The organism is Fischerella thermalis PCC 7521 (assembly GCF_000317225.1).
Classification (GTDB): Bacteria; Cyanobacteriota; Cyanobacteriia; order Cyanobacteriales; family Nostocaceae; genus Fischerella; species Fischerella thermalis.
The window spans coordinates 1-57,671 of the sequence record NZ_AJLL01000096.1 but is presented as its reverse complement, the minus strand read 5'-3'; the positions used below and the strand labels follow the sequence as shown (position 1 = coordinate 57,671).

Here is a 57,671-nt window from a genome sequence, read left to right as displayed (position 1 = left end):
CTATGTCGAATCAAATTACTATCCAGATCAATGGTGAACCTCGTAGCTGCTTGCCTCAAACTCTTCTACCCGAATTACTTCAACAATTAGGGTTCAATCCTCGGTTGGTGGCAGTAGAGTACAATGGTGAAATTTTACACCGTCAGTATTGGCAGGAAACAAAAATACAGCAGGGCGATCGCTTGGAAGTAGTCACTATTGTTGGTGGGGGTTGAAGAACAATACAGTTTAGTTAGCACAGGCGCCATTACCCAATCTTGGGGCAAAGCTTCACGGCTATAAACTTCCAAACAAATTTAAGTTGTATTATGGGAATAATTCAGTAAAATTGCCCAATATTCCAGAATAATCTTAGACTTGTTTGTAGTTTCTGGTTGAGAATCCTATTTTGGGGGCTATTGCACAATACGGTTCAGTTAAGGATTTTTAGTACAAAAAATCGACCTGTAGAGACGCGCTGTTTGAAGTGTCTCTAAAAGAGATCATGGTCTTATCTGAACCGTATTAGTTTAGGTTCAGCTTGCCTGTAATATCAAGTTCGTATGATTATTTATAATTCCCGTTTACCTCACCCCGCCTTCGGCACCCCTCTCCTTAGCAAGGAGAGGGGCTGTTCTTGTGAGGTTTTTGACTATAAGTGATTAACCGAACTCAATATAACTCTTTTTGTTTGTTAATTTGCTGACATCTACAGAAAAGCTTTACATATAAATAACCAGAAAAATAAACTAAATTAACTGCTATTAATGATCCTTTCCCAACCCAAGATTGCAGTAATGGAAATATATAAAAAGTCGCTATTAATACTAATAATTTTTCCATCAAAGATACCACTCTGCCGTGATACTTAGGGTTCCAATAAGAGATAGGACTAATAAATCGGTAATTACTGAACGGGAAAAAGTGTCTGTGGGCATCTTCATTATGGACAGGCAAATCACCCAAAGCATGTAAAAAAGCACTAATCCCAATAATTTCTACTTGCCACCAGCCAAAGTAATGGGCAATAAAAATACTAATTAGTGCCAAAGGTATAGAATGAAATGCATGAGTGAAATTTTGCCAAAAGGATTCAAAGTAGGTTTCTGACCAAATTTGATAATCTGATTGCCGACGAATTACTTTTGCCCAAAAATACATAACAAACATCGGTACATCTGGAAGTACTGCACCACAAACAATTGCCAGAGTAGCTGTCGGCTGCTGGGGATCAATCAGAATTGCCAGGTTGAGAATAGCATGGCTGGGAGTGTTCATTTAACTGATAACTGATAACTTCTTCAACACGGTTGTTGGAAACCCTTACTATCTGTGTAATTGGCATAAATCATCTGGGAAACTTTCGGTGGTTGCTCACCAATATGAAAAGCCCGCGCCTGTTCTTCTATTGCCTTATCTGCATTAGTAACTCGTACAAATTGCCGCTTGTGTTCTGCCCAAGATTCTACAAGCGTTGTTTCGATAAACCTGCCAGGCTGGGATAAATCATGATACAACCCCCATTGAATTGCACCATCACGCAGACGAATATTTCTCAGTACTTTCATCACTTTGGTGAATTCATCAGCCTTGGCTGGGTCAAGGAGCCACTGCGCCCTTGGGGGTTCCCCCCGTTGTAGCACGTGGCGTCACCTGGCGTTGGTGATTAGCCCTGTTCTGTCACTCTCGGAAAACAATAATCTCAGCCAACTTCTGAGACTTTGGTTTCATCCGGGTTTGAGGCTTTATTTTCTAACAGAAACTAAAATTTATAGACTAAAAGTGGAAACTAAAGCCCCGTAACTATTTGAGCGATTGGATTCTCCCAAAGTGACAAATGAGGGTTAGGGGCAATGGGGAGATGGGGGAAATATTGAGCTTTTATTAAGAATAAGAAATAATAGGACGGAAAGCAACTTTTTAACAGTTATCAGTTATCAGTTGCTCTTTTTGATGACTGTTCCCCATTCCCCGTTTCCTGATTTTAGTAATGCTAGTACCAACAGTTTATGAGCATCTTGGTTTTGTAACCAGCAATGAAATGTGCTTAGATATTTAATTTATTTCATGGTTGGTAGTTGCTTGTTCGTGGGAGGTTGGTCGTTCTTCCAAACAACAAACAAAAACCAACAAACAACCAACTATTAACGACTCTTCAACATCGATTCTTGACTCAGTAATGGTTGTGCTGATCGCAACACGACATCCAGCAATCCCGGAAACAATTGTTCTAAATCTTCTCGCCTGAGTGAATTTATGTGTTGTGTTCCCTCTTTACGAGTCCAGACTACGCCAGACTCTCTTAAAATTTTAAAATGATTGGACATGGTGGACTTGGCGATCGCAAAATCAAAGTCAGCACAACATTGCTCTCCTTTGGTCGCTAACTGCCGCACAATCTCTAAACGCACAGGATCGCCTAAGGCATACAACACTCCCGCTAATGATATATGTTTTTGTTCTGGGTGAAACAGAAATCTCATACTTGCACAATCGCTTAAATTAGATTATATTTTACTTATTCGATTTTATCGAATAAACAAATTAAAATGCTGAACCAAAATTGTGACGTATAATTTTTATCTCAAGTGAATCTGCAATCCAAATTCCAGTGGAAATGATTCACTATGGCATGACCAAAACAGCCCAACTAGCCATTTTTCGTGGTTTCGCAGAAATGACTGCTGGTAGTGGAGTCACAGTCAACGCTGTTTGAGCAGGATCTAACCCTAAAGAACAAAGTCTGATGTACTTAGAGAATTAATTAGAAAGCTAAAAATCAAGAAAAAGTCCCCTTCTAGGGCGAGGCTTGTATCCCAGTTTTCTGGTCAATTATTGAGCAACAAAAGCACAACCAAATCGGAGGAAAATTCATGATAGAGCTTTACTATTGGACAACACCCAACGGTCACAAAATTACCATGTTCTTGGAGGAAGTCGAACTTCCTTACACAATTATTCCTGTAAACATTGGTGCAGGCGATCAGTTTAAACCAGAATTTCTCAAAATTTCACCCAACAATCGTATACCTGCGATTATTGACCGTGAACCTGTTGATGGTGGTGAGCCAATTTCAGTTTTTGAGTCTGGGGCAATTCTGTTGTATCTGGCAGAAAAAACTGGGAAATTGCTTCCCAACAATGTGCGCGATCGCGTTGAAGTCCTACAATGGTTATTCTGGCAGATAGCAGGATTGGGTCCAATGGCTGGTCAAAATCACCACTTCAGTCAATATGCACCAGAAAAAATTCCCTACGCCATCAACCGTTATGTCAATGAGACAGCAAGATTATACGCTGTACTGAATAAAAGGCTGAGCGATCGCTCCTTTGTCGCTGGTGACAATTATTCAATTGCTGATATCGCCGCCTATCCCTGGATTGTTCCCTACGAACGCCAAGGGCAGAAATTAGAGGATTTTCCTCACCTCAAGCGTTGGTTTGAAACAATTCAAGCACGTCCAGCCACAATCCGCGCCTACGAAAAAGCAGAAGCATTTAAAAATCAAACACTTGACGTCGAAAAATCGCGGTCATTCTTATTTAATCAATCAGCGCAGACAGTGCAACCTTGAGAAATGCAAGTTGCGAAAATTATCTTTTAAAAACTGAGTCATATCATGTACGTTTGAAGATTTATCATATCTATGAAGTCGGTAATTGGTAATTGGTAATTGGTAATGGGAAATACCAACTAAATAATTCTACGGAATCTATAGCAGCTTCTTTATAGTTGTAAAATGGCTCTTGCTAGCATGAGATAAATAAAAACTCCCAAAACATCTACAATAGAGGTAATAAACGGGGCTGACATTAAGGCTGGATCTAAACCGATTGCACCAAATAAAAAAGGTAAGCCAGAACCTGACACCGCTGCTAAGATAGTGATAGTGAGCAGACTTGTTCCTACAGTAATTGCGATTGGCAAACTATCTTCCAAGAAGTAAGCCCAAAAAATCACTGCAATCCCTAAGATCGCCCCCAACAGCGCCCCTGTGATTGTTTCTCGCGTCACTACTTGCAAAGCTTTTTTGACGCCAACTTCCCTGAGATTCAAACCTCGAATTACCACCGTGGAAGATTGCGCTCCCACATTTCCACCAGCGTCAATCAATAAGGGGATAAAAGCAGCTAAGGCAACAACTTGTTCTAAAATATTCTCCTGAGCGCTGATAACAGCAGTAGTGCCAGTATTAGCAATTAAGAGAACAAATAGCCAGACAACCCGTTTCCGAACTGCTGTCAACACGTTCGTCTGAAAATAATTATCACCTCCAGCTTCCACCGCACCTAGTTTGTAAATATCTTCTGTGGTTTCTTGCTCTAAGACATCCAGCACATCATCCACAGTTACGATACCAACTAGACGCTGTTCTGTATCTACTACGGGTACAGCTACTAAGTCATAGCGTTGGATAATTTGCGCTACTTCTTCTTGGTCTGTGTCTGTGTAAACGAATACCACATCACGAGTCATAATTTCACCCAGTCTTTGTTGAGGCTGAGCAATCACTAAATCTCTAAAGGAAAGAGTTCCCGTGAGGCGGCGTTCTCTGTCAGTCACGTAAAGATAGTAGATAATTTCAGTAGCACTAGCTAAAACGCGAACCCGCTCGATCGCTTGGCTGACTGTTAAATCTTCCTTTACAGAAAGATACTCTGTAGTCATGATCCGCCCAGCAGTACCCTCTTTGTAGCCTAAAATTAGGGCAGTAGCTTCGCGTTCAGCTGGACTGAGTTGTTGTAATAGCCTCTCAACAACAACAGCCGGTAACTCGTCAAATAGTCGCGCTCGATCATCCGGCGACATCTTATCTACTATCTCGAGAACTTCTTGTTGTCTGAGTTCTGCAATCAAGGACTGCTGGATACTGGAGTCGAGATATTCATAGACTTCAATAGCCTCTTGTTTGGAAAGTAAGCGAAAAGCTATAGCCTGCATAGCTTTTGGCAAACCCTCGATCGCTTGGGCGATATCCGCAGGTTGTACAGGTACTAATAGGGCTTTCGCTCCCTGGAAGTTTTGTTGTTGCAGCAGTGCTTCGAGTTGCGATCGCACTAACTCCACAAGTTCTTCTCGAGACACACTGGGTTGTCGTGAAGAGGAAGGTGGATTTTCAGTCAAAGGACACCTCCTTAATCAAGATTTACAGCGACATGAAATTAGCTAGTAGCGGAACACAGCAGCTAGCGGCGTATTATCTGGTACTGCTTCCGGCTCAACTGCATAAACTGTTCCACCGTTTAATAAAGTATGAATGGCAGCAAAATCCATTAAGTCCTCGTCACCGATTTCTTTTTGTTGATGCAATTCAACTTGATTCTCATCGGGAGTAAAGTATCCCCATTGCTGCACCCCAACCGCAACAAACAAAGTATCAATTAGCTTGTAGTAAGCCATCGGAACAATTTCGTTAATATTGTTACTAGTTTGTCCTGTACCTGCTAATTCTTGATAGCGCTCAGCTGCTGTTTGTTGAGCTTGCTCATATTCAGGCTGGACAATCTTCCAGGCTAACGAGTGTAACTCTTCTGGTTTTAAATCCTCTGGATTACCTGTAACTCCTTCATCCAGCAAATGGGGATAGGTATTCGCTTCTTTGTAAATTGAAAACAGATATTCCACCCCAGCCAATACTAAAGGTGCTTGCTGATTCTTGAGCAGTTCTTGCAGTCCTTCATTCACCTGACGAAAGTATCGCAGGATCTTATCTTTTTCCTCTTCATTACCAGCACCATGACCATGAAATATTGCAGCGCGATCGCCACCGCCTCCTTGTGGTGTACCAGTATGGAACTGTAACTGTTTATCAGTAGTATCATATTTCAGTGCCTCGGCAAGACTTTGAGGCACGTTTTCTAACTCAATCTCGTTCACACTATAGCGTGTACCTTGAAACAATCTCACTTGATTTTGGCTGAGAGCTAGGATATAAAATTGTCCATCTCCTGTCAGTAGAGATAGCAATGGCTTGAGGTGGAAGCGGTCATTAACAACTACTAATTCTGCAAAATTAAGTGGTAAACAGTAATAACTAAACACATTTTTAGATATAAAAATTGCTAGTCCATCGCTTTGGTGTTGCCAAAATTCATAGTTATCAATTTCTTGTGCTGGTTGCAGCAAATCTCTAGCATCTTGAGCGCGAAGACCACTTTTGATCAGTTGTTCCTCTGCTTCTCGCATCAAATTTTTAAATCGAATAGGGTTTTGTTGCGTTTCTGTGCCTAACTTAATAGTAGGCATATAAAGTGAGACACAATATCCGTCTGGTTTTTCTACTAGAGTTTTTAGTTCATTAATAGACAACAATTTCATGTCTTTTCCTCCTGAATCAAAATACCCAATCTTAAATTTTTGGATTTACACCTAAAAATAAAAAAGTGAATCAAAAATTCACATTTTTGATTTGCAGTTTATTTAAATATTTAATCCGGTTGTCATTAAAGATATTCATAGTAATATTGCTTGGGATTTTGTCCCAAATCCCAGGCAGTATGAAGATAAATGGGGAGAGAAAAAGTCAAAAGCTAAAAATCAAAAGATTTTTGATTTTGTACTTTTTACTTTCCCCATAGCCCTATTAGCCAAAACACCCATGGGTTTCAAACCCATTACACACAACAACTAGAGGTCTAAAGGAGTGTAAGTAACTTTTTTCTCTAGCTATCTTCAGTATTGCCAAAAAATGTGAACAGAAAGTGACAACACCAACTAATGTGGCTATTTAAGTGGCAGAATTATTTGAAAAGTTGATCCCTTCTCGACTACACTTTTGACACTAATATGACCACCGTGTGCAGAGACGATTTGTTGGACAATCGATAACCCTAAGCCATATCCGCCAGTTTTGCGCGATCGCTTTTTATCCACCCGATAAAATCGCTCAAAAATATGTGGTAAATCAGCTTCCGGAATACCAATACCATTGTCTATCACTTCAATTACAGCCCAATGTGACTGGGTGAATAGCCGCAGTTGCACTTGACCTCCAGCAGGACTATATTTGCAGGCATTATCGAGCAAATTAACTACTGCTTGACGCAGCAAGCCGACATCACCCAGGACAATCACACTGCCAGTTGGTAAAGTATAAGTTAGATTCAGATGTTTTGCAGCCTCTTGTGTTGTATATTCATCTGCTATCTGTACAAGCTCACTCTTTAAGTCAACTTTTTGCAAAGATTCAGAAGATAATCGACCTGCATGACGCGCTAGAAGTAGCAGATTATTCACCAAAGTATTCATTGACTTGGCGACATCAAAAATCTTCCCAAAGCGCTGACGCTGTGCTTCTATATCATGAGATTTAGATAGTAAGCCATACTGGGCATTGCTAATAATAGCTGACAAAGGCGATCGCAATTCATGGGAAGCATCAGCGGTGAAGCGTTGTAGCTGATCGTAGCTGTCACGAATGGGTTGCATTGCTATTCCCCCCAAGTACCAACCAGCTAAACCGATAACCCCCAATGTTACTGGTACTGTCAACAGCAAAACCAGCCGTAACTGGGCTAGATTATTTTGAGTAGATGTCAGTGGTGTGGCAACTTGCAGATAACCGATTAATAAATTATCCTGGTAAACGGGTAGCGTTAACTCACGGAGCCAAGTCACGGTGGGCGCTCCTTCTGAGGAGTAAAATGTAGTCTTAAGAGTGCGAAAACCAGGGATTATTGTAACCTCCGCCTCTGGAGTCTGACCGAAAAATTGCACCAACTGCCCTTTTGTATCGTACCACCGTGCATATACGAATTCAGTACCCTGTGGTGGCACGTTACTCCCTAAAAGCGGCACATTTTCTAGATCTAACTGTTTTTTACGCGGATCGTACTTCGCGTTCACTGTCATCAGTTTGGATTTTTTGTGAAGTAAGCGGTCAAGATCCTTTAGTTCGTCTAAGACTGCTTGATAGTAAAGAACTCCCGCAAAAACAACCAAAATGCTCCCCATCGTTAGGGTAAACCATAAAGCTAAATTGCTGCGACTGCGATGAAACATGAAACTAAGGCGAGAGGCTTATACTATGCAGATGTCGCTAAAATCCTCTTATATCATGTTTGCTTGAATACTTATATTGTCACGTGGGCTGATAATAGGTAATTGGTAATCGGTAATGGGAAAAATCAATAACCAACAGCGAAGCTTAATAATATCAGCAATTAATCCAACTTGAGATTAAAGCGCGTTTATAAAAGAGTTTAAAGACGATACATATTGTCTTATTTTACTACCTAGACTAGAAAAGCTAAACCCATCACCATATCTTTCGTCGCTCAGATTCCTGGTAAGCTCACCGGAATTGCAACTCGCCCTGAGTGCGCCTTGAACTGAAGTTCAACCCTCATAGCCCAAGTCCGTTAAAACGGAGAAGTTAGGTCAAGTTTTTCCAAGTCTGCTGCTGACAAGTGCGCACCCATAACTTTGAAGCGCTTCTAACCAAGACTGCAAATCAGCCAAACTGGTAAAATCTAACAGTGCTTCACTCAAATCGCCCCTCTCTTTTAAATCTGGACGTGCCCGTTTCCGAGCATCCAGCTTCCGATATTCTTAGGGTTAAAGTTCTAATGTCTCCTCAACGGTAGGACTTGCCTTTCTAGCTTACTTGGCTCACCTACATCAAAAAGAACAGTTATACGTTTTGAAATCTTTAATTTCAAAATATACCTTAGTCATACATCCCTAGTTTCTAGGTGTTCCTACTAAGAACGAGCCGCACTCTTTTTGAAACTGTACCTCACAGAAATACACAATTCCAGCATATTCGTTTTCCGGTGGGAGAAACACGCCGTCAATCTCAAATTTAGGTTCTTTGACAGCTACCGAATCAAATTTATAGCGTTGCTGAATTTGGTCATGAATTATGTTTGCATATCATTGTAGAGACGTAGCATTGCTACGTCTCTACTAAATTTATTTGTTAAATCTGCCATAAATTTAATCACACATCGCTCAATATCGGTATTTCCCAAATCTATTTATCACTATTACAAAATTTTCCGTATACTGATATCTTGCACCTACGCCATATCCCGCCAATAAATTTATTTATTGGCGCTGTGCAAATTTGCTGCAATGTATCAGTATAGCTGCTTGAGATTGATCAATGTTAGCTTGTTTGGTGATATTCGATTTATCCAAATTTTAATCCGCCTACTTGTTGCCAAACCAGTTCCTTGCTATATGTCCTTGTCCCAATTGTTGCAAAAACTGCACTCTTCCAAACTAGAATATTTACTGCCTCTGCCACTACTCCTAGTTGCTTTTGGACTGGGTGGTGAATCGTTGACAAACCTACTATTAAGTCGTTCCTACACTACACCAGACAAGCTCCAAGCTGATACACACACAGCCAAGGTTAAGTTTGCGACCAATGTGCTAGTAACCGAAGTTGAAATTGAAAAAGAACAGGGGTTTACCGAAGTCGAACTTCAGACCGCAAACTCTGTACTCAAAAAGTTAATATTCAAAGTTCCAGCTACAGAATTAAACTCTCTAAAAGCCATTATTGCTCAAGAAATGGGAGTGTCTGGTGAAGTAAAAACTCTGCAAACTGATACACAAATACAAATGAAGTCTGAGGTTCAAGTGCTAGGAATCCTAGCTGAAATAGAAAAAAAGCGGGGATTTACAAAAGTTGAGGTCAATACCGCCAAATCTATACTTAAAAAATTAGAATTTGAGTTTCCTGTCACAGAATTAAACTCTGTAAAAGCCATAATCACTCAGGAACTGGGACTTTCCCGTGAAGATGCCAGAATGTTCGTAAGCTATCGGATCAAAAATTAATAAGTATTAAAGTTATCTGGTGCTTTCAAACTATAACCCATACCATAGACAGTTTTAATCCAATCGGCTGCATCAACTAACTGTAAGCGATGCCGCAACTTGCGTACAAGTACGGTCAATGCATTACTTTCTGGTTCCCTACCCCATTCCCACAACGCTTCTTCAATCTGCTCACGGGTTAAGACTTGGTTGCGGTGACGCATCAGGTACTCTAGCAATTGAGCTTCTCGTGGTGATAATTCCACACAGACTTGATTGCGTTCAACAGTTAGGTTACTTAGATGTAATTGTAAATCTGCAACACTGAGACTGTCTCCCACCCACTGGGGAGAACGCCTCCCTAAAGCACGTACCCGTGCTAAGAGTTCTATCAAGTCAGCAGGTTTGACAAGATAATCATCAGCTCCTGCATCTAAACCTGTAACTTTATCCAGTGTCGTATCCTTAGCAGTGAGCATTAACACAGGTGCAGTTTTGCCAAGAAGTCGATATTGACGGCAAAGACTTAACCCGCTAATTGTGGGCAACATCCAGTCCAAAATTAGCAAGTCATAATCTTTTTTGGACAATAACCACTGTGCAGTTTCTCCATCTTCAACCCCATCTACAATATACCCGGCTTCCGACAGCACACCCTCCAATGGTTCTAATTGTTCGGGATCGTCTTCTACCAGCAATATTCGCATACAGCTTTTTGGCAACCAACACAACTATAAATTGCCAGCCTCCCTGATTCATAGTAAAAAAACCAAAATTTCCTCTCGTCTTCCACCAGTAAGATTTTGATACAGATTTTGGATGCCTAGATTGTTCAGACAGAAGAAACATTACGTTTCTGCCAATAGGTACTTTTTAATAAAATTTAACTTCAACAGACATCCTCTAAAACCAATTTCGAGATTGTGACGGAGTTAATTTCCTCTGTGAAGGAGGTACTGTATTCCGCATTATCAGTAAAGGAAGACTGAAAAATCCGAACAGCATAACTATTCCTGCTATCACCCAAACCATATAACGCATCGGTCGATAGTCACCTTTCTCTATTTGCCAGTAAGCCTGGTTGTATCGCCATGCTGCAAAGGCAATAGTCATAATCCCAAAAATTACCAAAGCAATTCCTAAATTTTCGGAATTAAAAAAAGCGTGTGATGGTGGCTCTTGTTGTGTCACGGTAAAATTAAGCTGACGCAAAAATAGACCAAACCTAGCAATAGCAAAACCAAAACCAATGAATGCGATCGATGTTCTCAGCCAAGCCAGAAATGTACGCTCGTTTGCCTGATGCTCTCTTTGTCGGTCAACTTTGGGTATTTTGTTCATGACTTGGTATCTTAATCTTTATATCCAAAGCAGAACATACCCTATTTAGTTTTGCAGATACTCCATCTGACGAATAAATTTCAAAGTACTCATCATAAATTGCTTTCACCAGAGTGAGTAACACCAATTTCCTTTAAACGTGAAACATATTTTCTCTTTGTGTCTTCGTGTCTTTGTGGTTCAAAAATTTTTAAACACTAAGTATTTTGAGGTGATAGACCCGCAAAAAGTGTAGAGATATAAAAACTTTACATCTCTACATAAATAAAAAAAGCGTCAGTGATATAGACAACCTAGTTATTTACAGGTTGGCAAAAAGACCAAATACACCGTGTCCTGTGAACACTTCTAATGCAATCAGAGACACAAAGCCAATCATTGCCAAACGACCGTTGAGCAATTCAGCATAGGGAGTGAACCCTGTGCGATCGCCTTGTTCATCTACGTAAACCCTTGGCTCGATCGCAAAGTTGTTCATTTTACCTTGGTCGTCAACAATAGCACCGTTTGTACGCATGGATAATTCCTAATGAATAAATGAGATTATTGCATTTATGTAAAGAATAGTAACAATAAAATTAAAAATTGTAAAGAAAATAAGCTGGCGATCGCGTGGGTTTTTGGCGATCGTCAAATAACTGAAGAGGGTAGAAGGAACAAAAGTATGGGGATTTCTCTATCTTCCCTGTTCCCTATTCCCCATTCCCTTGTGCTAACACTAATCTTCCTTCTTTATATGCTTGTCGCAAAGCTATGGCTTCTGCCACTATTTGTTGGGCAGTCAACCCTTCAGAATCCATCATCTTTTGCAGAGTTACGCCTGTATGCTCATACTCAGAATGAATAGGAGGAATTTGAGAGCAATTACTTTTTCCTCAACTTGCTCTGCAATTGCGCTCTGCACTCGTGTCATCTAAATATTAACCTCGTCATTCGCTTATATCCCCCCTTTAGAAAAGGGGGACTTTACGCTTCACGCCTCGTATTCACGCCTCGTAAATGTAAATTGCGATCGCCTTCAGTATACCCCAGCGTGCCACACGACGATCTGAAGTGTAAACAGCGGTTTACCATCCGAATTCGTCCTTTTGGTAACCGCATATGATTTGATCTCTCGCCAAGAAACTTATTAAAGATTTAGGAGCTGATTATTTTGACAAACAACGACCGGAAAGTGTGAAGAAACGCTTGGTTAAGCTCTTAGAAAAGCTTGGTTATCAAGTTAATCTTGAGCCTGTTCCAGTTGCAAGTTAAACCCGCAATCAATATTTTAGTTTTGGCTGTCGCCATTCAACGACTTCAGCCACATACTCTCGTTGAGTTTTAGCCAAAGTCTGATTTTCAAGTTAGAGGACAGCTAGTTGTTCTCAGCAATTGACTTATTTAGTTCTCTACACTTAGCTTCTGCTGCTTGAAAAGCTTGTAAGTAATCTTTGCCACCTAACATTACGTCACCGTAATACTCATAAGGTGCATCGCCATAAACTGGCAGTGGGTCGTCTTCCGGATAATCTTCTTGAGACTCTTCAATAATTGCTTTCAGTTTTTTTACTGTTAATGATTGTGCCGCAAAATACCAAAGCTCTTCTGCATTTTTATGAAGATGGGGTAAGGTAGGATCGACAATGCGATCGCTCAACTCAATCCAAGCGTATTCCATAGGCTGATAAGGTTTACCCTTGGTAGCTAAAAATCCCTGGACATAAATAGACCCCTCCGTCGCTAATGCAGCTTTGTAAGCATTATCAAACGGTTTTTTAGCCTTGCTTTTGATGCGATCAGCAATATCAATAGACAGCGCTTCATCCAATAGTTTATTCATCAACAGCCAGACAACAGCAGCAACTAAAAGATCCTAACATCAAAGTTAAGTTGTTGATTGTTGGTAGTTAGTAGTTGTTTACTACTCCTCACCACCCCACCTCCCCATTGCCCCTAATCCCCACCAGGGACCCCGAGTTCCCCACCTCCTCACTCCTCACACTCCCCATCTATGGCACAATAAAAAACGGTAATAAATAACAATATTGATAAAGGTAGTTTAGTGAGTCCAACAGCTGTTGCGCGTCGTGTGGTATTTCCGTTTACGGCAATTGTAGGCCAGGAAGAAATGAAACTGGCTCTGATATTGAACGTGATTGACCCGAAAATTGGTGGTGTGATGATTATGGGCGATCGCGGTACAGGCAAATCCACAACTATTCGGGCGCTGGCTGACTTGCTGCCAGAAATTCCCGTGGTTGCGAATGATCCCTTCAATAGCCACCCCAGTGATCCTGATTTGATGAGTGATGAAATTCGCCAAAAATTAGAAAGTGGTGAGGATATTCCCGTTATCCAAAAAAAAGTTCAAATGGTAGATTTGCCACTGGGCGCGACAGAAGACCGAGTTTGTGGCACCATCGACATTGAAAAAGCTCTATCTGAAGGTGTAAAAGCCTTTGAACCAGGACTTTTAGCAAAAGCCAACCGGGGCATTCTTTATGTGGATGAGGTAAACTTGCTTGACGATCACCTGGTCGATGTGCTGCTGGACTCTGCTGCAAGCGGCTGGAACACAGTAGAACGCGAAGGTATTTCTATTCGCCACCCGGCCCGTTTTGTTCTGGTGGGTTCCGGTAATCCAGAAGAAGGTGAACTGCGCCCCCAGTTACTCGATCGCTTCGGTATGCACGCCGAAATTCACACTGTCAAAGAACCAGTGCTTAGGGTGCAAATTGTAGAACAACGGTCTGAATTTGACCAAAATCCCCTTGCTTTTGTGGAAAAGTATAAATCCCAGCAACAGGATTTACAACAGCGCATTATCAAAGCCCAAGAACTTTTGCCCTCAGTTAATATTGACTACGACTTGCGGGTGAAAATTTCGGAAGTATGTTCTGAACTTGATGTCGATGGTTTACGGGGTGATATTGTTACCAACCGTGCTGCCAAAGCTTTAACAGCTTTTGAAGGGCGTACCGATGTGACTGTTGATGATATCCATCGTGTGATTGTACTATGTTTGCGTCACAGACTTAGGAAAGATCCCTTAGAATCGATTGATTCTGGTTACAAAGTTGATAAAGCCTTTGCGCGTGTCTTTGGTGTAGAACTCTCAGAAGACACCGCACAAACAAATGGTACTGGTCAATTGAAAACAGGTGTTCGTTAATTCATAGTTGCTAGTTGTTTGTTGTTGGTTGTTTGTTGTCGGCTTGTAACAAACAACAACCAACCATCAACAAAGAACAAAAATGTCAAAGATGGTGGATTTGTGATGAGAAGCTGGCGCTTTTGGTTAAACACCTTGATTTTATCTAGCCAATACAACCCACCCCGGTTTGTAGAACTGTTAATGTTAACGCTAGCAATTGCCATGCTGACAATTTCTAGTCTTGTACCTACAGAAATTCCTTATATGGTATTGGGTTTAAGTTTTGTGATTGGTGCATCAATTTCTATCTTAGTCCGAGAAGCGATCGCCCCTTCTCCTCAGACGCGAGTTACCCAATTGACAGCATTATTATTATTAATTGTTAGTTTCTATGGCTTTGCTGATTTAATTAGAATGTTATAAATCAACAGTTGTGTATCATTCTAATTCAATTTATTTATTAATCAAACTTATACTTATACTTAGTTATTAATTGTTAACATAACTTTTTATAACAGTTTTTCAAACTTCGCTGCCAATATTTTGGTTGCTATGTCATGCTAGTTGGGGTGAGAGTTCATTCGGCGACCGTGTTTGTTTTTAGTATTGATAGGTTTGTTCCTTTTGGTATTGACAGACTTTTCTCCGAAATCGTTCATCTCTACATACCGAATGATTTTGGAGAGAATTTATGTCAATTTATGTAGGCAATCTTTCTTACGATGTCACAGAAGATAGTCTAAATGCTGTCTTTGCAGAATATGGTACTGTAAAGCGGGTTCAGCTACCTACTGACCGTGAGACAGGCCGCTTGCGTGGTTTTGGTTTCGTAGAAATGGGTACAGAAGCTGAGGAATCTGCTGCCATTGAAGCTCTTGATGGTGCTGAGTGGATGGGACGCGACCTCAAAGTGAATAAAGCCAAACCCAGAGAAAATAGAGGTTCCTTTAGTGGCAATAGAGGAAGTAACTTCCGTAACCGCTACTAATCCTAAATCTTGATACACATTTAGCTGTTGAAGCTAACCGAGTTCAGTAGACCCCTTGCACAAATATTTTGAACCCCACCCTAACCCTCCCCGTTCACGGGGAGATTGAGGGGGTGTAGAATTCATGCAAAAGGTCTATCAAATTAATTGCATTTAGTAGTGGCTCAAGCATTCCTGCTTGAGCCTTTTTGATCCACTATGTGGACTGCGACACGATCACAAAAACTACGTAGGTGAGTTTTGTATGTGTAGCTGGGATTTATAGTCGCCTGGTACAAGAAGAACTAAAGCGATCGCACTTCTTCCAATTCTCTCTCTGCATCCTGGTGCGTCCTGGTGCGGTTCAATTCCAAAACCCACTGCAAAAATAAACCCGGAATTCGGAATTAAACTTAACTCCGACTTCCGAATTCCAAATTTATAACTAACTAACGGTCCACAGAACCCATAATTACGTCGATACTGCCCAAAATCACCACAATATCTGCTACTTTCACGCCCCGCAGCAAATGAGGGAGAATTTGCAGATTGTTATAATCTGCTGGGCGAATCTTCCACCGCCAAGGGAAGACGTTATCATCACCAATCAAATAAATTCCTAATTCACCTTTACCGCTTTCGACACGGGAGTAAATTTCGCCTTTAGGAATCTTAAAGGTAGGAGCAACTTTTTTGGCAATGTATTGATAATCAAAGTCATCCCACTCAGATTTTTTGCCCGCCTGCATCCGCTTCGCTTCTAAGTTCTCGTATGGCCCGCCTGGAAGTCCTTTGATAGCCTGGCGAATGATTTTCACGGATTCGCGCATCTCCCGCATCCGCACCATGTAACGGGCTAAGCAATCTCCGGCTGTTTCCCACTGTACTTCCCAATCGAAATCATCGTAGCATTCATAGTGGTCTACTTTCCGCAAATCCCACTTGACACCAGATGCGCGTAACATTGGGCCAGAAAGTCCCCAGTTAATTGCTTCTTCGCGGGTAATAGTACCAACACCTTCTACACGTCGACGGAAAATAGGATTATTGGTAACTAAACGCTCATACTCATCTACTTTGGGTAAGAAGTAATCGCAGAAGTCTAGGCACTTATCTACCCAACCGTAGGGTAAGTCAACCGCCACTCCCCCGATGCGGAAGTAGTTGTTGTTGACCATGCGATAACCTGTAGCAGCTTCCCACAGGTCATAAATCATTTCCCGTTCGCGGAACTGGTAGAAAAAGGGAGTTTGAGCGCCCACGTCAGCAAGGAAGGGGCCAAACCATAATAAGTGGTTAGCGATGCGGTTTAACTCCAGCATGATGACGCGGATGTAGCTGGCGCGTTTGGGGACGGTAATCCCTGCTAACTTTTCTGGAGCGTTGACTGTAACGGCTTCGTTGAACATACCCGCCGCATAGTCCCAGCGACTCACGTAGGGGACATACTGGATATTAGTGCGGTTTTCCGCAATTTTTTCCATTCCCCGGTGTAGATAGCCAATTACCGGCTCACAATCAACAACGTCTTCGCCATCCAAAGTGACAATTAACCGCAGAACCCCGTGCATTGAAGGGTGATGAGGCCCCATGTTCAGCACCATTGGTTCAGTACGGGTTTCTATTCTTGCCATAGATTTCAGTGTTCTCCGGTTTATGAACGATGAAGCCAGTAACCCCTACTTAAAAATTTACTTGACGTTTTTGGTTTCGGGTGGCTTTTGAAGATATATTTGCTACTAATACACATAAATTCAACAATTTAGGATTGGAGAATTCATGCGTTTGCCTTGGATTCAACTAATCTAATTATATTGAGATGGGTGTAGACAAGCCGATTCACACTAACAGAACTATCCATAGGCATTCAAAAAGATTACTATAAGCTATCCTAGTGTTTTCTCACACCAAATTCATAAAGTGATCAAGATAACTGATAACTGTATCAAAGTTGTCTATTTTTATGTCCAGTCAACATGAACTCTCATGTCTCCGAACCAAATAGATATAGATATCGAAGAACCAGCTTTTTCTCATATTCCTGTTTTACCTCAAGCAGTGATTGAGGGTTTAGCAGTACGCGCAGAGGGACACTATCTTGATGCAACGGTGGGGGGTGGAGGTCACACTCGTTTAATTTTAGAAGCTGCGCCCGATGTACGAGTCACTGCTATTGATCAAGATGAGGATGCTTTAGCGGCGGCGCAAAAGGAATTAGCAGAGTTTGGAGAACGCGTCACATTCATCCACACTAACTTTGCTGCTTACGAATTTCCACCTAGTACTTTTGCTGGTATTCTCGCTGATTTGGGAGTGAGTTCTTACCATCTGGATACAGCAAACAGAGGTTTTAGCTTTCGCCACGAAGCTAATTTGGATATGCGAATGAATACGCAACAGTCTCTGACAGCCGCAGATGTGATTAATGAGTGGGATGAAGCTGAATTAGCAGATATTTTTTTTAAGTACGGGGAAGAAAGACTATCACGACGCATTGCTAAACGCATTGTGGAACAGCGTCCCTTTGAAACTACCACAGAATTAGCACAGGCGATCGCTTACAGTGTCCCCCCCAAATACCGTTATGGCAGAATTAATCCTGCTACTCGTGTTTTCCAAGCACTGCGAATTGTTGTTAACGACGAGTTAAAGTCTTTAGAAACCTTTGTGGATAAAGCACCACAAGCACTTGTCCCAGGTGGCAGAATCGCGATTATCAGTTTTCATAGCTTGGAAGACCGTTTGGTTAAACATGGTCTGAGGAATTCACCCTTGTTGCAGGTTTTGACCAAAAAGCCAATCACACCACATGAAGAAGAAATTGTCAACAATCCCCGTTCTCGTTCTGCAAAATTGAGGGTCGCCCAGAGGGTTAGGTGATGGGAGTTTGGGGAACTCGGCACCCCCACGACCGACAGGGAGTGGAGATGTCGTTTAAAGCTAATTCGTTATTTGATTCTTTCCTATCGCAAACAATAACTCTCATTCTTCACTAAACAACTCAGCCCGCAGATCCTCAAGATTACCACCCTTGGCTGTAGCTGTTCTAATTGCCTGAATCTTTGCTGGTGTTAATTCCTGTACATTATTCAAAACTATAGCTGCTCCTGCTTGCCGTAGTGTCTCGGCATAAGCATCACGCCACACTGGCGTTTCTTGTACATGCGGTGGTAATACCCCTACACCAATCCAAGTTTTTTCAGGTTGGAGATTTCGCGCTTTTTCTACTGTATACATATCAGCTACTGTATCTCCCACATACACTATTATTGACAACTTATCGATATTCTGTTGCAACAACCGAACAGTAGCGAAAAGTCCCGTTGGATCTGGTTTTCCTGGAGCATCTTCCATCGCAATCAACACAGGAGATTGCAAACCCAAACGACTTTGCAAAACATAGTTAGCAGAAGCACGAGTTGCACCACTGAAAAATCCCCAAGCAATACCAGCTAAAGTCAGTTGTTCGAGATAGCTAGGACTTAACAATAAAGGTTCATCACAAATATACCCAGTAAAATTTTCGGGATCTGTACCTCGGTAACGAGCTTGAAAAAAAGCAACAATATTTTTGTAGTCCAATCCTAATTGTTCGCGAGGCTGTCCTTGAGTTTCAAAATAGCGGTAGATTAACTCTTGGGACGCCTCCCAATCATTATTCCAAATCCCTTCAGACTTTAACTGGTCAATATCTACTGGTGTAGGACGATATGCTCCTAATGTAAAATTCTCCACGGTATCTGCGAGCGCTCGACGATAGGAACCACTCACATCGCGCACAACACCATCAATATCAAAAATAACAATTGTGTTCATAGTTAGTTGTTAGTTGTTGGTTGTTAGTTGTTGTTCACTAATCCTCACACTCCACCCTTACCTTAAGCCTATGAGTACACGGCTCTTTCTTTATGCCGGGAAAAGAGTCCACCGCACTCCCTCGTCTACACACTCTCCCCACCTCCCTCCCACTTGCTACCCAAAATCACGAAAATATTTTTAACGAAAGTGGCGAATTGGGACATCTGTTTGGTATTTCTGAAGAAGTCCTTAAGTTAGGAGTTCATTTTATGGCAAAAGCAGATACTACAGCAGATTTACCCGTAGCTAAATCAACAACAGCTAAACCCCCCTACACATTTCGTACAGCTTGGGCTTTGCTCTTGTTAGCTATTAACTTTATTGTGGCAGCCTATTACTTCCACATTATTGAATAGTAAAGCGGGTTAACTTCTGATTTAAATCAGAAACTGGGAATGGAGATCTGGCAGAAGTAAAAGGTAGACGGGGGAGACAAGGGAGAAAAAATGCTTCCTTGTCCTTCTTGTCCCCCTTGTCTGCTCAATCCCCGTTCCCAGATTCAAATTGTGCCTTTAAATAAACCCTTGGGGCGAATTAGTAGCACTAGAATCATAATTAACAGAGCTACGCCTTGTTTATACTGGGAACCAAGCAGAGGTGTACTGACTTCTTGAACAATGCCAATAATAAAAGCTGCGGCGATCGCACCGTAAGGATTACCAATTCCACCCAAAATTACTGAGGCAAATAAAGGTAGTATTAAAAACCAACCCATATTGGGGCGCACAGCTTCACTTAGCCCTAACATACTTCCGCCCAACGAAGTTAAACTACCTGCTATCACCCAAGTCCACAAGATAACTTGGTCAACATTGATACCAGAAACTCGCGCTAAGTCAATATCATCGGCAACAGATCGCATTGCTTTACCGATTTTTGTATTTTGTAAGAGGTAATGCAAAAGCAAAATGACTAATATTGCTAAAACAATCACCAACAGCTTGACTTGAGGTATCTTTATTCCCCAAAAATCAAGAGCTGGTGCAACTGGTACATTGTATTTTTGGTTACTACCACCCCAAAAGAAGATAATGCCATTACGAAGGAATAGAGCAAGTCCAATGGAAATAATAATGAAAGTGGTGGAAGTAGCCCGAATCGAACGCATTCTTGACCACAGTAATTTTTCTGACAGCAGCATTGCAGCAACAGTCCCTACTGCTGCTAGTATCATTGACAGCCAAATATTTATGCCGGTGGAATTGACAAGCAGTGTTAAATAAGCGCCGAGAGTGAGAAAGTCACCGTGAGCAAAATTAGACAACCGTAAGATCCCATAGGTAAGAGTTAGTCCAACTGCGCCCAAAGCGATAATACTTCCTACTGAAATACCATTGACTACTAATTGAACTAGTTGTGCATTCATATAAAAATTTCATCCAAAAATCTTTTGTATTGCTTTTAAACTCGACATTTCCAGTTTTAGTTTATAAATATAAAAAGAGGAGTGCGTTAATATACATAGCATCCTATTTGCACTTTTGTGCAAAGCTAAACTTCTTAAGCGGTCTAGTTGACCATGCAGCAGTATTCAAGCTTACCAGAACAAAACTCACAAGTAGATGCAACACCAACAGTTTTGACAACTATCCAACAACTGCGGGCTGAGTTGTGGCTGGAACGCAGCTTAAATCGGTTGCAAAATCGCTTGAATGATTGCCTTGTGAATCTCACTAGCAATCAACCAACAGGGGCGGGTGAAGCAGAAATTTTTCAAACTGTGGTCAATGAGTTAAACAGCGTTTTGAATAATAGTAAGGTGGCGATCGCACTTGTAGAACCACAACAAACCGTTGGCAAAGTTTGCTTTATTCCTACTTCTCCACCCCAAAATTTACCATCACTAGTGCTAAAAGGGATGGTAAAAAAGAAAAAAAAATTTCGTTTGAGATTAGCAGAAGAAATAGAAATTGACGATTTGCAGTTGCTTGAACAGCAACAACCGCCCAGTGCTTGGCAGTTAGCCACTGATATTGATGGCGTCATTGGCTGGTTAATAATTATCAGAACACCTGTAGAATCTGATGGCAATTCATTCAAAGACACTTGTGTGCAAATTACATCACAACTGCTGACACGCGCCGCCCAGCAATGTGTTACAACCATCACCCAATTCCGAAAAATACAATCTTTGCAGCAACACTGCCAACAGTTAGAGACAATCAATCAGGAACTAGAACGAACCAATCAACTTAAAAATCAATTTTTGGCAAATACCAGTCACGAAATCCGCACTCCTCTGAGCTCAATTACTGGTTTTACCCACCTATTATTAGCCCAAGGCTACGATCCCTCTAAGGAACGTCATCAAGAGTACTTAAGCATTATTCAATCTAGTAGTAAGCACTTATTGGCTTTAATTAACGATATCTTGGATCTGTCCAAAATTGAAGCCAATCAATTGGAAATACAATGGGAAAAAGTTGATTTACAAACATTGTGTCACAATGTTTTAATTCTAGTGAAAGAAAAAGCTGCGAATAAAGGTTTAAAACTATCACTAGAATTAGATCCTAACGTTAATACCTTATTAGCTGATTCCTTGCGACTCAAGCAGATGCTGCTGAACTTATTGTTTAACGCCTTGAAATTCACTACTAATGGCACTGTTGGTTTACAAGTTAAATCCAACAATTCTTGGATATATTTTACAGTTTGGGATACTGGTACTGGCATCTCTAAAAAACACCAAGCAGAACTTTTTCAACCTTATTTTCAAATTCCAAATAGTGTAGTTAGTCAAAACGAAGGTACTGGCTTAGGATTGGTAGTGACTCGAAAACTGGCTGAACTTCACGGTGGCAGCGTAGAAGTAGAATCAGAGCTAGGTGGTGGTTCCCGTTTTACGATTGTACTACCCCTCAGGCAGGAGGAAGGGGAGAGTGGGGAATTAGGGGAAGTGGAGGGAGTAGGAGAAGATGCGAAAGGTGAAGACAGATCTAGACCTTCTCAATTAGTTTCCATAAATAACCATTCCACAAATATTTTGTTGGTAGAAGATGACTCACACAATGCTCAATTAATGCAAGTTTATTTGGAAAGATTAGGTTATCAGGTCAATTTGGCAAATAATAGTCAGCAAATTTGGAAAATCTTAGATCAGCACAAGCCAGCAGTAATTTTATTGGATATTAAATTACCGAATGAAAATGGTTTAGCAATAGTACGACAATTGCGAGAACATGAGCAGTATCGAAGCATCCCTATAATTGTGCAAACTGCAATGGCAATGAAAGGCGATCGCGAAATTTGTCTAGCAGCAGGAGTAAATGAATATATTTCTAAACCGATAGATTTACCATTACTAGGCAATTTAGTAGCAAAATACACTAAACCAACTACGTAAGGGTGTAAACTCGTTATAAGGTATTCGGCAAATATTCACTGTCTTATCAGCACTACCACTCACTAGAGTTTGTTCATCTAGGCTAATCGCCTACAGCATAAACTAAGTCATTATGCCCGGTGAGGGTGTTTTCTAACTCCCCTGTTTGCAGATTCCTAATTTTGATTGTCTTGTCTAGTATATCAAAATTAAACTCAATTTCATCCATAAAACCCTACCCCAACTATTAAAGTAGGGGCAGGGTTATTTAATCATCGGCAATTCGACAATGATTAATTAGAATCTATAACCGATTCCTAACATAATCCCTACATCTGTATCATCTACAAAAGTAGCATTCACAGCACCTGTCACCATAAACTGAGAAGATAAGGGATAATCTACACCACCAGTAAGTAGTAAACCAAAATCAGTGTCATCGCCAGTACCAATAGCTACACCAGCACCCACATAAGGAGAAATAACAGCATCACTTCCACCTATATTAGTAGGTCGGAAAGCAAAGTCATAGGTGATGGGAACTAGAAACACAGTATCATCGCCAATAACTGCCCCTGGTCTTACTGAGAAATTGTTTGTGAGACCAAATTTGCTGGTTACTGCAAAGTTACCACTGCCAAGAGCCGTATTACCACCTAAACCAATGTTACCAGCAACGGCAATATAGTTTCTTTTTACTGTAGCAGCAGCTTCATCTTCGGTTTCCTCACCCTGTGCCAATTCTGGTGGAATTAAAACTTGGTTGATGACGTGAACAACACCGTTGGTAGCTTTGACGTTCGGTTGAACGACGCTTGCATTATTAACCGCAATCTGACTATTGTCAACTTTGATATTTACTGCTGCATCTTCTAGAGTTTTTACTTCACCAGATGTCAGCTTTTCAGCGGGTAGTTCACCAGCAACTACGTGGTATCTCAAAATTTTGATTAAGGTTTCTCTATTTTCTGGTTGCTGTAACTGCTGTAGAACATCTGGAGGTAAAGCTGCAAATGCTTGGTCTGTTGGGGCAAAAAGTGTATAAGGACCTGGCTGTCTGAGAGCATCTGCTAAACCTGCTGTCCTTAGCAAAGAAGTCAGAGTATTGAAACTACCACTAGCCTCAGCTATAGAAACAATATCACCTGTAGTTTGAGGAGTACCACCTACAATATAATTCGCAGCTGCCACATTGCTAGGTAATGGTTGCACCTGTCCAAGTCTCACTAAAGCTTGATACAAAAGTGCAGCCGCATCCGCCCGCGTTAAACCTCCCCGTGGGTTGAGCGTTCTCACATCAGGGTAGTTGACGACTAGATTAGCTTGTGTTGCTGCTGCCACTTGATTAACAGCATAAGACGGGATCTGCCCAGCATCTACATAGGTGTTAGCAAGAGTTTGTTCTACAGAACCACTGGGAGTTAGATTGAGTCCGCTGGCTACAGCAGTAATTGCATCTGCTTTGGAAACTGTTTGATTCGGTCCAAACAAGTTATTGGGATAACCTGACAAAAATCCAGCTTCGTAGGCAGCTCTAATTGCAGGTGCTGCCCAATAGTTAGTAGGCACATCTCTAAAACCTTCCGGCGGTAGCTGTCTTACTGGATTCAGTGTAAAAGCTTTCTGGAACATAGCAGCAAGTTCAGCGCGGGTTACTGGTTGGTCTGGTTTGTATGTACCATCCGGATAACCAACAATTACATTTCTTGCGGCTAAGGCTTGAATAAATGGTAGCGCCCAATAATCTGCTGGCACATCAGCAAAGCTAGGAGCTGTTGTAGCTGGTGCAGGCGCTGGAGTTGGGGTTGTAACCTGAGCTAATACAGGAGCGGAAATCATCATTGGAGTAGCTGTGGTAGCCGATATTCCCAGAGCTACCAATGCACTACTTGTTAACGACCAACCAGATAAACTACGCATGAACACTTCCTCCTCAACAACACATCTCGAAAGTTTATCAAACTGGATTTTTACGTTGACTTAGACAAACAAAATACAATCATTCTCGTTTTATTTGTGATGATATCAGTTGATTTTGTAAATGAAAACAGAGCTTTTTGTTTTGACTTTTTTCAGAAGTTTTCTACCTCTAATTTCAAACGTATCCATCAAAAATAATACTTTATTTAAGTATTATTTTTTATGGTATTTCTTTACAAGCATTTAAAATACTTAGACAATAAGCAGTTTCTTTGTTAGCTCAGTTACAGGCCATATCATCGATTAATGATGATGAAACTAGAAAGTGATAATGAATTACACCTTCTATATTAGGCAGTTGGTTTAGTCAATACTTACCTATTTACTAATGATACCTGTTTTTGCATGTCTGCGTCATATATCAAAAGCTAGGAGTAGATATCTACCGAAAGTAAGGGATGATAGGCACTCAATGTCTGTTATGCTCCTGTATATAAAGGAAAGTTATCTTTTTCACTAAATACAGTAAATACTGTGGAACAAGTTTGCTGTCTAATCCTAAATTTCTGTTCCCCTAACTTCTCAATCATTCAAAATTTAAAGTTAAGTAAAGTTTATCAAGTAATAAGTGTATTTTTAATGGCATAGTTTTAACCAATAGTGACTCATTATTGGAAAAATAAACATATAATGAATTCAGCCACATTCAAAGTATTTAGTAGCCTGATAATAGGCTTAGCAAAATCACAGCATTTAGCAAAGACGAGGTAAGCTAACTGCTATGTTTCCCAACAGGCTTTATATATCACCTAAGGCTCTAAGCGTTTTGCCTCTCACACCCAAGAAGCATACAGTTTTACAAAGGTAATATAACTAAAGATATGTGTTTTATCTGTCCTAAGAGGTAGAGTAAGTATTGTTAATTACAATTTTTTATTCAAGTGCAACTAAAATTTAGCGATAAAGTCAAAACTAATTTTCATATTTTGATTGCTAATGCTGCTAAGTTCATAATAAAAGATAAAAGACTTTATTTTCAGTGATCAATCGTTACCCAATTTAACTAGTAACGATGATTATTTGTTTTATGGGTAAACAAGGAGATAATGTATGGTAGATACTGCTGTTAAATACAACATAGAGTATATTAGGGAAAAAGCAGTTCAACTTGTTAACCAGGGGCTGATTCAACTTAATCAACCTATTTACGTGTTGTGTAAATATCTTCCTTACCGTGACTGGTTATTTGTAGAGCTTGAGTTAGAAAGAAACGAATTTTTGCTCAGAGATTGCATTATTGATTTGCTAAGTCGTGAAAAATGGTCAGAAGGCTAATAATTGATTAAAATAGGATTTTCTCAGGGAATGAAAACCTAAGAGGACTTAAAACTGATATTTAGTAAATGTAACTCTGTTTGATTTGGCGATCGCCTTGAATATATTAAAAATCTGGGCTTTACAGAGAAAGCAGGATGTTTTTGAATTGTTTGTTGTAAACGAAAAAATCTAACTTCTTCGTGCACTTCGATCTACCCTTACGGGAAGCAGCTTTGCGTCTAAAGTGGTTCAAGAATCCATCTCGATTTTATGCAAAGTCAAAATCTGATCATTTACTTCAAGTTATAAATTCGAGAGTCTGAACTATTTAGCAATAGTCCAGATTCTGTGCAGTAACCTAAACTACTAGCTGTAGCTCACAAGGTAAACATTATCTATGGTTAATCTAAGCTTAATCTAGTAGCTATATATCTTGAGTTTTCAAAATTGTTTTTTAATTCATTACCAATATTTTCTACTTCTGCTTGAGGTTGTATGTGAAAGATGGCTGAGTATTGGGAATATTAGCGGAAGAGTAATTAGCAATAACTAACAAAGGTAAGATCAGGGTTAGCACACCAATGACAGTTCCGATGATGTCTGCCAAACGATGGGAGGATATGTTAGTTGAACTGGCAGACTCGCTGTTTGAATTCATAAAAAGTTTGTTTGATTACCTGATTTTGCATTTAGACTCTTTTCTCTGAGTCTAACTCTATTTTAGCTACTTTTTAACTGTAATTTTTTTAATCGTCAAGCACCGCTTTTGTTTGAGTGACTCCTTGCTAATCTTCTGTATATAAAAAACTTGATACTAATTTTAGATGATAAAAAATTTGCATAATTGTGTAACTATTGTTGCTTGACTTGGTTGTTAAACAATATCGTTTTTGCATTGGGATTTAACAGAATTATAGCATAAAAAGTACATTTATCAATTTTATTAAAGTAAGTTTATGTGATTCAAAATACATTTTTGGGAAAATATAGCCCTACAAAAGGATAAAAAATCTAACTTTAGATATTTTTAGTTTGTTATATTTACTCATACTTATACCGTATCAACACTAGATATATATTTAAGTTTTTGAGATTAGTAACTGCTAGTGAGTTAAAAGCGTTTCCGAGAGCAAACACTTTAATCCACCAATTTACACAAAATTTATACTAGGATAATGTTTAATATTTAGTAAGTTCAATCAGTGATTTTACTTAAGAAAAATTTAATATAATCGAAAATTCAAGAAAGATATTCTTTCTACTAAATTTTGTCAATATATCAATAGGTAGATAAGTAAGTATTTCATTCCCAAGCAGCTAATATATCTCAAGCAAAAATTAGCATGATTGTTAGCAATTAGATCAGGAAAAACATGAGACTAAAAAAACCGCCACTAGTAGAGTAGGGCGGTCTGGTTAAGCAATCGGAGGGTATTTTCAGCTTACTGTGCCAGTTTTGAAATTGCTGTAGCAGAGTTTGCACTTGCTGTAGTTATCCTCTAACATAAGCGCTGAGTGGTTCTTTGATAAACTTGATGTAGAGGTGTTTGAACGTAGACTTAATTAGGCGAGGCATACCAAAATCAATGGGAACGAACTTGTCTGGTAATCGCCAATCATCTATCCGTAGTGACTGAGGATCTAAATAAGGATAGTGGATAGCATTGAGGTTCGGACAAACTCCCAGACGCATAGATGCAGCAACAGTAGGTACTTCTGTGGCTGGGACATTAAGTATCTCTACCATGGCTCGATCTAAAGCAAATACATCTGGTGATGCGCCTAAAATACCCAGACAACGAGGTTCACCGCCACTAGGGCCATTGCCTTCATGACCGATAACACCGTCTAAGATAGTTAAATTCGGGTTAATTGTTCTAGCAGTTTCTACTAACATTTCCCCGAACCTGTTGGCATCTTTTCCTGCTTCCATGTGCCACCAAGCTTTCATTTTGCCAGGAACACAGCCAAACAAGTTTTTTACACCCAAGGTAAGTACTAATTGGACATGAGATTTGACTTTGGGTAGATTGATTACTACATCTGCTTCCATCGCTTCTTTGCAGAGTAGCAGATGGTTAAACTCTTGACTAACTGTTTGGTAACGAACCCCATGAAAATCAATGATTGGAAGATTAAGTTCTTCTAAAATCTGTTGATAGCCATTAGCAATGGCAACTCCCCTGGCGCTACCAAAAGCAGGACTATCACCTAAAAATGGTTTACCGCCAGCTTCAATTACCATCTGTGCCACTACATAAACTAATTGCGATCGCGTGGTACACTCTTTGCCAGGACGTGCGCCTGTGAGCAAATTGGGTTTAAGTAAAACGCGATTCCCTGGTTTTACAAACGCTGCCATTCCTCCGAATGGTTCTAGCAGTGTTGCCAAAGAATCTCTTAAAACTTCTGGTTCGTAAGAATTGGCTCGAATGAAACTAACGGTTGGTGTTTGCATATTTGTTAGTAGTTGGTGGTTGGTGGTTGGTGATTGGTGGTTTTTCCAAACAACAAACAACGGACAACAATCAACAATTTTTATTCAAGGGGTAAAATTTGGCTCATTTGTTCCAGGTTTAGAACTTTAGCTAATTCTGCTTCACTCATTAGTCCTTTTTCCAAAACAATTTGTCGTAGGGATTTGCCTGTTTCCAAAGATTCTTTTGCTATGGCTGCGGCATTTAAATAACCAATGTGGGTATTTAAAGCTGTTACTAAAGCTAAACTACTTTCTGCATATGCCAAACAACGTTCCCGGTTGGCGGTAATTCCTTGAATGCAGCGTTGTGTGAGTGCAGCAATAGTATTACCGAGAATTTCGATACTGTGAATCAAGTTATAGGCAATCAGTGGCATCATCACATTCAATTCTAATTGTCCTGCTTGGGCTGCCAGTGCGATCGCACTGTCGTAACCCATCACCTGAAAACACACCATCGATGTCATCTCTGCCATCACGGGGTTATACTTGCCTGGCATAATTGAAGAACCCGGTTGTACTGGTGGGAGTTGAATTTCTTTTAAACCAGTTTTTGGTCCAGAGTCCATCAATCGCAAGTCATGAGAGATTTTTACTAAATCTTGCGCTAAGTTACGTAACGCACCAGAAACATTGACAAATGGTGCCATACTCTGCATTGCCGCCATCAAATGAGGGGCAGGTTGTAGTGGACTATTAATCAGTTCTGCTAGAGTTGATATCACACGGGCACGATATTGGGGATGGGTGTTCAACCCCGTACCCGCTGCACTACCACCCAAACCCAGTACCATCAAATCCCCACTAGCAGTGTAAATCCGGTTTTGATGTTCTGTTAGAATGTGTGCCCAAGCACGGAAATTTTCACCCAACCGCACTGGCACAGCATCTTGCATGTGAGTTCTACCAGAACGAACGATATCTTGAAACTCTGCTGCTTTTGCCTCTAAAGTTGCTATAGCCCCCTCCAAAGCCGGGTGCAGTGTTCTAGACAACGCCAATAAACCACCAATCCGAATTGCTGTGGGAATCACATCATTGGTAGACTGTCCGTAGTTAACGTGATCATTGGGACTGACACGCTTGTAGTTTCCTTTGTGATCACCAAGAATTTCTAACGCCCGATTTGCTAATACTTCATTAACATTCATGTGATGGGAAGTACCAGCACCGGCTTGATAAACATCTACCACAAACTGCTCACGGAACTGGCCAGCTAAAACTTCATCGGCAGCTTGGACTATTGCCTGACTGATGTCTTGGGGAATACAACCCAGTTCACCATTCACTATAGCAGTAGCTTTTTTAATTAAAATACAAGCATCTACGTAAGTAGGTAAAGGACGAATACCGCTAATTGGGAAGTTTTCTGTAGCACGTACGGTTTGAATGCCGTAATAAACACTACTGGAAATTTCGCGATCGCCCATTGAATCGCGTTCTATTCTGGATTGAGAATTTCTTTGTTCAGTCATAGTGATTTTGGTTTAACAATTGGTAATAGTAATTGGTAATTACGCCTAATGCGAATTAAAACTATGGCAAAAATCCTGTTTTGATAATCGAACACAGATGTAGACGCGCTTTGCGCGGCTTCCCCCAGGGTACACAGATACACACTGATAATCTATCTGTGTACATCGCCTTGCACGGTGTTCGTTAATTAAAATCAAATTCGGGAAAATTGTCAAAAAATCTTGTGTTGCTTGTTCGATTCCCATTAGATGTTAATTGGTAATCAGTAATTATTTTTCTATCACCTATTACTTATCACCTAATTTAAAATCCCATGACTTTACCCAACTGGATTACCTTTTCCCGTCTTTTAGGCTTGCCATTCCTACTTTACGGCTTACCCAACCCCACACCAACAACTAGGTGGGTGTGTTTAGCAATTTTCCTGGTTGCAGCTGGTACCGACTGGCTAGATGGTTACTTAGCACGAAAACTCAACCAAATTAGCGATTTAGGTAAATTTCTCGACCCCCTAGTCGATAAATTGTTAGTGCTTGCACCATTACTGGTATTTATTGAACTGGGACAGATTCCAGCTTGGGGAGTATTTTTGATACTAGCACGGGAGTTAGCGATCGCTGGTTGGCGTGTCAATCAAACCACAATTACCGGAGCGAATATTTGGGGTAAACTCAAAACCTTTAGCCAAATTATTGCGATCGCTCTTTTAATTGCACCTTTACCAGAAGTTTGGAAAGTTCCCTCCCTCATTGCTTTTTGGGTTTCTGTCCTCCTCACCTTAATTTCTGGGGCAATTTATCTTTTACCGCCAACAAATAGTGATTAACGCTCTTTCATCACTTTGGTTAAAGTATAATAAGAAACATATTACTTGGTTGTAGAGTGAGAGCGATGATAGCGCCCAGAGAAGCAGCCAGAACAGTCCAGTTCGTGGATGATTAATGCCCATCTCCCCCAAAAATCTTCGCTCTCCTCAGCATAGCTACCTTTCTTCAGTCAAAAATTTTCATGCTTCTTTCAGTAGATATTTGTATAAGTCATCAAGAATAGCATTAGCTGCTAGGATATTGCCTCCATACCAATAACCAGAATCAACTGTGTACACCTGGTTATTTTTGGCTACTTTGAGTAATTGCCACAGTTGACTTTTCTGATATTTTTTGAAGTTTTCTTCAGCGCCGGGATCTAACATTGCAAATAAAACATCTGCATCCAGCAAGTCTACGCGTTCTAAGCTGACCAATACAGAATATGTATCTGGACTGGTGGTAGCCTGAAGTTGATGTCTGGGTGCAGAAAGCCCCACCTCCTTTAAAATCCATCCAGAAAATGAGAAGATAGTATCAAACTGTGGATTATGCAGCCCTGCATAGAAACGGCTCGCAGATACCTCCATTGTCCCCAGTTTTTCTTTTATCAGTTTTCGGAGTTTTCTCACCCGTTGTTGGTAGTGTGCAAGCGCATCATCAGCATTTTCAGTTCTGCCTAATATTTGGCCAATTTCCCGCAAAGATTCTTTCCAACCATCTTTGAGGTATTTTGCTTCCAGTTTCACTGTGGGAGCTATCTGGGAAAATAGCTTGTAATTCTCAGCAGTGAAGTAAAATCCCAGAATCAAATCTGGATGCAACTGTACCATTCTTTCTATATTGACCTGGGATGATTTGCCGATAGAAATTATCTGTTCTATCTTCTTCCCTGCAAACTGCTGTCCTCTGCTACCTGCAAGATTTGATTCTGCTGCTGCTATTGGCTGCAAACCTAGTCCTAGCAATGCATCTAAGGCTCCTTCATCTGTAACAATCACACGCTGGGGTTGAAGAGGAACACAAGTTTCTCCTAGTTCATGCTGAATGACTCGGCACTCAGAAATGCCTAACTGTGTCTTGGAAATGTCAGTTTTCTGAATAGCCTGACTATCGCAAGCTGTTATCCAGAGCAAGAACAGAGCGATGAGGAAAAATGGTTGAATACAAAGATGCAGTTGATTTTTCTTCATTATGGCCTAAGCAGCATTCAACAGGCAGCGCTAGAATTTCCAGGAGACAGAACCAACCACAGTTAATGGATCGCCTGGAAATACTTCTCGGTCATTCCGGGCACTTTCAAAATACTCAATGTTAAACAGGTTCTTGATATTAATAGAAGCACGGAAGTTGTCTTCCTGATAAAAAATCGCGGCATCCGTTCTTACGTAGCTTGGTAAGGTAAAGGTGTTAGCTATATCCCCCTGACGTTCTCCGACGTAAAACAGCCCAAAACCAAATCCCAATCCCTGCAAATCTCCCCTCTGAATTTCATAAGTAGTCCACAAACTAGCACCAAATTCCGGGACGTTATTGAGTTTATTACCTGAAAAATCGGCGTCTTCTGTAACTTTGGCATCAGTATATGCTGCGGAGGCAATAATTTTCCATCCAGGAAGTATTTCTCCAGCAATATCCAATTCCACACCTTGACTGTTTTGTTCACCCGTTTGCACAGAAAAACCAGCATTTTCTGGATCATCAGCTAGAACATTAGAACGGGTTATGTTGTAGTATGCAAGGGTTGCAGAAAGCTTATCAGTTAAATCAGTTTTCACACCAACTTCCCACTGAGTGCCACGCTCTGGCTTAAATAATCTTCGATCAAAAGTTGTTCCCACAACTTGTTGAAATGAGCGAGTATAACTCGCATAGAGTGAAACTTCGGGAATTGGTTGATAGACAATCCCAAATCGAGGGCTAAAGGCTTCATCTTGTTGGAAAGAAGGGAATGCATCACCAAAACTATCTACAAATTCGCTTCTTTGATTGATCAGATCAAAACGTCCACCCAACAAAATTTTCAGGTTCTCTAATAGAGTAATTTGGTCTTGAATATAGATGCCTAAAGCTTGATTAGTTTCTTCAAAAGAAGAAGCCGTGTCAGGAATTCTCGCACCTACTTGATCACGACCGTAGACAGGGTTGAAGATGTCAATTGGTGTAATTTCTAAATCTACCCCAGAAGAGTTATAGGTATCACGGTACAAATCAACACCAAATAATAGCTTATGGGCGATACTTCCTGTTTTAAAGTTACCAACAACATTGGTGTCTAGAATGTAACTAGTACCATCTTGTTCATCTAATTGGTTTTGTAAACGTTCAAGAGTACGACCATCTTCTTGCAATCCTAGAGGAAGAAAAGTGTTTTGAGGCTGACGGTAAAAGGTGGCTCGGAATGAGTTGCGAAGCTGCCAGTTATCATTAAAGTTATGCTCAAACTGATAACCAATCCGCCCGATGTTTTGCCCAACAAAATCGACAGAAGGCTCACCAAGAAATCGATTGAGTGGAATATCACCGTTGGGATTGGATAGGACAGTTCCTCTGGCTGGTAAACCGCGATCGTTTTTCTGCTCAACAACGGAATAGCTTCCTTCTACCGTCAAGTTAGTATTCTCGCCCAAACGAAAGGACAAAGCAGGAGCAAAAGAATAGCGCGTGATATCAAAGAAATCAACAAACGTTTCTGAACTAAACCCGTAGGCACTAAAGCGGTAGAGGATATTTTTGTTTTCATCAAGAGGGCCTGTTAAATCAATACTGCCAATGTATGTATTGAAATTTCCCAAGCCTAACTCTACGTCATAGGCAGGAGTACTCAAAGGTCTTTTTGTAGTAACGTTTATCGTTCCTCCTGGTGTACCCTGACCAAACAAAGCGCCTGCTGGGCCTTTGAGGACTTCTACTTGCTCAACGTTACCCAGGCTTGTACCACCACTGCTGTACCTGTCACGCAAACCGTCGATGATGATGTTGTTAGTACCAAAACCACCAAAACCACGTATTGTGTAGAAATCAAAGGGAGAGCGAGTAGATACACCCGGTGTTACACCTGAAATATTCCTCAGAGCTTCATTGAGTCGCTGCACTTGTTGATCTTCAAGTACTTCTTGAGGAACAACTTGAATTGAAAAGGGAGTGTCTCGGATCGGAGTGTCAGTTCTAGTCCCAGTAGTGGCACTCGGAACGCTATATCCGTCTTGCTCACCTGTTACCACCAGTTCAATCGGTTCATCAGTTTCTGCTGATGGCTGCTCTGGTTGAGTTTGACTTTCCGGCTGTGTTGGCGGAGGAGTTGCTGGCGTTTGCGGTTGCTGCTGTGGTTGTGGCGCGGAAGGTGCAGGCGCAGCAACTTCAAAAATCAAACCATTATCACTATCAAACAACTCGATTGTCGGCGCGCCCGTTTCGCCTCTGACTGTGACCCGAATGGTATTCGCATCCTGATTAGTCACAATTACCTCAGCTATTCCGGCAAGAGGTTTTTCTTGACGAAATGTGTTGCCATCAGGTAGGCGTAGTTGTGCGTTTGGTATGTCAGCAATATAGTCGTTGCCTTCATTCCTTCCCGATACTTGTAGTTGCTCTGCTTTGGAAGTCTGGAGAATTACATCCAGACCTTTTTCTGTTGTATTAACTTGAACTCCCGTCACTTCTATGACTTCTGTTACGGGTGACTGCACCAGCTTTTGGATAACCTTAGGTACAAAATCTATTTCACTCAGGTGCGGTATCTTTTTGATTGGCGTATTGACTGCTTGAAGATTCGCCTTTTTGTCAGATTGGGTATTCTCAGTCTTGACATCTAGAACTTGTGCTTCCTTGCTGAAAGCAGGATTTATTAACAATAAAGTAAATGAGGAGCCTGTAATTAATAGACTTTGAATCAATAGCTGTAGCTTCATTTATTCCTCACACCTAGTTAAAACACTGAAAAAACTTAATTTGCAATTGTGGTCTAAATGCTAATAAATACTAATAATTTGCTTATTAGCATTTATTAGCATTAGCGTTATTTAAGAATAAACCGTATGTGTTAATAAATCTTGGTTATAGAAGATACATTATTTTTCAACTAAAAGTGTCGAGTTGCACATTATCTAGGTTCTTGGCAACTTTTGATACTGGTGGCGAAATATTGCTTAACAAAGAAGTTGGCTCCATCAAGAGTTATTTAGGATCTAAACAGCGATCGCATCCCTGTATCGTTCGATGTCACTGAATCCAAAACCGGGTCATACTGTACCAGCAGAAACTGCTAAAGTTGCCAAAGCTATTTTTCCAAAAGGTAGCCTCTGCATCAGGATGGCAGGTCACCTTGGCTCGTTTATGAGTGACCAAGATTTTAGTAGATTGTTTTCTAACCAGAACCTGGAGTATCACCGCTGCGATTAGTTCTAGTTACAATCTTGTAGTACGTTGAAGGACTCACAGCTCGTCAAGCCGCTGTGCTGTCCGAAGCCGAAAATTTTGTTCTGTTACTAATTCATTAATTTTGTGACTGCGTCACGAAATTAAAATTGCCTCTTGCATTAAGTCCATAAGTTTTTTACACTCGCTTTTCAATTATTTTCTCACCCAAATGTTTATTATGTTCTGATTTTTTAACTCAATTATTGGAGTCTATTTTCGTATCTTTAATCATCAACAGTTTACTGTATTAATCAGATAATGATTTTACTTGCTTCATCAACTTAAATTCCTTCCTTGTATGCATTTATATATAATCTTGTCAAGCTTGTTATTGCCGAATGTTAGTGTATTGCGATACTTTACCTAATGTAAAGGCTTTCATCAAAAAGTTACGTAATTAGTTTTTACATGATTCCTAATTTTTATCAACAATAACAGGTGGAATCTGGGCAAAAATAGCAGATTGTAAAAGTTCGGGAAAATTTTTCCAAGCTACAGCACCTCTACGAGTCTTGATATACAATTGCATAAACTCTAGTAATGCTGCTGGGCTTTGTTCAGGGGGAAGATTGACGAACAGATAAGTGGGTTTGTCATGACTTGATACAGATGCAACACAGCCTTGACTACAAGCCCATAAACATTTAACAGGTTTAATTTCAAGTTCGTCAAGTTGGAATTTATCATTGCATAAAGTCCTTAGTTGATCAAGTAAGATAGTACCATCGCAGGGTTGATTTTTTTGCCGCTCATCAGAAGAGCGGTGGCAAGATTTGCAGACGAAGAGGGTGTGTTTAGGTCTAGAGCTAAGGTTTGTTAACGAGGTATTTTTAGGGGTCATCCATGACTTGATAAACACTAATAAGTTTTTCATCGTTTTAATTTACTTGATACATACGTAATCTAAATTGACAAACTTAATATTGCTTAAACCCTAACCAAAAATATTGCCAAATTGAAAATAAGTTCTTAAATAACAACCTTTTGATTTAATGTAATTGACAAGCTTTTGTACAGTCGAAATATCCTGAGCAAATATTAAAAGTTTCCTCCAAAAAGGTGAGAAGTTGCATGAGTTTGGTATTTTCTGGCACTGTTTCGGGAGTACCATTGAGATACCGTAGCTCCTCTTTGAAAGCAGGTTCACCGAGAGCATGAATGAATGGGTTCATCTAGATCGGGAATTTGCGGTGCATGGTGAGCGGAAACAAACAAGTGTACTGGTAAGGTATTATACTGTTTGCGGAGTAAACGGACAAGTTCAAAGCTAACGAGCGCCCCCATACCGTGACCAAAAAAGCGAATGGCTTGTGTAAATGTAGAACAAGGGCAGAAGCGAGCGATCGCACCAACAAGAGATTCTAAGCCGCGAGAACGGCCCAGGTAGTTTGATGGGACAAAACTCTACAGCTGTGGGTAGGCTGTCCGAATGTGCAAAAAATCAAAGAGCTACCAACACCTGCGTAGGGAAAGCAAAATAAACGCGCCTAAAGCTTGAGGATTCGGTTTGCGACATGTCACTCAGGAGTTAAATGTCTGTGTGGTTGTCATATCATCAATCTAACTTGGCTTACTTTGTTGCAATTTTTTTAGGTTATACTCGGCTTAGAGTAATGCAAATCTATAGCAATTATCAATCTCTTCTTTACAAATGTTTACTAATTTTCTTAAATAATCCAGGATTTCTCGCTTGTGAGAAATCGGACGAGACCTTTCCGGTGAGAATTTGAATTGTTTTGGTGTACGATCTGATCTGTTAATGTTGGGGTCATGCTTATAACGGCTGAAATGCTTTCTATATATACATTTTCGCAGTTTTTATCCCATTTTTTTCTCTTTGTGAGATATGCGGGAAATCTTAGCAATAATTTCAAATAGTGAAGAACAATATCTCTTAAGACTATTGATAGGAATTCTCTATTGTTACTTGGTTGCCAAAAGATACTGTTTGCCATTAAAGTAAAGTAGGCGTAACCAAAAATAGTTGGAATATACTCAACAAACACTTGCGCCTCTGATGCTGTAACTACTTAGGTACTCACCATAAAGCAACATCATCAAGATTTTATATGAAACGCAGTTGCAACTCTTAAGTTGCCTGTCTATTCCCAGTCTAGGACTCAATGTATTTTTTGACGGCGTTGCATATTCGTAGAATGAATGAGCGACTGTAAACATTGAAACTTCGATCCATATTGGACTAAATCATCCTATGATTCAGCAATGCCTTTCATTAATAGCCTATGTATGGATGTCAACAAAATTTAATTAGTCCAATAGTTTTTGGTTGGAACAAAGGGAACAAAAATAGTATTAGTTTTGGCTCTCAAAACAATCAAACTTTTGTTCATATTCCTACTGCAAAGCTGAAAAAGCGAATAGATCAGTTGTGCCAAATATATGGAATTAACTTTGTTGAAACAGAAGAGAGCTACACTAGCCAATCAAGCTTTTTAGATGATGTTTTACCTATATTTGGTAACAAGCCAGAAGGGTGGAAATCGTCAGGTAGACGAGTAAAACTTGGACTATTTGTTATCGCGAAAGGTATTAGAATCAACGCAGATCTTAATCTTAATGGAAGCGCCAATTCGCTCTTGAAGGTAAAGGAACAACTAAACCTAGATTTAGCCAAGACCTCTAAGAGAGTTTTGACCGTTCTAGAGAGAATATTTCTCTGGAAGAATAACTGTAAAAAGCAACAAGGGAGTGGATGGGTGCCCTCCCCGTAGCAACAGTTTGAATCCCCGTACATTCAATCTTGGGGGAGAGTCAAGTGCATCTAACTGCCTCGAGGAATTAAGATGGCTCAACAAACCAAAAGCTCCAAAGAAATTTCCCATAACTGTTCTACGGTTGTTGACGTTTTGCGCTTGAGAAGCTCTACACAGCCCACGCGTCGCGCCTTTACCTTCTTGGAGGATGGAGAGAGCCAAGAAGCGACACTGACTTATCAACAGTTGGATAAGCGCTCTCGTGCGATCGCATCTCAACTCCAAGCTTTGAATTTAAAAGGGGAACGTGCCCTACTACTCTATCCACCAGGGCTAGATTACTTGAGTGCTTTTTTTGGTTGTCTATATGCTGGAGTTGTAGCGGTTCCAGCTTATCCGCCTCAAAATAAACGCAAAGCACTCAGAATCCAGGCTATCAGCACAGATGCACAGGCTCGCATCGCTCTCACTACAACAGCGATGCTCCCCACATTACAATCCATACTTGCACAGCAAACAAACCTGGAAAATATACGCTGGCTCGTTACCGACAACCTAGCAGAGGGTCTGGAAGATTCTTGGCAACAGCCTGATATCAATGCGGATACCATAGCCTTTCTCCAATACACCTCAGGTTCTACGGGGATACCAAAGGGAGTCATGCTCAGTCATAGCAACCTATTGCACAACGCCGCCGCCACTTACCAATTCATGGGACATTCACCCAACAGTAAATTTGTCTCCTGGCTACCCGTATACCATGACATGGGACTGATTGGTGGTATTTTGCAACCTTTATATGGCGGTTTTAGTTGCATCTTGATGTCGCCAGCATCTTTTTTGCAACGACCCTTCCGCTGGTTGCAAGCTATTTCCAGATATAAAGGGACAACAAGTGGCGCTCCTAACTTTGCCTATGAATATTGTATTCACAAAATTACTCCAGAACAGCGCTCTTGTCTTGATCTCAGCAGTTGGAGTGTAGCGTTTAATGGCGCTGAACCTGTGCGACAGGATACCCTAGAGCAATTTGCACTCACCTTCGCCGAGTGTGGGTTCCGTCGAGAAGCCTTCTACCCTTGTTACGGCATGGCTGAAGCAACTCTGATGGTTTCTGGTGGCAGCAAGACAGCCTTACCGATTGTGAAAAAAGTCCAGAAATCTGCACTTGCAAACAATCAAGTCATTGAAGTTAGCGCTCAGACACAAGATAAAGATATCCAAACCTTTGTCAGTTGTGGTAAGATAATTCCTCAACAACAAATTGTGATTGCCAATCCTGAAACATTAACACGCTCTTCACCAAATCAAGTGGGAGAAATTTGGGTATCAGGGCCAAGTGTGGGTCAAGGTTATTGGCATCGGCAAGAGGAAACAGAGCGAACCTTTCGTGCCTATCTCAAAGATACAGGAGAAGGGCCGTTTTTGCGGACTGGGGATTTAGGCTTTCTAGACAATGGAGAACTCTTCATTACTGGGAGAGCAAAAGATTTAATCATCATTCGAGGTCGCAATCTTTATCCCCAAGATATTGAATTAACCACAGAACGCAGCCATCCATCATTGCGATCAAGTAGTACAGCTGCTTTTTCAGTTGAGGTCAATGATCAAGAACAGCTGGTCATCGTCCAAGAATTGGAATTTCGCGCCAAACCGGATATCAATGAAGCCACCACTGCTATTCGTCAAGCAGTGACTGAAGAACATGAAGTACAAGTTCATGCAGTAGTTTTGATTAAACCAGGTACTATTCCTAAAACTTCCAGTGGTAAAATTCAACGTCGTGCCACCAAAGTAGCTTTTCTGGCAGGCGAACTGGATGTGGTCGGCAGTAGTATCAGTAATAATACTGCTTATTTAGGTAAAGAAAACCACTTACAACGACAAACCCTCTTAGCGCTGACTCCAGAAGAGTCTCAACCACTTTTAGAATCTTATCTCAGAGAACAGGTAGCGCGTGTCCTTAGTGTCGCACCACAGGAAATTAACCCACAACAGCCATTAAGCAGCTTGGGACTCGATTCTTTGAGAGTATTTGAGTTAAAAAACCAGATTGAGGCTGACCTAGAAGTTACTGTATCTGTAGCAGACTTCTTTGAAGGGTTGAATACGCGATCGCTCTCCACTAAGATACTTACTCAATTAGCAACAACAACTTCCATCCCATCTATATCTGTTACCCAAGTCCAGAAAACTACATCTGTTCACCCTTTATCTTTCTCTCAGCAGGGATTATGGTTTATCCATCAGTTCGTTCCTGATTCGCCTGCATACAATATTCCCATATTGATTAACTGCAAAGGTAAGATTAACGAGGCAGTAGTCGCCCAAAGCTTAAATGAAATCATCAGACGTCACGCAGTTTTGCGAACAAACTTTGTGGTCGTGGATGGACAACCTCTGCAAGTGATTCAGCCAGCTACTAAATTAACCTTGCTCACAGAGGATTTACAGCAAGTTACACTCAACCAACGGGCTGAACAAGTACGACGTCTAGCTAGTGAATTTGCTCAGCAACCATTCGACTTGTCCAGTCAACCACTTTTGCGTGCCAAACTACTACGCTTAGACCAACAAGAATACACATTGCTCCTCACCCTGCACCACATCATAGCCGATGGCTGGTCAATCGGCATTCTCATTCAAGAATTGGCAGCGCTGTATGCAGCATTTTCTCGTGGAGAACCCTCACCACTGCCGGAACTACCTATTCAGTACATAGATTTTGCCTATTGGCAGAGGCAATGGTTGCAAAGCGATCGCATCCAAACCCTGTTGACATACTGGAAACAGCAGCTGGGTGGCAAACTACCTGTCTTGAATTTACCTACAGACCGTCCGCGATCGCCGATCCAAACCTTCAAAGGCGCTCAAGCAAGACTAACTCTGTCCCCAACCCTGACAGCAGAACTGAAAAAACTAGGTCATAGCGAAGGCGTGACCCTGTTTATGACAATGCTTACGGCTTTCAAAATCTTACTTTATCGCTATACAGGACAGACTGATATTTTGGTAGGTTCTCCGATCGCCAATCGTAACCAAACAGAGGTAAAATCATTAATTGGATATTTTGTCAATGTTTTGGTGCTACGTACAGACCTAGCCAACCAACCCAGTTTTAGAGAATTGCTCTCCCAGGTAAAATCAACAGCCCTAGAAGCTTATATTCATCAAGACTTGCCTTTTGAGAAGTTAGTCGAGGAACTACACCTAGATAGAGACCTCAGCTACAATCCCCTCTTCCAAGTCATGTTTGTTCTCCAGAATGTGCCAATACCGAGTCCCAAGTTATCAGATATATCCATAACTTGTCAGGAAGGCGAAAACGGCACAGCAAAGTTCGACCTGACTCTATTTGTAGCAGACACAGAACATGGATTGCTGATCACTGCTGAATACAACACTGATTTGTTTAATGCCGATACCATCCATCGGCTGCTAGGTCATTTCCAGACATTGCTCACAGGGGTTGTCAAAAATCCCGATCAGTGCATTGCAGATTTACCTCTACTCACAGCACCTGAAAAACAACAACTTCTAGTTGACTGGAATAATACCAAAACCGACTATCCGCAAAATCTGTGCGTTCATCATTTGTTTGAGGAGCAGGTAGAACAAACACCCGATGCGATCGCTGTTGTCTTTAACAAAGAAACATTCGCCTACCGGGAATTAAATCAAAGAGCCAATCAAATTGCTCATAGCTTACAGCAGTTGGGTGTACAACCAGATGTAATCGTTGGTATTTGCATGGAGCGATCGCCAGAAATGGTGATTGGCATCTTAGCCATCCTCAAAGCGGGTGGTGCTTATTTACCCCTAGATACCGCCTATCCTCAAGAGCGTTTGGCATTGATGTTGGCAGATGCTGGTGTAAAAGTGTTACTCACTCAACAACATTTAGTCAAAAAACTACCGCCACACCAAGCGCAAGTTATATGCCTAGACACAGATAGTGAAACTTTTGCTGCTCACAGCCAAGAAAATCTAGTGGGTGAAGTTAAACCAGAAAATCTCGCCTATGTCATCTATACCTCTGGTTCTACAGGCATACCCAAGGGAGTAATGAATACTCATCTGGGTTTATGCAATCGTTTGTTGTGGATGCAAGATGCTTATCAATTAACACCAGCAGATAGAGTTTTACAGAAAACCCCTTTTAGCTTTGATGTCTCTGTATGGGAATTCTTCTGGCCTTTGTTGACAGGCGCAATCCTAGTTTTAGCCAAACCCGAAGGTCATAAAGATGCTGGCTATCTAGTCGAACTGATTGCTCAGGAGCAAATTACCACACTGCATTTTGTTCCCTCAATGCTGCAAGTATTCTTAGAAGCACCAGGATTAGAGAAATGTCAGAGTCTCAAACGTGTCATTTGTAGTGGAGAAGCTTTACCTTTTGACCTACAAGAACGCTTCTTTGAGTCTTTGGATGCAGAATTATACAATCTTTATGGGCCCACCGAAGCCGCCATTGATGTCACTGCCTGGCGCTGTCAACGAGGTAGCAACGAGAAAATAGTTCCTATCGGTCGACCGATTGCCAATACCCAGATATACATATTAGATAGACATCTTCAACCTGTCCCTATCGGAGTTCCGGGTGAATTGCATATTGGTGGTGTGGGATTGGCAAGAGGCTATCTAAATAGACCTGAATTGACAGAAGAAAAGTTCATTCCCAACCCCTTGACCCATTTTGAATTACCGATTCTAGATTATAAATTGGGGGATTGTAGTAAAAATCCAGAAGATTGCGATCGCACACAATTTAGTAATCCAAAATCCGTCTTGGAAAGTTCTGAAGTTTCCTCCGGGACGCTGCGCGTCAACAGACTTTCCGCAAAATCTCAAAATCTAAAATTTAATCGCCTTTACAAGACAGGAGATTTAGCACGTTACCGTCCTGATGGAAACATCGAATTCCTGGGGAGAATTGACCACCAAGTGAAAATTCGCGGCTTCCGCATCGAACTAGGAGAAATTGAAGCAGTCCTGGGACAACACCCACAGGTACGGGAGGTAGTTGTGATCGCCACAGAGGATAGACTCAGTGAACGCCGTTTAGTTGCCTATGTGGTTCCCAATCAAGATCATGCACCTTCTATTGATGAATTACGCGATCGCCTCCGAGAAAAGCTGCCTGAATATATGGTTCCCTCTGCTTTTGTGATGTTAGATGCATTACCACTTACACCCAACGGCAAAGTAGATCGCCGCGCCTTACCTGCTCCCGATAGCTTGCGCCCCGAGTTAGCATCTACATATCAACCTCCCCAGTCCCAGATAGAACAAGAAATAGCTAAAGTTTGGCAAACAGTACTGCATCTAGAAAAAGTAGGCGTCAACGATAACTTCTTTGACCTTGGCGGTAACTCATTGTTGATGGTTCAGGTTACTAATAAACTGCAAGCTGTTTTTCAACGGAATTTATCAGTTGTAGCAATGTTTCAACATCCAACGATAAGTTCCTTGACCCAATATTTAAGCCAGCAGCCAGAGGATGTACCTGCTTTTGGGTCAATGCGCGATCGCGCGCAAAAACAAATGGAAGTGCTAAATCAACGAAAAAATTTCTGGATAAAACAAAATAAAAAAACTCGTAATCAGTGAAAATATAGCACTTCTCATTTAGATGAAATACAGCTTTATCCGTGTACCCTACGGGAAGCCGCCCTTACGGGCGTCTACATCTGTGTTCCATGAGTGTTCGCTTTTTTCTGAACAAAGCAGGAAAGACAATGGAAGAAATTGCAATTATTGGTATATCAGGACGCTTCCCTGGAGCCAAAAATATTGAAAAATTTTGGCAAAATTTGCGCTCAGGAGTAGAATCAATTTCTCTGTTTACAGATGAAGAGTTAATCGCTGCTGGAATCGAACCTGGATTATTAAATAACTCTAATTATGTGAAAGCAGGTGCAATATTAGAAGATATAGATTTATTTGATGCTGCTTTTTTTGGTTTTAACCCTAAAGAAGCAGAAATCACCGACCCACAACACCGCCTGTTTTTAGAATGTGCATGGGAAGCACTAGAAAACGCTGGCTATGATTCTCAAAGGTGTGAAAGTCGGATTGGTGTTTATGCTGGTGCTAGTTTAAATAACTATTTATCATTTAATATAAATCGCGATCAAATCGGGTCAGCGAATAGTTTTCAAAAGTTGATTGGTAACGATAAAGATTTTCTGACTACCCGTGTTTCTTATAAATTAAATTTATCTGGCCCGAGTGTCACAATTCAAACAGCTTGTTCTACTTCCCTAGTAGCAATAACTCTGGCTTGCCAAAGCTTATTAAACTACCAATGCGACATGACATTGGCAGGTGGAGTTTCAATTAGAGTGCCACAAAAAACAGGTTATTTGTATCAAGAAGGAGGAATTTTATCGCCAGATGGCCACTGTCGTGCCTTTGATGCCAAAGCACAGGGAACAATTATTGGCAATGGTGTAGGAGTGGTAGTTTTAAAACGTCTTGCAGATGCGATCGCAGATGGGGATCACATATATGCAGTAATTAAAGCAGCAGCTATCAACAACGATGGTTATAGTAAAATTGGCTACACTGCACCCAGCGTCAACGGTCAAGCAGAAGTCATAGCAGAAGCGCTGGCTTTGGCGGGAGTAGAACCGGAAAGCATCAGCTATATTGAAGCGCACGGCACAGGCACTAATTTGGGTGATCCGATTGAAATAAATGCCCTGACCAATGTTTTTCGCGACTATACTGACAAAAAAGGCTTCTGTGCCATAGGTTCTGTCAAAACGAATATCGGTCATTTAGATGCTGCCGCCGGAGTGGCAGGGGTCATCAAAACCGCCCTGGCTCTCCAGCATAAATTGATACCACCGAGCCTGAATTTTCAGCAGCCCAATCCTGAGATTGATTTTGCCAACAGTCCTTTTTATGTCAATACAAAACCCACGCAATGGCAAGCTGAAAAAACTCCCCGTCGTGCAGGTGTCAGTTCCTTAGGAATTGGTGGCACTAATGCCCATGTAATTCTGGAAGAAGCACCAGTTGCAGAGACGTGCCATGGCACGTCTCTGCAATCTCGTCCTTGGCAATTACTACTACTATCTGCCAAAACAGAATCTGCCCTGGAAAATGCGACTCAAAATCTCGCTCACCATCTGAGTGAACATCCGCAAGAAAACTTGGCAAATGTAGCTTATACCTTGCAAGTGGGGCGCAGAGAATTTGACTATCGTCGCATCTTGGTATGCCAGGATATTGCAGATGCTGTCACTACATTAAATAGGCACGATGTACAAAGAGTTTTAACCCACTTCCAAGAACCGGTAGAACGTCCCATCGCCTTCATGTTCCCGGGACAAGGCGCTCAGTATGTGGAAATGGGTAAAGAACTTTACCAGACTGAGGTGATATTCCGTGAACATCTGGATCGTTGCTGCTTAATGCTCAAACCTCTCTTAGGGTTTGATTTGCGTTCCCTATTCTATCCTCATGAAAATCAGGCGCAAGCAGCAGAAAAACTCAAACAAACCAGTATCGCTCAAAGTGCATTGTTTGTAATTGAGTATGCGCTGGCTCAGTTGTGGATGTCCTGGGGAATTTCTCCCAGCGCCATGATTGGCCATAGTATCGGCGAATATGTCGCGGCTTGCCTTGCTGGTGTGATGTCTCTGGAAGAAGCTTTAACTTTGGTTGCGATGCGGGGACGACTGATGCAGCAACTACCAACAGGTGCAATGCTCTCTGTTGCACTCCCAGAAGAGGAAGTCAAAACCTTACTTCATCAAGAGTTATCCTTAGCTGCTAGCAACGCCCCCCATTTGTGTGTAGTTTCGGGAAGTCATGACGCCGTCAACACCTTTGAGGCACAACTGCAAGCCAAAGGCGTAGAATGTCGCCGCCTGCATACTTCCCACCCCTTCCATTCCCAGATGATGGAACCGATCTTGGAATCATTCATTACTGAAGTTAAAAAGGTAAAACTCTATCCTCCCAAGATACCTTTTATCTCCAATGTCACAGGAACTTGGATCACCCCAGAAGAAGCCACAGATCCTAATTATTGGGCAAAACATTTACGCTTTCCTGTGCGCTTTAGTGCGGGAATATCTCAATTACTGCAACAACCAAATCGGATTCTCCTAGAAGTCGGACCAGGACGTACTTTGTGTACACTGGCTAAACAGCATTCCCACCAAGCAATAGGACAGGTGGTTTTGCCAAGCTTACGCCACCCCCAGGACAAACAATCGGATGTTGCTTTTATACTCAACATCTTAGGTAGACTCTGGTTAGCAGGAGTTACTATCAATTGGTCTGGTTTTTATGCTCACGAACAACGTCAGCGCGTACCATTACCAACTTACCCCTTTGAGCGTCAGCGTTACTGGATTGAACCCCAATTAACAGCAGAAAAATCTGGGCAAGCGGAAAGTAAACTTGGTAAAAAACCCAATATAGCTGACTGGTTTTATGTTCCTTCCTGGAAACAAATTCCTCTAGTCAAAACTGGAGAGAAAAGGTCTACTTGTTATCTGGTTTTTGTTGATGAATGCACCATAGGTTCGCAAATTGTTCAACATTTGCAACAAACAGGACAAGATGCGATCGCAGTCTTAGTAGGTGCGGAATTTAGCCAAGTTAACCACAACACTTACACAATCAATCCTACTCAAAAAGATGATTACTATACTTTGCTCCAAACTATTCATCAACAAGGTAAAATACCAGAAACAATCATTCATTTTTGGAGCCTCACTCATTTAATTCATCAGTCACTAGAAACAATTCAAAATCATGGTTTCTGGAGTTTAATTTATCTAGCGCAAGCTTTAGGACAGCAAAATATTAGTGACTCAAAAATTCAACTTTTCGTTGTGAGTAATCATCTCTATGATGTCACTGGTAATGAGGAATTATTGCCTGCAAAAGCCACTATTTTAGGACCTTGTAAAGTCATACCCCAAGAATATCCAGGCATTAAATGCCGTCAAATAGATGTAGTCTTACCTACTTCCAGAATCGACAATCTTGTACAAGAATTACTCGCAGAAATCACAGCAGAATCCAACGAATCTATCATCGCCTACCGAAATCATCATCGTTGGGTACAAGTATTTGAACCGATAACTTTAGAAAAACCTACCAGCCGCAAAACACGATTACGGCAAAAAGGAGTATATTTAATCACTGGTGGCACAGGGGGTATAGGCTTAGAAATTGCCAAGTATCTTGCCCAGACAGTACAAGCTAAACTTATCCTCATTGGACGTTCTCAATTACCAGCAAAAGAGCATTGGCAACAATGGCTAGCTACTCATGATACATCTGATCATACTCACCACAAAATTCAAAAATTGCAGGAATTAGAGACACTAGGGGCTGAAGTTTTAATATTGCCTGCCGATGTCACTAATTATGAACAAATGCAAAGTGCAGTTGCTCAATCTCTAGAAAATTTTGGGGAAATTCATGGCGTCATTCATGCAGCTGGAGTCGCAGGCAGTGGTATAGTTCAACTGAAAACTTTAGAGATTGTGAATAGTGTTTTTGCTCCCAAATTACAGGGAACATTAGTGCTAAATGAAGTCCTCCAAGACATCAATCTAGATTTCTTGGTACTTTGTTCTTCTCTAAGTTCAATTTATGGAGGATTTGGACAAGTAGATTATTGCGCAGCCAATGCATTTTTAGATAAATTTGCTCACTTTAATACATCCAAAAATGGTAAACTGACATTAGCAATCAACTGGGATACATGGCAAGAAGTGGGAATGGCAGTCAATACTGCTGTTCCTGAAGAACTTAAGAAATGGCGCTCTGAAACTCTCAAAAATGGACTATTGCCAACAGAAGCAGTAGAAGCATTTGAACGGATTTTAGCAAATCCGCTTCCTCAAATTTTAGTTTCCACACAAGAATTACAATTAGTCATTGATCAATTTAATCAATTTCTTTCATCAAGTTTTCTCAACTCTAAATCAGAGAATTTCACTCACTTATCCGGCACAAGACATGCACGCACTCTCCAAGAAACTACTTATGTTGCTCCTCGTAACGAAATTGAGCAAAGTATTGCCAATATTTGGGAAGAACTGATAGGTATTGACAAAGTAGGAATTTATGACAAATTCTTTGAATTAGGCGGACACTCTTTACTAGCTGTGCAAACAATTTCTCGCTTACGTGAAACATTTCAAGTGGACCTACCCCTGCGCACTCTTTTATTTGAAGCCCCCACTGTAGCTGAACTAGCTATTGTCATAGCAGAAAAACAACCAAAGGCAGAAGAATTGAAGGAGATAGAACAGCTATTAGCAGAGGTAGAAAATCTTTCACTGGATGAAATTAAACAACAACTTGCTCAAGAATCACAAGCTAATGGTTTGTGTCATTAATTTTGATAAGTTACATAGTTTAATGAATTACATTTTAATCCCTCAGAACTAATGCAACAGATCACTAGACTCTCACGGGCAATTAATTGCCAACAACGAGGAGATGAAGAATATAACGAACACAGATGCACACAGATTTAGACGCGCCCAAGCGCGGCTTCGGTGCAGGGTACACAGATGGATTATGGGTTTGCTCCTAATTTGATCTGCGATCGCTATTTTCAAAACAGCTAATTACACTAGGTTATGGTACAAACCTTGCTATAAAAATTCTTACCCCTATCGCAACCTGTCGTGAAACTATTGAATATATGCAATCAATTGGTGTTGATGAAATTGCGTGTTTGATTGATTTTGGCTTGGATTTCGATTCTGTGATGACAAGCCTATATAAGTTGCAAAAACTAACAGAAGAGTATCAAGCTAAAAATACTGTTAAACATAAATCAGCACTCAACTTATTTGGGTGATTTATCATGAGTGATATTAGTAAAAGAATTGCAAATCTTCCTCCAGAAAAACGGGCACTGTTAGAACTGCGTCTGAAACAAAAAGAATTGAGCATAAAAAAATTAACATCTATTTCTAAAAGAAAATCTTCTGATGTTTTATTATTATCTTTAGTTCAGGAACGGTTATGGTTGCTCTATCAATTACAACCAGATATTCCTTTATTTAATGATTCCATTCTAATTCATGTTACAGGTAAGCTTGACAGTATAGCTTTAGAAAAAAGTTTAAACGAAATTATTAAACGACATGAAATACTCCGCACCACTTTTAAAATTGTAGACACTCAACCAATTCAAATTATTGCTCCGACCATAACATTAAAACTGCTTATTTTAGATTTGCAAGAGTTGTCAAAACCTGAACAAGAAGAATTAGTCAAACAAATTATTACCGAACAATCTAGTAAAACCTTTGATCTGACTCAAGAACTTCTATTACGGTGCAAACTTATCAGATTAAAACAGCAAGAACATATCATCCTTTTAACCATGCATCACATTATCTGTGATGGCTTATCTCGACAAATCTTTTATCGAGAATTAGGAACACTTTACCAAGCCTTTTGTGATGGCACTGCCCCAGCTTTGCCAGAATTGCCTATCCAGTATGCAGATTTCGCTCTTTGGCAGCGGCAATCTTTGGATGACGAAACGTACAAGTCTCAGTTAGTTTATTGGCAGCAAAAACTGGAAAACTTACCTCCGGTTTTCGCCTTACCAACAGACAATCCACGTCCGGCGGTTCAAAGCTTGCGAGGTGCGCGCCAAACTCTCATCCTTCCTCAATCATTGACAGAGGCACTGAAGTCCTTAAGTCAAAAGGAAGGCGTGACTTTGTTCATGGTGTTACTTGCGGCGTTTAAGACTTTGCTCTATCGCTACACAGGACAAACAGACCTGGTAGTTGGTACTCCCATTGCCAATCGCAACCAAATTGAAACCGAAAATTTACTAGGTTGTTTTATTAACACTTTGGTTTTGCGAACTAATCTTTCTAACAACCCTAGTTTTCGAGAACTATTAGCACGGGTACGGGAAACCACCTTGGCAGCTTATGCTCATCAAGACTTACCGTTTGAGCAACTGGTGAAAGAACTGCAACCAGAACGGACATTGAGTCATAACCCTCTGTTCCAGACGATGTTCGTTTTCCAGGATTCGCCACTCCAAGCCCTAGAATTGCCTGGTCTGAAATTGACTCCCTCAATTGTAGACAGTGGATTTGCTGAGTTTGACTTGACTTTGTTCTTAGAAGATACAAAGCTGGGACTAATGGGAGCCTTAGAGTACAGCACCGACTTGTTTAGGGCAGACACCATTAACCGGATGATCGGGCATTGGCAAACTTTGCTGGCAGGGATTGTTTCTCACCCCGATGAGAATATCTCAAAATTACCTTTACTGACTAAGTTTGAGGAAAATCAGCTGCTTGTAGATTGGAATCAAACAACAACAGACTATGCCAAAGACCAGTGCATTCATCAACTGTTTGAAGCCCAGGTGGAAAGAACACCAAATGCAGTGGCGGTGGTGTTTGCAGATCAGCAGTTGACTTACCGAGAACTCAACGAGAAAGCCAACCAACTGGCCCATTATTTGCAAAAGTTGGGAGTGCAACCAGAAGTGCCAGTGGGGATTTGTGTTGAGCGTTCCTTAGAGATGGCGATCGCAATCTTAGCCATCTTAAAAGCGGGTGGCGCTTATGTGCCCATAGACCCAAACTATCCCCAGGAGCGTGTAGCCTACATCTTGGCGAATTCCCAAGCGCTTGTACTTCTAACTCAGGAAAAATTAATCAAAGAACTGCCTGAGCATCAAACATGTGTTGTCTGTTTGGATACAGACTGGCAAGCCATCTCGCAGGAGAGCCGGAGCAATCCCTTTAGTATTACTGAAAGCGAAAATTTAGCTTATGTGATTTACACTTCTGGTTCTACAGGTACACCCAAAGGTGTATTAATTACACATAAATCTTTAGTTAATTTTACGGAAGCTGCTGTGGTTGAATATGGACTGACAGAGGGCGATCGCGTGCTTCAGTTTGCCTCCATTAGTTTTGATGCCGCAGCAGAAGAAATTTATCCCTGCCTAACGTGCGGTGGAACTTTAGTTCTACGTACTGATGAGATGCTCAGTGATGGGCAGACATTTCTGCAAAAGTGCCAGGATTTAAAGCTGACGGTATTAGATTTGCCGACTGCCTACTGGCAACAGCTCATGTCTGATATCGCCACAGCACATTTACGGCTACCCGACTCACTCCGGCTAGTAATTATTGGGGGAGAGCAAGCGCAGGGAAAACAAGTAGAAATTTGGCAAAATTGTGTAGGCGATCGCCAAGAACTGATCAACACCTACGGCCCCACAGAGGCGACTGTTGTCGCAACGACATACAAATTACCGTTAGCACCCACAGACAACCCGTCACTCAAGATACCGATTGGACGCCCGATTCCCAATGCTCAAACCTACGTATTAGATAAATATTTGCAACCAGTTCCCATTGGTGTTGTTGGTGAACTATATATTAGTGGTGTTGGTATTGCTAGGGGATACCTCAACCGTCCAGATTTGACCGCCGATAAATTCATTCCCCACCCCTTCAGCAATCAGCTAGGAGCGCGATTATACAAAACAGGGGATTTAGTACGCTATCGTCAAGACGGCAACATCGAATTCCTGGGGCGGATTGACAATCAGGTGAAAGTTAGGGGATTCCGCATCGAGTTAGGAGAAATTGAGTCGGTGCTGAGTCAACATCCCGCCGTGCGAGAAGTGGTGCTTTTAGCACGAGAAGAAAAAGCGGGAAATAAACGCTTAGTAGCTTATATAGTTCCTAACAAACAAAGCAGAGGGCAAGAGGATTTGATAGCGGGTAGCGATCGCTTCCAGTCGGAAATTCCTAAGCAAGAAGCACAAGACTTAGATAATAGTAATATTCATCACTCAGCACTCAGCCATGACCTGCGTAACTTCGTCAAAGAAAAGTTACCAGAATACATGATTCCTGCTGCCTTCGTATTCCTGGAAGTTATGCCTTTAACCCCCAACGGTAAGGTAAATCTGCAAGCACTACCAGCACCAGAACAGCAAACTCCAGAAATAGCATCAGCTTTCATCGCTCCTGAAACTACAGTCGAAAAACAGTTAGCTACGATTTGGGCGCAGGTACTAGGTAGAGAAAAGGTAGGTATCAAAGACAACTTTTTTGCATTAGGTGGAGACTCCATCCTCAGTCTTCAGGTCGTTTCTAAAGCTCGAGAAGCCGGACTAAAATTAACACCAAAGCAGATTTTTCAATACCAGACGATCGCGGAATTAGTAGCAGTAGTCAGTACAACTGAGACCATCATTGCCGTCGAACAAGGAATTGTCACCGGAACAGTACCTTTGACGCCCATTCAGCACTGGTTCTTTGCCCAAAATCTCCGTTTTCCTCACCACTATAATCAAGCAGTTCTGCTCGAACCAAAGCAACCACTGGATATTACTTGCTTAGAGAAAGCAGTGCAAGGGTTACTCCAGCACCACGATGCACTTCGCTTGCGTTTTGTCAAGGGGGAATCTGGTTGGCAGCAGGTGAATGCTGATGTTGATGGCGTAGTTCCGTTGGTGCAGCGAGATTTTTCAGCTTTGCCGGAAACTCAACAAAAACAAGTAATTGCAGACGCTGCCAACGAACTTCAAGCCAGCCTCAATTTATCTGAAGGGCCATTGCTTCGGGTTGCCTTATTCCACCTGGGCTGCAATCAACAGCGTCTACTGATTGTGATCCATCACTTAGCGGTTGATGGGGTGTCGTGGCGCATCCTGTTGGAGGATTTGCAGAGGAGTTATGAGCAAATCTGTTGTAGCCAAAGAATTCAATTGGCTTCTAAAACGACTTCCTTCAAACAGTGGGCTGAACAACTACAAGCCTATGCCCAAGCAGACGCATTCAAGCAAGAACTCAATTACTGGCAACAAGAACTGCAACAACCCATTGCTTCCCTACCCGTGGACTTTCCAGGGGGAGAGAATACAATGGCTAAAGCTCAAATTGTCTCTGTAGCTTTGAGTCCAGAAGAAACTCAAGCTTTGTTACAAGAGGTTCCCCAAGCCTACAACACTCAAATCAATGATGTGTTACTGACAGCTTTGGCACAGACCTTTGCCCAATGGCAGGGGATGGATTGTTTGTTAGTAGATTTAGAAGCCCATGGCCGGGAAGCGTTTTCAGAATCGATAGATTTATCCCGGACTGTGGGTTGGTTTACTGCCGTTTTTCCTGTAGTGTTGAAAGTAAGTCCCAATAGTCATCCTGGAGAAGCTTTAAAAACAGTTAAAGAACAACTGCGCCGCATTCCTAATCAGGGAGTGGGCTATGGGATATTGCGCTACCTCAGAGGTGATGAAGTTGCCCAAGTACTGCAAGCATTACCTCAAGCTGAGGTGGCTTTTAACTATCTGGGTCAGTTTGACCAGAGTTTGTCTTCATCCTCTCTATTTCAGTTCGCCCCAGAATCAAGTGGTCGCGTTTACAGTCCACAGGAAACCCTGCCATACCTTTTGGAAATTAACGGAATGGTGAGTGCAGGTCAATTGCGCTTGGAATGGAGTTTTAGTCAACAGATATATCAAAGTGCAACAGTGGAAAAATTGGCTGTTGGTTATATAGATGCATTGCGCTCACTAATTACTCACTGTCAATCTCCCGATGCAGGTGGCTTTACTCCTTCCGATTTTGCCGAATTTCAGCAAAGCCAATGGAATCAAGCCGATCTGGATGCAATTACCGCAGTCATTAGAGGAATGTAATATGGGCATGAAAAATATTGCAGATTTTTATCCCCTCTCGCCCATGCAACAGGGCATCCTCTTCCACTGTCTTGCAGATCCCAAATCAGGAGTATATTTTGACCAATTTAGCTGCATCATAGAAGGTAATCTCAATATTGCAGCCTTCCATCGTGCTTGGCACCAGGTCGTAAATCGACACTCAATTTTACGCACCTGTTTCCTGTGGGAAGGCTTAAAAGAACCTGTGCAAGTAGTGCATCGTCAGGTAACACTACCTTTTGTGCATCAGGACTGGCGGCATTTGTCATCAGTTGCACAGCAGGAACAAATTGAGGCTTTTTTGTCAAGCGATCGCTGCCAAGGCTTTAATCTGACAGTTGCACCTCTGATGCGTTTGGTGCTGATTCAACTTACCGACTATTCTTATCATTTTATTTGGAGCAGTCATCACCTGCTGTTAGATGGTTGGTCTGTTCCTTTAATTTTCCAAGAAGTTCTGGCCTTTTACAAAACTTTCGCTCAAGGCCAAACTCTGTTCCTCCCATCTCCACGTCCTTACCGGGATTACATCGTCTGGTTACAGCAGCAAAATCTTTCCGAAGCTGAAACATTTTGGCGGCAGACTCTCAAAGGTTTTACTGCTCCCACAAAGATAGGGGAAAACCAGAATAATCAGCAAACATCTACTGATAACTACAAAGAACAACAACTGCGGCTACAAGCATCAACCACAGCCGCACTACAATCACTAGCACAAAAACATCAGCTAACACTCAACACTCTCGTGCAGGGAGCTTGGGCTTTACTCCTGAACCGCTATAGTGGGGAAGCAGACGTATTATTTGGGGTAACAGTCTCAGGTCGTCCGGCGGCCCTGCCAAAAGCCGAATCAATGGTGGGGTTATTTATCAACACGCTACCATTCCGAGTCAAAGTTGATCCCGAAGCTTTCCTCTTACCTTGGCTAAAGCAAGTTCAAGTCCAACAAGTTGAGACACGGCAGTACGAATATAGCCCACTCGTAGAAATTCAGGGTTGGAGTGAAGTTAACAGAGGTTTGCCTCTGTTTGAGAGTATTCTCGTTTTTGAGAATTATCCTGTAGATATTTCTTTATCAGAACCAGGTTTAGACCTGGCAATTAAGAATTTTCGTAGTATTGAACAGACTAACTATCCCCTGACACTAAGTGTGATCCCGGGTAAAGAGCTGTTGCTTACCATTGCCTACAATGAAGGTGAGCGCTTTGCTGCTGCCACTATCGACCGTATGCTAGGACATCTGGCAACCTTGCTCAACACGATGGTTGCCAATCCTCAACAGCGCCTGAAAGAATTATCACTTTTAACAGCAGCTGAAAAACAGCAGCTATTGGTGGAGTGGAATAGCACTAAGAGTGACTATCCCCAAGACCTATGCATCCATCAGTTGTTTGAAGCCCAGGTGGAACGCACCCCTGATGCTGTAGCCGTAGTTTTTGCAGACCAGCAATTAACTTATCGGGAACTCAACTGCCGTGCCAACCAATTGGCCCATGAATTGCAAAAATTGGGAGTGGGACCAGAGGTATTAGTGGGGGTTTGTGTTGAGCGATCGCTAGAGACGGTAATTGCTATCCTAGCAATTCTCAAAGCAGGCGGAGCATATATACCCCTAGATCCATCCTATCCACCACAAAGGTTAGCTTTGATGTTGGAGGATGCCAAGCCTTTGGTACTGCTTACCCAGGCAGGACTAGTCGCCGAACTCCCACCACACACAGCTAAAGTTGTACTTATTGATAATAATAATTTCAGTAATATTCCTGTTACATTACATAATCCTATCAGTGGGACTAAACCTGAAAACCTAGCCTATGTAATTTATACATCAGGCTCTACAGGTAGAGCAAAAGGCGTAACAATTCAGCACAGCAGCCTCGTCAATGCTTATTTTGCTTGGGAAGAAACTTACCACCTACACACAGACGTCACCTGTCATCTGCAAATGGCAAGTTTCTCCTTTGATGTTTTTTCTGGAGATTTAGTTCGTGCTGTCTGTTCGGGTGGCAAACTGGTTTTATGCCCCCGCGACCTACTGCTATCTCCTCAAGACCTATACAATCTCATGGTCAAAGAAAAAGTTGACTGTGCCGAATTTGTACCAGCAGTTTTGCGAAACTTGATGCAGTACCTAGAGGAAAGTCAACAGCAACTTGACTTTATGCGGCTGCTGATTTGTGGTTCTGATGTTTGGTACACAAAAGAATATCAAAAATTTCGTAACTTTTGCGGTTCCCACACCCGCTTAATTAACTCTTTTGGTTTGACCGAAGCCACAATTGACAGTTCCTGGTTTGAAACCACAACTCAGGAGTTAGTTAACGACCAATTAGTACCAATTGGTCGCCCATTTGCTAACACCGAGTTGTACATTTTCGACTCTAACTTGCAGCCAGTACCGATAGGAGTTCCTGGAGAACTGTATATAGGTGGTTATAGTCTAGCTAGAGGTTATTTGCATCGTCCTGATTTGACTTGTGAAAAATTCATTCCCCATCCCTACAGTAACGAACCGGGAGTGCGTTTATACAAGACTGGGGACTTAGCTCGTTATTTACCTAGTGGTGATATAGAGTACATAGGTCGCATTGACCACCAGGTGAAACTTCGGGGTTTCCGCATTGAACTAGGAGAAATTGAAGCAGTCATCAGCCAACACCCAGCAATATCGGCGAGTGTGGTTATTGTTCGGGAGGATGACACTGCAAATAAAACTTTAGTAGCCTATATAACTCTTCACCCAGACCAGACACTGACAATTCCCGAACTGCGCCGCTTTTTGGAGGCAAAACTACCAAACTACATGCTGCCAACAGCTTTTGTCATCCTAGAAGCGCTACCCTTGACACCCAATGGCAAGATAGACCGCCGGTCGCTACCAGCACCAGACCCAACACAACTAATATCTGAGTCTAATCTTGTAGCTCCTTCCACACCAGTTGAAGAAATGCTAGCTGGAATCTGGACAGAAGTGCTTAGCATTCAAAAAGTGGGGATTCACGACAACTTCTTTGATTTGGGGGGACATTCCCTGCTCGCAACTCGCGTTATTTCGCAACTGCGCCAAGTATTTAAGGTGGAACTACCCTTGCGTTGCTTGTTTAACCAGCCAACAGTCGCGGGGCTAGCCAAAGAAATTGAAAAAGCTACCAAAGCAGACTTAGGATTAGAAATACCGCCTATTCAACGTATTTCCCGGACGGCAGATTTACCCCTGTCCTTTGCCCAACAACGACTCTGGTTCCTGGCTCAGTTAGAGCCTGACAGTCCTTTTTACAACATTATCGATACCGTACATTTACAGGGTCAGCTAAATCTAGCAGCACTAGAGCAGAGTTTTAATGAAATTCTACGCCGTCACGAAGCCCTGCGAACTAATTTTAAGACCGTCGAAGGGCAACCCGTAGCATTTATCTCATCAGTAACATCGCAGCTATTAACAGTCATTGACCTGGCGGAATTACCTGCTGCTCAACGAGAAACTAAAGTCAAAGAACTAGCACTTGCAGAGGCGCAACAGCCCTTTAACCTGGAGACTGATACTCTGTTGCGAGTGAAATTACTCAGCCTTAGTGAACAGGAATATGTGATCCTGTTGACCATGCACCACATCGTTTCTGACGGTTGGTCAACAAGCGTGCTAGTGCATGAATTGGCAACACTTTATCAAGCTTTTTGTCACGGGCAACCTTCCCCGTTACCGGAATTACCGATTCAGTACATAGACTTTGCCGCTTGGCAGAAGCAGTGGCTCACAGGAGAAGTACTGGAATCCCAGCTTGCTTACTGGCGTCAGCAGTTGCATGGTGCGCCAGCTGTTCTAGAGTTACCTACTGATCACCCACGACCTGCTGTTCAGTCCTTCCGAGGTGCTACCCATTCTTTCCGGCTATCTCCAGAGCAAACTCTTGCGTTGAAAACTTTGAGACAGCAAGAAGGAAGCACCTTATTTATGACCTTGCTGGCAGCCTTCAAGACGCTGCTGTATCGCTACACGGGAAACAATGATATTGTAATTGGTTCTCCCATTGCCAATCGTAACCACAGGGAGATAGAAGGGTTAATCGGTTTTTTTGTCAATACCCTAGTGCTGCGAACCGATTTATCTGGCAACCCTAGCTTTCGAGAGTTGCTACGTCGGGTGCGGGAAGTAGCTTTAGGAGCTTATGCCCACCAAGATGTGCCTTTTGAAAAATTAGTAGAAAAATTGCAGCCCCAGCGCAACTTAAGTCACACACCTCTATTTCAAGTGATGTTTGTACTTCAGAATGCACACAGTTTAGAGATAGAGTTACCGAGTTTGACCTTGAGTACCTTAGAAAGTGATAGTGGCACTGCCAAGTTTGATTTGACACTGTACATGGCAGAAACAGCCTCTGGCATGATTGGCAGCGTGGAGTATAACACTGACTTATTTGAGCCGCAAACTATACAACGGCTGGCAGAGCATTTCCAGAGA

General features: G+C 41.5%; 42 protein-coding genes and 2 pseudogenes (1 of these 44 running past the window's edge). 19 read left to right on the top strand and 25 right to left on the bottom strand.

The genetic code is table 11. The features are described from left to right. Together UYK_RS0120240 and thiS are read left to right on the top strand one after the other, a co-directional pair. A protein-coding gene (locus tag UYK_RS0120240; RefSeq protein WP_009456337.1) for a thiamine phosphate synthase crosses the window boundary here: on the top strand, positions 1-37 show its 3' portion. The gene continues 1,109 nt to the left of window position 1, outside the view; the window shows 37 of its 1,146 coding nt (coding positions 1,110-1,146); its start codon lies beyond the left edge, outside the window; its stop codon occupies positions 35-37. Next, a complete protein-coding gene (thiS, locus tag UYK_RS0120235; RefSeq protein ID WP_009456336.1) occupies positions 3-215 on the top strand; it encodes a sulfur carrier protein ThiS in 213 nt (70 codons plus the stop codon). Before UYK_RS0120240 ends, thiS begins: the two co-directional genes overlap by 35 nt. Positions 216-651: 436 nt before the next feature. On the opposite strand, the gene UYK_RS0120230 is transcribed toward thiS, so the two are convergent. The 3 genes from UYK_RS0120230 to UYK_RS0120220 all read right to left on the bottom strand — a co-directional run bounded on the left by UYK_RS0120230 (position 652) and on the right by UYK_RS0120220 (position 2,462). Next, positions 652-1,257: a hypothetical protein gene (locus UYK_RS0120230; RefSeq protein WP_009456335.1), complete on the bottom strand. Its 606-nt coding sequence runs from the start codon at positions 1,255-1,257 to the stop codon at positions 652-654. A gap of 23 nt (positions 1,258-1,280) precedes the next feature. Beyond that, complete coding sequence (locus UYK_RS0120225; protein WP_009456334.1) at positions 1,281-1,622, bottom strand: MFS transporter; 342 nt, start codon at positions 1,620-1,622, stop codon at positions 1,281-1,283. 501 nt (positions 1,623-2,123) lie between these two features. Next, positions 2,124-2,462 (bottom strand): ArsR/SmtB family transcription factor, encoded by a 339-nt coding sequence (locus UYK_RS0120220; protein WP_009456333.1) that lies wholly within the window; start codon positions 2,460-2,462, stop codon positions 2,124-2,126. A 390-nt stretch (positions 2,463-2,852) separates the two neighbouring features. Between UYK_RS0120220 and UYK_RS0120210 the strand changes: the two genes are divergently transcribed. Then, positions 2,853-3,554 (top strand): glutathione binding-like protein, encoded by a 702-nt coding sequence (locus tag UYK_RS0120210; protein ID WP_009456331.1) that lies wholly within the window; start codon positions 2,853-2,855, stop codon positions 3,552-3,554. A 152-nt stretch (positions 3,555-3,706) separates the two neighbouring features. Here the strand turns inward: UYK_RS0120210 and mgtE are convergent, their stop codons facing one another. The 5 genes and pseudogenes from mgtE to UYK_RS25320 form a co-directional block, all read right to left on the bottom strand. Next, on the bottom strand, positions 3,707-5,104 hold the full coding sequence (mgtE, locus tag UYK_RS0120205) for a magnesium transporter (protein ID WP_016872048.1): 1,398 nt from the start codon (positions 5,102-5,104) through the stop codon (positions 3,707-3,709). A gap of 42 nt (positions 5,105-5,146) precedes the next feature. Next, positions 5,147-6,298, bottom strand: a complete 1,152-nt coding sequence (locus tag UYK_RS0120200; protein ID WP_016872047.1) for a baeRF7 domain-containing protein — start codon at positions 6,296-6,298, stop codon at positions 5,147-5,149. A gap of 405 nt (positions 6,299-6,703) precedes the next feature. After that, a complete protein-coding gene (locus tag UYK_RS0120195; RefSeq protein ID WP_009456328.1) occupies positions 6,704-7,981 on the bottom strand; it encodes a sensor histidine kinase in 1,278 nt (425 codons plus the stop codon). A gap of 378 nt (positions 7,982-8,359) precedes the next feature. Then, positions 8,360-8,518, bottom strand: a complete 159-nt coding sequence (locus UYK_RS25670) for a DUF4351 domain-containing protein (RefSeq protein ID WP_083819798.1) — start codon at positions 8,516-8,518, stop codon at positions 8,360-8,362. A 180-nt stretch (positions 8,519-8,698) separates the two neighbouring features. Continuing rightward, positions 8,699-8,845, bottom strand: a pseudogene (locus UYK_RS25320) (DUF2887 domain-containing protein); the annotation flags it as partial. Positions 8,846-9,055: 210 nt separating this feature from the next. Between UYK_RS25320 and UYK_RS0120190 the strand changes: the two are divergent. After that, positions 9,056-9,769, top strand: a complete 714-nt coding sequence (locus tag UYK_RS0120190) for a hypothetical protein (RefSeq protein WP_016872046.1) — start codon at positions 9,056-9,058, stop codon at positions 9,767-9,769. Here the strand turns inward: UYK_RS0120190 and UYK_RS0120185 are convergent. From UYK_RS0120185 to UYK_RS0120165, 4 genes are all read right to left on the bottom strand, one after another. Then, positions 9,766-10,455, bottom strand: a complete 690-nt coding sequence (locus UYK_RS0120185) for a response regulator transcription factor (RefSeq protein WP_009456326.1) — start codon at positions 10,453-10,455, stop codon at positions 9,766-9,768. The genes UYK_RS0120190 and UYK_RS0120185 overlap by 4 nt on opposite strands. Before the next feature lie 196 nt (positions 10,456-10,651). Beyond that, positions 10,652-11,089: a YidH family protein gene (locus tag UYK_RS0120180; RefSeq protein ID WP_009456325.1), complete on the bottom strand. Its 438-nt coding sequence runs from the start codon at positions 11,087-11,089 to the stop codon at positions 10,652-10,654. Positions 11,090-11,390: 301 nt separating this feature from the next. Beyond that, entirely contained in the window at positions 11,391-11,606 is a 216-nt protein-coding gene (locus UYK_RS0120175; protein ID WP_009456324.1) for a chlorophyll a/b-binding protein, read from the bottom strand. A gap of 840 nt (positions 11,607-12,446) precedes the next feature. Beyond that, positions 12,447-12,911, bottom strand: a complete 465-nt coding sequence (locus UYK_RS0120165; RefSeq protein ID WP_009456322.1) for a hypothetical protein — start codon at positions 12,909-12,911, stop codon at positions 12,447-12,449. A gap of 222 nt (positions 12,912-13,133) precedes the next feature. On the opposite strand from UYK_RS0120165, the gene bchI reads away from it, so the two are divergent. From bchI to UYK_RS0120150, 3 genes are all read left to right on the top strand, one after another. Then, positions 13,134-14,243 carry a magnesium chelatase ATPase subunit I gene (gene bchI, locus UYK_RS0120160; RefSeq protein ID WP_009456321.1) on the top strand — a complete coding sequence of 370 codons (1,110 nt, stop codon included), beginning with the start codon at positions 13,134-13,136 and terminating at the stop codon, positions 14,241-14,243. Positions 14,244-14,348: 105 nt separating this feature from the next. Further along, positions 14,349-14,648 (top strand): hypothetical protein, encoded by a 300-nt coding sequence (locus tag UYK_RS0120155; protein ID WP_009456320.1) that lies wholly within the window; start codon positions 14,349-14,351, stop codon positions 14,646-14,648. Positions 14,649-14,916: 268 nt separating this feature from the next. Beyond that, complete coding sequence (locus tag UYK_RS0120150; protein WP_009456319.1) at positions 14,917-15,213, top strand: RNA recognition motif domain-containing protein; 297 nt, start codon at positions 14,917-14,919, stop codon at positions 15,211-15,213. Between the two features lie 428 nt (positions 15,214-15,641). Here the strand turns inward: UYK_RS0120150 and UYK_RS0120145 are convergent, their stop codons facing one another. Continuing rightward, complete coding sequence (locus UYK_RS0120145) at positions 15,642-16,826, bottom strand: NAD(P)H-quinone oxidoreductase subunit H (RefSeq protein WP_009456318.1); 1,185 nt, start codon at positions 16,824-16,826, stop codon at positions 15,642-15,644. Positions 16,827-17,178: 352 nt separating this feature from the next. Here UYK_RS0120145 and rsmH point away from each other — a divergent pair, with 352 nt between their 5' ends. Further along, on the top strand, positions 17,179-18,072 hold the full coding sequence (gene rsmH / locus UYK_RS0120140; RefSeq protein ID WP_009456317.1) for a 16S rRNA (cytosine(1402)-N(4))-methyltransferase RsmH: 894 nt from the start codon (positions 17,179-17,181) through the stop codon (positions 18,070-18,072). Positions 18,073-18,174: 102 nt separating this feature from the next. On the opposite strand, the gene UYK_RS0120135 is transcribed toward rsmH, so the two are convergent. After that, positions 18,175-19,008: a TIGR01548 family HAD-type hydrolase gene (locus UYK_RS0120135; RefSeq protein WP_009456313.1), complete on the bottom strand. Its 834-nt coding sequence runs from the start codon at positions 19,006-19,008 to the stop codon at positions 18,175-18,177. Between the two features lie 251 nt (positions 19,009-19,259). On the opposite strand from UYK_RS0120135, the gene psaX reads away from it, so the two are divergent. Continuing rightward, positions 19,260-19,406 (top strand): photosystem I protein PsaX, encoded by a 147-nt coding sequence (gene psaX / locus UYK_RS0120130; RefSeq protein ID WP_026086530.1) that lies wholly within the window; start codon positions 19,260-19,262, stop codon positions 19,404-19,406. Positions 19,407-19,549: 143 nt separating this feature from the next. On the opposite strand, the gene UYK_RS0120125 is transcribed toward psaX, so the two are convergent. Further along, positions 19,550-20,416, bottom strand: a complete 867-nt coding sequence (locus tag UYK_RS0120125) for a branched-chain amino acid ABC transporter permease (protein ID WP_016872042.1) — start codon at positions 20,414-20,416, stop codon at positions 19,550-19,552. A 153-nt stretch (positions 20,417-20,569) separates the two neighbouring features. On the opposite strand from UYK_RS0120125, the gene hrmK reads away from it, so the two are divergent. Then, positions 20,570-22,396: a hybrid histidine kinase/response regulator HrmK gene (gene hrmK / locus UYK_RS0120120; protein WP_016872041.1), complete on the top strand. Its 1,827-nt coding sequence runs from the start codon at positions 20,570-20,572 to the stop codon at positions 22,394-22,396. Between the two features lie 82 nt (positions 22,397-22,478). On the opposite strand, the gene UYK_RS27615 is transcribed toward hrmK, so the two are convergent. Together UYK_RS27615 and UYK_RS0120110 are read right to left on the bottom strand one after the other, a co-directional pair. Continuing rightward, positions 22,479-22,604: a hypothetical protein gene (locus UYK_RS27615; protein WP_009456306.1), complete on the bottom strand. Its 126-nt coding sequence runs from the start codon at positions 22,602-22,604 to the stop codon at positions 22,479-22,481. A 68-nt stretch (positions 22,605-22,672) separates the two neighbouring features. Continuing rightward, a complete protein-coding gene (locus UYK_RS0120110; RefSeq protein WP_009456296.1) occupies positions 22,673-24,295 on the bottom strand; it encodes a fasciclin domain-containing protein in 1,623 nt (540 codons plus the stop codon). 1,110 nt (positions 24,296-25,405) lie between these two features. Between UYK_RS0120110 and UYK_RS0120105 the strand changes: the two genes are divergently transcribed. Continuing rightward, positions 25,406-25,630 carry a DUF4327 family protein gene (locus UYK_RS0120105; protein WP_009456294.1) on the top strand — a complete coding sequence of 75 codons (225 nt, stop codon included), beginning with the start codon at positions 25,406-25,408 and terminating at the stop codon, positions 25,628-25,630. A gap of 457 nt (positions 25,631-26,087) precedes the next feature. Here UYK_RS0120105 and UYK_RS25315 read toward each other — a convergent pair whose 3' ends face one another. The 3 genes from UYK_RS25315 to UYK_RS0120095 form a co-directional block, all read right to left on the bottom strand. Then, on the bottom strand, positions 26,088-26,270 hold the full coding sequence (locus UYK_RS25315) for a TLTLP motif-containing protein (RefSeq protein WP_071588136.1): 183 nt from the start codon (positions 26,268-26,270) through the stop codon (positions 26,088-26,090). Positions 26,271-27,104: 834 nt separating this feature from the next. Further along, positions 27,105-28,070 carry an Npun_F2552 family protein gene (locus tag UYK_RS0120100; RefSeq protein WP_009456285.1) on the bottom strand — a complete coding sequence of 322 codons (966 nt, stop codon included), beginning with the start codon at positions 28,068-28,070 and terminating at the stop codon, positions 27,105-27,107. A gap of 80 nt (positions 28,071-28,150) precedes the next feature. Beyond that, positions 28,151-29,566 carry an aspartate ammonia-lyase gene (locus UYK_RS0120095; RefSeq protein ID WP_009456283.1) on the bottom strand — a complete coding sequence of 472 codons (1,416 nt, stop codon included), beginning with the start codon at positions 29,564-29,566 and terminating at the stop codon, positions 28,151-28,153. Between the two features lie 314 nt (positions 29,567-29,880). Between UYK_RS0120095 and pgsA the strand changes: the two genes are divergently transcribed. Continuing rightward, positions 29,881-30,393 carry a CDP-diacylglycerol--glycerol-3-phosphate 3-phosphatidyltransferase gene (gene pgsA, locus UYK_RS0120090; protein WP_009456281.1) on the top strand — a complete coding sequence of 171 codons (513 nt, stop codon included), beginning with the start codon at positions 29,881-29,883 and terminating at the stop codon, positions 30,391-30,393. A 180-nt stretch (positions 30,394-30,573) separates the two neighbouring features. Here pgsA and UYK_RS0120085 read toward each other — a convergent pair whose 3' ends face one another. Further along, the gene (locus UYK_RS0120085; protein WP_009456277.1) at positions 30,574-31,566 is read right to left on the bottom strand and encodes an iron-siderophore ABC transporter substrate-binding protein; all 993 of its coding nucleotides are present in this window, start codon (positions 31,564-31,566) and stop codon (positions 30,574-30,576) included. 30 nt (positions 31,567-31,596) lie between these two features. Then, the gene (locus tag UYK_RS0120080; RefSeq protein ID WP_009456276.1) at positions 31,597-34,284 is read right to left on the bottom strand and encodes a TonB-dependent siderophore receptor; all 2,688 of its coding nucleotides are present in this window, start codon (positions 34,282-34,284) and stop codon (positions 31,597-31,599) included. Between the two features lie 307 nt (positions 34,285-34,591). Between UYK_RS0120080 and UYK_RS24420 the strand changes: the two are divergent. Then, positions 34,592-34,791: pseudogene (locus UYK_RS24420) on the top strand (IS5/IS1182 family transposase); the annotation flags it as partial. Positions 34,792-35,207: 416 nt separating this feature from the next. On the opposite strand, the gene UYK_RS0120070 reads toward UYK_RS24420, so the two are convergent. The 3 genes from UYK_RS0120070 to UYK_RS27690 all read right to left on the bottom strand — a co-directional run bounded on the left by UYK_RS0120070 (position 35,208) and on the right by UYK_RS27690 (position 36,076). Beyond that, a complete protein-coding gene (locus UYK_RS0120070) occupies positions 35,208-35,633 on the bottom strand; it encodes a DUF1636 family protein (RefSeq protein ID WP_016872040.1) in 426 nt (141 codons plus the stop codon). 148 nt (positions 35,634-35,781) lie between these two features. After that, positions 35,782-35,964 carry a thioesterase gene (locus tag UYK_RS27425; RefSeq protein ID WP_009456269.1) on the bottom strand — a complete coding sequence of 61 codons (183 nt, stop codon included), beginning with the start codon at positions 35,962-35,964 and terminating at the stop codon, positions 35,782-35,784. Next, entirely contained in the window at positions 35,936-36,076 is a 141-nt protein-coding gene (locus UYK_RS27690) for a hypothetical protein (protein ID WP_341271179.1), read from the bottom strand. Before UYK_RS27690 ends, UYK_RS27425 begins: the two co-directional genes overlap by 29 nt. Before the next feature lie 959 nt (positions 36,077-37,035). Between UYK_RS27690 and UYK_RS0120060 the strand changes: the two genes are divergently transcribed. The 6 genes from UYK_RS0120060 to UYK_RS0120035 all read left to right on the top strand — a co-directional run. Beyond that, the gene (locus tag UYK_RS0120060; protein WP_009456267.1) at positions 37,036-37,524 is read left to right on the top strand and encodes an IS200/IS605 family element transposase accessory protein TnpB; all 489 of its coding nucleotides are present in this window, start codon (positions 37,036-37,038) and stop codon (positions 37,522-37,524) included. Positions 37,525-37,596: 72 nt separating this feature from the next. Continuing rightward, positions 37,597-43,116: a non-ribosomal peptide synthetase gene (locus UYK_RS0120055; protein ID WP_009456266.1), complete on the top strand. Its 5,520-nt coding sequence runs from the start codon at positions 37,597-37,599 to the stop codon at positions 43,114-43,116. 128 nt (positions 43,117-43,244) lie between these two features. Further along, on the top strand, positions 43,245-47,882 hold the full coding sequence (locus tag UYK_RS0120050; protein WP_026086529.1) for a type I polyketide synthase: 4,638 nt from the start codon (positions 43,245-43,247) through the stop codon (positions 47,880-47,882). 311 nt (positions 47,883-48,193) lie between these two features. Further along, positions 48,194-48,352 (top strand): hypothetical protein, encoded by a 159-nt coding sequence (locus tag UYK_RS26890; RefSeq protein ID WP_009456263.1) that lies wholly within the window; start codon positions 48,194-48,196, stop codon positions 48,350-48,352. A gap of 6 nt (positions 48,353-48,358) precedes the next feature. Then, positions 48,359-53,191 (top strand): non-ribosomal peptide synthetase, encoded by a 4,833-nt coding sequence (locus tag UYK_RS0120040; protein WP_009456261.1) that lies wholly within the window; start codon positions 48,359-48,361, stop codon positions 53,189-53,191. Position 53,192: 1 nt separating this feature from the next. Then, positions 53,193-57,671, top strand: a 4,479-nt coding sequence (locus UYK_RS0120035; RefSeq protein WP_423752157.1) for an amino acid adenylation domain-containing protein, incomplete at its 3' end; no start/stop codon positions are given.

Excerpts from the sequence above, each read along its gene's own strand:
- UYK_RS0120080 (WP_009456276.1), bottom strand. The coding sequence starts at position 34,284 with ATGAAGCTACAGCTATTGATTCAAAGTCTATTAATTACAGGCTCCTCA.
- thiS (WP_009456336.1), top strand. The coding sequence starts at position 3 with ATGTCGAATCAAATTACTATCCAGATCAATGGTGAACCTCGTAGCTGC.
- UYK_RS0120055 (WP_009456266.1), top strand. The coding sequence starts at position 37,597 with ATGGCTCAACAAACCAAAAGCTCCAAAGAAATTTCCCATAACTGTTCT.
- UYK_RS0120145 (WP_009456318.1), bottom strand. The coding sequence starts at position 16,826 with ATGGCAAGAATAGAAACCCGTACTGAACCAATGGTGCTGAACATGGGG.
- UYK_RS0120060 (WP_009456267.1), top strand. The coding sequence starts at position 37,036 with ATGTATGGATGTCAACAAAATTTAATTAGTCCAATAGTTTTTGGTTGG.
- UYK_RS0120155 (WP_009456320.1), top strand. The coding sequence starts at position 14,349 with ATGAGAAGCTGGCGCTTTTGGTTAAACACCTTGATTTTATCTAGCCAA.
- UYK_RS27690 (WP_341271179.1), bottom strand. The coding sequence starts at position 36,076 with ATGGGGGCGCTCGTTAGCTTTGAACTTGTCCGTTTACTCCGCAAACAG.
- UYK_RS0120125 (WP_016872042.1), bottom strand. The coding sequence starts at position 20,416 with ATGAATGCACAACTAGTTCAATTAGTAGTCAATGGTATTTCAGTAGGA.
- UYK_RS0120095 (WP_009456283.1), bottom strand. The coding sequence starts at position 29,566 with ATGACTGAACAAAGAAATTCTCAATCCAGAATAGAACGCGATTCAATG.
- UYK_RS0120210 (WP_009456331.1), top strand. The coding sequence starts at position 2,853 with ATGATAGAGCTTTACTATTGGACAACACCCAACGGTCACAAAATTACC.
- rsmH (WP_009456317.1), top strand. The coding sequence starts at position 17,179 with ATGTCTCCGAACCAAATAGATATAGATATCGAAGAACCAGCTTTTTCT.
- UYK_RS26890 (WP_009456263.1), top strand. The coding sequence starts at position 48,194 with ATGCAATCAATTGGTGTTGATGAAATTGCGTGTTTGATTGATTTTGGC.
- UYK_RS0120190 (WP_016872046.1), top strand. The coding sequence starts at position 9,056 with ATGTATCAGTATAGCTGCTTGAGATTGATCAATGTTAGCTTGTTTGGT.
- UYK_RS0120100 (WP_009456285.1), bottom strand. The coding sequence starts at position 28,070 with ATGCAAACACCAACCGTTAGTTTCATTCGAGCCAATTCTTACGAACCA.
- UYK_RS0120085 (WP_009456277.1), bottom strand. The coding sequence starts at position 31,566 with ATGAAGAAAAATCAACTGCATCTTTGTATTCAACCATTTTTCCTCATC.
- hrmK (WP_016872041.1), top strand. The coding sequence starts at position 20,570 with ATGCAGCAGTATTCAAGCTTACCAGAACAAAACTCACAAGTAGATGCA.
- UYK_RS0120200 (WP_016872047.1), bottom strand. The coding sequence starts at position 6,298 with ATGAAATTGTTGTCTATTAATGAACTAAAAACTCTAGTAGAAAAACCA.
- UYK_RS0120165 (WP_009456322.1), bottom strand. The coding sequence starts at position 12,911 with ATGAATAAACTATTGGATGAAGCGCTGTCTATTGATATTGCTGATCGC.
- UYK_RS0120070 (WP_016872040.1), bottom strand. The coding sequence starts at position 35,633 with ATGACCCCTAAAAATACCTCGTTAACAAACCTTAGCTCTAGACCTAAA.
- UYK_RS27615 (WP_009456306.1), bottom strand. The coding sequence starts at position 22,604 with ATGGATGAAATTGAGTTTAATTTTGATATACTAGACAAGACAATCAAA.
- UYK_RS27425 (WP_009456269.1), bottom strand. The coding sequence starts at position 35,964 with ATGAACCCATTCATTCATGCTCTCGGTGAACCTGCTTTCAAAGAGGAG.
- pgsA (WP_009456281.1), top strand. The coding sequence starts at position 29,881 with ATGACTTTACCCAACTGGATTACCTTTTCCCGTCTTTTAGGCTTGCCA.
- UYK_RS0120105 (WP_009456294.1), top strand. The coding sequence starts at position 25,406 with ATGGTAGATACTGCTGTTAAATACAACATAGAGTATATTAGGGAAAAA.
- UYK_RS0120185 (WP_009456326.1), bottom strand. The coding sequence starts at position 10,455 with ATGCGAATATTGCTGGTAGAAGACGATCCCGAACAATTAGAACCATTG.
- UYK_RS0120180 (WP_009456325.1), bottom strand. The coding sequence starts at position 11,089 with ATGAACAAAATACCCAAAGTTGACCGACAAAGAGAGCATCAGGCAAAC.
- UYK_RS0120135 (WP_009456313.1), bottom strand. The coding sequence starts at position 19,008 with ATGAACACAATTGTTATTTTTGATATTGATGGTGTTGTGCGCGATGTG.
- UYK_RS25315 (WP_071588136.1), bottom strand. The coding sequence starts at position 26,270 with ATGAATTCAAACAGCGAGTCTGCCAGTTCAACTAACATATCCTCCCAT.
- UYK_RS0120220 (WP_009456333.1), bottom strand. The coding sequence starts at position 2,462 with ATGAGATTTCTGTTTCACCCAGAACAAAAACATATATCATTAGCGGGA.
- UYK_RS0120195 (WP_009456328.1), bottom strand. The coding sequence starts at position 7,981 with ATGTTTCATCGCAGTCGCAGCAATTTAGCTTTATGGTTTACCCTAACG.
- UYK_RS0120150 (WP_009456319.1), top strand. The coding sequence starts at position 14,917 with ATGTCAATTTATGTAGGCAATCTTTCTTACGATGTCACAGAAGATAGT.
- UYK_RS0120040 (WP_009456261.1), top strand. The coding sequence starts at position 48,359 with ATGAGTGATATTAGTAAAAGAATTGCAAATCTTCCTCCAGAAAAACGG.
- UYK_RS0120175 (WP_009456324.1), bottom strand. The coding sequence starts at position 11,606 with ATGCGTACAAACGGTGCTATTGTTGACGACCAAGGTAAAATGAACAAC.
- psaX (WP_026086530.1), top strand. The coding sequence starts at position 19,260 with ATGGCAAAAGCAGATACTACAGCAGATTTACCCGTAGCTAAATCAACA.
- UYK_RS0120110 (WP_009456296.1), bottom strand. The coding sequence starts at position 24,295 with ATGCGTAGTTTATCTGGTTGGTCGTTAACAAGTAGTGCATTGGTAGCT.
- UYK_RS0120230 (WP_009456335.1), bottom strand. The coding sequence starts at position 1,257 with ATGAACACTCCCAGCCATGCTATTCTCAACCTGGCAATTCTGATTGAT.
- UYK_RS0120050 (WP_026086529.1), top strand. The coding sequence starts at position 43,245 with ATGGAAGAAATTGCAATTATTGGTATATCAGGACGCTTCCCTGGAGCC.